This is a genomic window from Methylophaga sp. OBS3, from assembly GCF_026319325.1.
In the GTDB taxonomy this organism is placed as follows: domain Bacteria; phylum Pseudomonadota; class Gammaproteobacteria; order Nitrosococcales; family Methylophagaceae; genus Methylophaga.
Genome location: NZ_JAPDMU010000005.1, coordinates 57,672 through 100,333, shown reverse-complemented (window position 1 = coordinate 100,333; position 42,662 = coordinate 57,672). Strand labels below are relative to the sequence as shown.

Here is a 42,662-nt window from a genome sequence, read left to right as displayed (position 1 = left end):
CAACGCCAAACTGCAAGCGGGTATTGCTGCTGCGGATAGTATTTTTTCGCTGCTTGATGAAGAAACTGAAGTAGATAACGGCACACGTCATATGGAGCGTGCCAAAGGTGATATTCAATATGACCGCGTAAGCTTTAGTTATCAAGGTAGTCCGCAACCGGTACTTAGCGATATTAGCTTCAATGTGAAAGCTGGCGAAACGATTGCGTTTGTTGGTCACTCAGGCAGTGGTAAAACGACATTAGTCAGCTTATTGGCACGTTTTTACACGGGCCTGCAAGGTAATATCCATATTGATGGTATTGATATCAATACGCTGAAACTGGCTGACTTACGCCAACAAATCTCATTAGTAAACCAACAAGTCATCTTGTTTAATGACACTGTTGCCAACAATATTTGTTACGGCCAGCAAAAAGAAATATCAGAAGAAGAAGTTATCGCCGCAGCTAAAGCGGCACATGCATGGAATTTCATCAGCAAACTGCCAGAAGGTTTACAAACGCAGGTTGGTGAAAATGGTGTTTTATTGTCGGGTGGACAAAGACAACGACTCGCTATTGCGCGTGCCTTATTACGTGACTCCCCTATCTTGATCCTTGATGAAGCCACTGCCTCACTAGATAGTGAAGCAGAACGTCATATCCAAGCAGCCTTAGAAAACCTGATGCAAAGTCGTACGACATTGGTTATTGCACACCGCCTGTCTACTATCGAAAAAGCCGATCAAATTGTGGTGATGCACCAAGGCCGAATTATTGAAACAGGTACTCACCAAGAACTCTTGGCGCATGGTCAACATTACGCTGAGCTTTACCGCCTGCAATTTCAACAAGAATGAAGGCTGATTGGTTAACCTCTCGCTGGTATCGCCCTAGCCCACTTCGTTGGCTTTTAAGCCCGCTAAGCGGCGTATATAGGCTTATCACGACATTACGTCGCAGAGCATATCAAGTCGGTATTTTTGCCAGTCAAAGCTTGTCCGTCCCCGTCATTATTGTTGGCAATATCAGTGTTGGTGGAAGTGGTAAAACACCAGTCGCTCTTTGGCTCGCTGAAAAGCTTAAACAACAAGGTTTTCAGCCGGGCATCATTAGTCGAGGTTATGGTGGTAACGCCAAACACTATCCATTAACAGTTACTGCAACAACGCCGACAAGTGAATCGGGTGATGAACCCAAATTACTGGCTATGCGGAGTGGCTGCCCAGTTGTCGTTGCGCCAGATCGTATTGCTGCCGGTCAGCAATTATTAGCTGAGTCTGACTGCGACATCATCATTAGTGATGATGGCCTACAACATTATCGTTTAAATCGTGACATTGAGTTGGTGGTGGTGGATAGCCGCCGTGGCTTTGGTAATGGTTTTTGTCTACCTGCTGGCCCTCTACGTGAGCCCATATCACGACTTAATTGTGTTGATTTTGTGATCTGGCATGGCGCTAACGACAAACCATGGTCAATGCATTTGGCTATTGGAAATGCCGTTAACCTCACCACAGACACACGTCGAACGCTTCACGACTTTAGGGAGCAGACTGTACATGCCGTTGCAGGTATCGGCGATCCTTCACGCTTTTTTACGCAATTACGTCAGCTAGGTTTAACGCTGATTGAACACCCTTTTCCGGATCATCATGACTATCTAGTCGAAGACTTGCAGTTTAATGATGATCTGCCAATTCTGATGACCGAAAAAGATGCGGTAAAATGTGCCAAATTTGCCAACGAAAATTATTGGTCAGTCCCAGCTGAAGCCATATTACCTGAAGCCTTAGCTGAGACAATTGCAAGCCGTTTAAAGGAACAATAATGGATAAAACGTTACTGGAAATCCTCGCCTGCCCTATCTGCAAGAGCAGTGTGCAATACAACAAAGCCAAGCAGGAATTAGTTTGCCCAGCATGCCGCATCGCCTATCCAGTTCGTGATGACATTCCTGTCATGCTTGCTGAAGAGGCACGTGAATTAGCTGCCGACGAGGAAATTTAATGACTTTCCGTGTTGTCATTCCTGCACGCTTTGCATCGACTCGACTACCTGGCAAACCATTAAGAGATATCGCAGGCAAACCGATGATCCAACACGTTTACGAGCGTGCATTAGAAAGTGAAGCGGAAAGTGCCATCATTGCCACAGATGATCAACGTATCGCTGAAGTGGCAACGGCCTTTGGTGCTGATGTCTGTATGACAAGAGCCGATCATCAGTCAGGCACTGATCGTTTGGCTGAGGTGGCAATACAACGTGGGTTTGATCCTGCCGAAATCATTGTTAACGTCCAAGGTGACGAACCTTGTCTGCCAGCTCAACTCATCAATCAGGTAGCTCACGATTTGGCTGAGCACAGCAAAGCAGCAATGACCTCTTTGTACAGTCGTATTGAGTCAGCTGAGCAAATTTTTGATGCCAATGTGGTCAAAGTGCTGGTTGACGCTCAGGGGTATGCTTTGTATTTCAGTCGTGCGCCAATACCATGGTTACGTGGGGTATTTGGTGAAAACAAACCATTACCAACCGAATTACCTCATAAACGCCATATCGGCCTGTATGCTTACCGAACAAGCTATTTACAACGGTATGCAGATTTTGCGCCTTGCACAATCGAGCAGTTCGAATCTTTGGAACAATTACGTGCGCTCTATCACGGTAACCGTATTCATTTGACAGAGGCAACGATTGCCCCTGGCCATGGTGTTGATACCGAAGCAGATTTACTGATTGCTGAAAAACTTTTAGCCTCAGCCTAAACACTCTCTGAAGTGAGGGTCGGCAATCTAGGGAAGTTTTTTGTCTAAACCTGCAGCAACCAGTTCAGCATGCAAATGGCCTTCACCATCAAAAATAGGCAAGGTGTAGGTGACTGGAACTGGACGATGCCCTTCACCATATTGCGTTGGCTGAATATTACTGTCGGTATTGAGGACTTGTAGTACTAATTCACAACCATCGAGCAGTTCAATAATTTCACATTGCTGACGGTTATAAATAATCTGCTGACCAATTAAGGTCAGCAGATCTTCACGTGATAAGTTACTTTTCGCTGGCATCGCTAGTTTGGCTCGCTTCAGTCACTTTTGGTGAATCTTGCTGTTGCGATCCATTATCTGCCGATGTCTCTTTTTTGGCTACCTTTGGCGCAGATTCTTTTGCCTTTGGCTCAGCAGCTTTATCCGTTGCTCCTTCAGCCCCAGCTTCTTGTGTTTTAGCTGGTGAACGACGGCGACGATTACTGCTACCAGTGCTACTTTTAGAGCGACGCGGTGCTTTGGCAGCAGGTACTTTATTGCCATCAATTTCAGGGGCATCATTACTGCGAACGACGTTACCATTTACTTCAGGCTCTGGCTCAGGAATAGCATTGCCATTCACTTCTTCTTTAGCTGGTGGTAACTGATTACCCGCATCTTCCGCTACAGGTGCTTTAGTTGCATTATCACCGTCGCTACGACCACGACGGCGGCGACCACCACGTCTTGAACGACGTGCGTTATTACGATTGCGATCATCTTCACTATTGCCGTTTTCAGACTTCGTAACGTTTTCGTTAGTGTTTTCTACGGTTTCTGCTGACTTAACAGCGTTATCGTTGTTGTCATTACGACGTGCTGGACGTTGCTGACGTGAACGTGCTGGTTTGCTGGTACCATCCGTTGCCGAATTGTCTTTAACGTCATCATTACTATTTTCTACATTAGTTTCATCACGACGGGCACCATTCTTACTCCCACCACGACGGTTATTATTTCGCCCCCCCCGGCTGCGACGATTTCCATTTCGTCTGTCATTACCGTCTTCAGCTGTTTGTGGTTTGTTCGTCTTATTATTCTTATCCGTCATTTCGCTATTATCGACCTGATTCCCAGTCAGAACCCCCAGTAATCTTTTTAGTAGACTTGGCTTACGTACAGGTTCAGGTTGTTTGTTAATGATTGGCGCGGGCGCTGCTGGTGAGATACCAGTAACCGCAGGTTGCTCCATCGTAGGCTTGTCTTTCAATACAGCGGGTGTTTCTAAATCAGGTGATGAAATCAACTGATGACTTGTGCTGCTACGCTCTGCACCATCTTTAATACGTTCTATATCGTAGTGTGGTGTTTCCAAATGTGGGTTTGGAATCAATAACACACGCACGTTATGACGTTTCTCAATAATATCGAGCTGCGCACGTTTCTCATTCAGCATAAACGTTGCAACAGCAACAGGCAGCTGAACAACTAACTGCGTGACACGGTCTTTAGTCGCATCTTCTTCCAGCAGGCGTAACACAGCCAAACCTAACGATTCGACACCACGAACATGACCTAAACCAGCACATCGTGGACAGACTTCTTGGTGTGCATCACCTAATGCCGGGCGTAGGCGCTGGCGTGACATTTCCAACAAACCAAAGCGTGAGATACGGCCAACTTGTACGCGGGCACGGTCTGCTTTTAAATGTTCACGTAAACGGTTTTCAACCTCACGTTGATGACGAGTAGGTCCCATATCGATAAAGTCGATAACGACCAGCCCACCCAGGTCACGTAAGCGTAATTGACGGGCAATTTCTTCAGCCGCTTCAAGGTTGGTATTGAAAGCGGTTTCTTCAATATCGCCACCTTTGTTAGCGCGAGCCGAGTTAACGTCAATTGAAATCAAAGCTTCAGTTGGGTCAATAACCAACGCACCGCCTGATGGCAAACGCACTTCGTGACGGAATGCACTCTCAATTTGGCTCTCAACTTGATAGCGAGTGAACAAAGGCACTTTATCTTGGTAAAGCTTAAATTTGCTCAAGTCATGCGGCATGACCATACGCATGAAGTCATAACCTGTTTGGTAGACTTCAGGTGAATCAACCAAGATTTCACCGATATCTTTACGGAGGTAATCACGGAGAGCACGAATGATGATGTTGCTTTCTTGGTAGACCAAGAATGGCGCAGGACGGTCTTTAGTCGCGGTATCAATCGCAGTCCAAAGTTGCAGAAGATATTCAAGATCCCATTGCAGTTCTTCAGGTTGCTTGCCGACACCTGCTGTACGAACAATCATGCCCATGCCATCAGGCACTTCTAAGGAGCGTAATGCTTCTTGTAATTCAGCTCGCTCTTCACCTTCGATGCGACGAGAAATACCGCCAGCACGAGGGCTGTTAGGCATCAACACAAGGTAACGACCAGCAAGGCTAATAAAGGTGGTTAACGCAGCGCCTTTGTTGCCACGCTCTTCTTTTTCAATTTGAACAACCAGCTCCTGACCAACAGACAGGACATCCTGGACATTGATACGGCCGTTGCTTTCGCCATCGTTATTGGCTGGACGGAAATATTCTTTGGCAATTTCTTTAAGTGGTAAAAAGCCTTGTCGCTCAGAACCATATTCAACAAAAACAGCTTCTAAACTCGGCTCTACGCGAGTAATTTTGCCTTTGTAAATATTGCCTTTTTTCTGTTCTCTGGAAGGGGTATCGATATCTAAATCAAACAAGCGCTGGCCATCGACCATCGCAACACGCAACTCTTCTTCATGAGTCGCGTTTATTAAAATACGTTTCATGCATAAACCTCAATTTGAGGCTCACACATCCCACGGCTAGCTACGAGATATAACTGTAGCTACATTGAGGTGGACATGCAGATCAGCTGCATTCGCAAAATAATCAAATTTTCAGCGCCCGGCTTGGCTTCTATGCTGCCGGCGCGACGTCAGCTCTTCGTTTCTGTTAACTGCAATAGGGTTCTGCAGTCGTGTGGCAAACGGACTGCCTTCAGCCCATGCCTTGATTATTTCTTGCCGTCCTGCCCGCTACAATTTTTACTGTTTGTTGTGCTGTCGCCGGGACGTGGAACCATTATTCTCATACAGACCCGACTCTCGGGCCCCATTTGTCACTGAACCCCTGTTCAGCGTCATATAATTCGTTTCTTATCGCCGCATCAACCTAGCTTCTTTTGTGTAGGGCGCGACGTGGTATTCCGGCCTGTTTTATGAAAAGTCAGTATACTGAACAATTTTATGGACAGACCAACCTACGAATATAGCAGTACGGTGCGTTGTCAGCAAGCAAATTAAAGTTCTCAAATAGATGGTCGAGCCCAAACAAAAATCACCAACGGTCCAATTTATTACTATACGTGCCGAACAAGCTGGGCAACGTATCGATAATTTTTTGATAACACTAGAAAAAGGTGTTCCCAAAAGCCGAATTTATCGAGCATTGCGCAAAGGTGAGGTTCGGGTCAACAAAGGTCGTGTCAAACAGACTTATAAACTAGCCGCTGGCGATGAAGTCCGTGTGCCTCCTCTACGCGTTACTGAAAAAACCGATATCGTCCACGTCAGCGATAGTTTGGCAAAAATTCTTCAAGAGCAGATCCTTTATGAGGATGATTGGCTTCTGGTGCTAAATAAACCTGAAGGCTTAGCCGTTCATGCTGGCACGCAAATCCAAACAGGTGTCATCGAAGCGCTCAAAAAATTGCGTCCCGACGCGCCTTTTTTGGAACTAGTACACCGTCTAGACCGTGATACTTCAGGTTGCTTATTAGTGGCCAAGCGTCGTGATGCATTACTCCATCTTCAAAACCAAATGCGAGGCAACGATATTGATAAACGTTACCTCACGCTAACTTATGGTAAATGGCCTAAAGATGACCTTATCGTCGAAAAACCATTACTCAAAAATACCGTTATTGGCGGTGAAAATATGGTGGTGGTTGATGACGCTGGTAAACCATCAAAAACCCAATTCATCGTCAAAGAAACATTTGCTGACTGCCAGCTAATGGAAGTCAAACTGTTTACCGGTCGTACCCACCAGATTCGTGTACATTCAGCTTCAAGCCAACATCCCGTAGCTGGTGACAGTAAATACGGACACCGAGAATTTAACAAACAGCTCAAACAAAAAGGGTTAAATCGCATGTTTTTACATGCTTGGCGATTAAATGTCGCTCACCCTGGAACAGAGCAGCGACTGCAGCTTACCGCGCCACTGCCAAACGAACTGACAGATTTTATCAAGCAACTAAAATAAAGATTACACATGGCCTACTCACTAATTGTTTTCGATTGGGATGGCACTTTGATGGACTCTACTGGCCACATCGTGTTTTGTATGCGTGAGGCAATTCAAAAACTTGGCATGCCAACACTTACCGATAAGCAGATTAGTCATATTATTGGTTTAGGGTTACCTGAAGCCGTCAAGACACTCTATCCAGACAGCAATGCAATTCAGGCACAGGCCTTAGCCGATAAATATCGTGAAATTTGGCTTAACCATCCTTTTGAAGCCCCTCTTTTTGCTAATGCTCGCGTCGTACTACAAAAGCTTGCCGCTCAAAACATCATGCTTGGTGTCGCAACAGGAAAAAGCCGACGCGGTCTTAATAAAGTGCTTGGTGAAACCGGTTTAGGTAACATGTTTGTGACAACCCGCTGCGCTGATGAGTCGCATTCAAAACCTAACCCGCACATGCTCAACGAAATCATGGATTTCTGTGGCGTGATGCCGACAGAAACATTGATGATTGGTGACACTGAATTTGATCTGTTAATGGCCAAAAATGCTGGCACAAAAAGTGTTGGTATCAGCCATGGTGCCCATGACTATGCCTCGCTAGCAGCATGCGATCCTGAGACGATTGTCGATGATTTATATGGATTAGAAAGTTGGCTTGATAGCAGATACGCTACGTTTTGATATGATGTAGCTCCTTTTAATAGACCGTAGGATTCCGGCACATGGCAACATTTGGTGATTTTCCAAACGATCACAAAGCAAGCTCACAAACTTCAGACAGTGCTGATTCGCCGCAGTGGGAACGTAAAGTACTGCAAGATCTTGCTTATGCTGCCATCAAAGAACAACGTAATAGTCGTCGCTGGGGTTACGTTTTCAAGGGCTTATTCCTACTATACCTATTCGCCTTCATGTTTTTAATGTTGCCGGGTGGCGAAAAAAGTATGCAAACCGGTCAGCACACAGCATTGGTTGATATTACTGGTGTCATCAGTGCGGATGCAGATGCCAACGCCGATACGGTGGTCACAGGCATTCGTAATGCTTTCAAATCCAATGAAGCTCAAGCATTAATCTTACGACTCAACACACCTGGCGGCAGCCCAGTCCAATCAGGCATTATCAACGACGAAATTCGCCGTTTAAAACAAACTCGTCCTGATTTCCCTGTTTATGCGGTTGTCCAAGATATTTGTGCATCAGGTGGCTATTACATCGCTGTTGCAGCAGATGAAATTTATGCTGATAAGGCCAGTATTGTTGGCTCTATCGGTGTGCGTATGGATAGCTTTGGTTTTACTGAAGCTATCGACAAATTAGGTATCGAGCGCCGTTCGCTAACTGCCGGACAAAATAAATCATTTCTCGACCCATTTATGCCGCTGAAAGAAACGGATGTTGAGCATGCCAATGACATGCTGGCAAACGTACACCAACAATTTATCGATGTGGTCAAAACTGGCCGTGGCGATCGTATTAATGCCGAAGATGACAAATTATTTTCAGGTCTATTCTGGTCGGGCGAACAAGCACTTGGGTTAGGCCTTATTGATGGCTTGGGTAGCAGTAGTATGGTTGCCCGTGACATCGTTGGTGCAGAAGAGATCGTTGATTACACACCAAGACCTAACTATCTTGATCGTTTTGCCGGTAAACTCGGTGCAAGCATCGGACAAATGTTACAAAGTAGCAGTCACTGGAGTTTGCGCTAATGAGCGATTTTATACCTGCCAATGAATTTGAAGAGTCGACACTTCAAGATCGTGTAGAGCTATTTCGCTATACAGATTTGACGCATCCATTGATGCAGGTATTGTTCAACTTTCAACTGACAAAATCAGCGCCACCAGAGACTGACTAAGATGACACTCACGCTGACGCCGCAATCACTGGTCAATAAATCGTTGGATTTAGTTTCAGCGCCAACCACCTATGCTCGGCTGGACGCGTTAATTAGTGATCCGGATAGTGCAATTGATGACATCAGCGCAGTCATTAATACCGATCCAGCGCTCACCACTCGATTGCTTAAAATCGTCAATAGCCCTTTTTATGGCTTCCCGTCACAAATCAAAACCATTTCACGAGCGATCACCATTATTGGTACTCGTGAGCTGACGCATCTTGTTTTAGCGACGTCAGTGATGAATGCTTTTCGTGGTATCCCATCGAATTTGATGGATATGGATACTTTTTGGCGACACAGTTTAGCGTGTGCAATTACAGCAAAATATTTAGCTGAAGCGACGCATCAAAATCAACCAGAACCATATTTTATTGCTGGACTTCTGCACAATATTGGCAGCTTAGTGTTGTATCAGTCAGTACCGGAACTTGCGCGTGAAGCAATCAATAGCGCTCGCTTTGGGCATGAAGTGTTACACGAAGCAGAAAAGCGTTTGATTGGTTTTGATCATGGTGAAGTCGGTGCTGTACTGATACAGAACTGGCGACTTCCAGAATCACTGGCTGTCGTTGCACGATATCATCACGTACCGTCATCGGCCCCACAACCTGCGATAGACGTAAATATTGTGCATATTGCTGATGTATTGGTGAGCAGCGTGCCATTTGGTCACAATGGTGATCAACATGTGCCACCTCTCGATCCACAGGCTTGGCAATCATTAAATCTCGAAACAAGTGCTATTGAGTCTTTGCTGGCAAATGTCAGCGACCAGCTTGATACACTAGCCGCATTAATGCGACCTGAAAACTAAATTCATAACAACATATTATTTAAAGCGTAAGAGGCAAACATGAGAACCGTATTACTTGGCGCGCCGGGTTCCGGCAAGGGTACACAAGGCGTATTTTTAGCCAAACACTTCACTATTCCACAAATCTCTACTGGTGATTTACTGCGCGCGGCAGTTGCTGATGGCAGCGAGCTGGGTAAAAAAGCCAAATCTGCGATGGATGCCGGTGCACTAGTTTCTGACGATATCGTCATTGGTCTTATTCGTGAACGTTTGTCGCAAGATGATGCTCAAAACGGCTACATTCTTGATGGTTTCCCACGCAATATTCCACAAGCAGAAGCATTAGACACGATGCTGAGTGAAGTTGGTCAGCCATTAGAAGGTGTGGTGTTACTCGATGTTCCTTTTGAAGAGTTGATGCAACGTCTGACTGGTCGTCGTACATGTAAAAGCTGTGGCGCCATTTTTAACGTACATTTATCACCACCGCAAAAAGAAGGTGAATGTGATAAATGTGGTGGCGAATTGTTCCAACGCCAAGACGATAATGAAGAAACCATTGGGAATCGTTTAAAAGTCTACGAAGAACAAACAGCGCCATTGATCGGTTACTACCAATCAAAAGACAAGTTACATGCGATTAAAGGTACTGGTGATATCAACCAAATCACCAATGCCGTCTGCGAGATCTTCGAGAAACTCTAAGTTTCTAGAAAGGTATGGCGCGGATTTTAACTGTTGGGATCGCCACCCTTGATATTATCAATCTGGTGGCAACTTACCCAGCTGAAGATGACGAAGTCCGCGCTATATCACAACAGCAATGCCGTGGCGGTAATGCAAGTAATACCGCCATTGTATTAAGTCAACTGGGTCATCAGGTAGATTTTGTTGGGGTGCTTATCGACGAACCTGACCTCGCTTTGATCACGCAGGAGTTTGATAATTATCAGGTCAATTATCAGCATTGCCAGCGGCTTGAAAACGGCAAAATGCCAACCTCTTACATTACCGTCAATGCCAAAAATGGTAGCCGCACCATTGTGCATCATCGTGACTGCCCTGAATTAGCATTCGACGCTTTCCAAGCAATTGACTTAAGTAGCTACGACTGGATTCATTTCGAAGGTCGTAATATTTCCGAAACCTTAAAAATGTTAGCCTACGCGACCAAGCATTACCCGGAAATACCACGCTCAGTTGAATTTGAAAAACCAAGAGATGGTATAGAACAACTGCTCGATAACGCCTCATTTATCATGGCTTCACAGCCTTTTGCCAAAGCAGCTGGGTTTGATAATGCCCTCAGGTTCTTAAAAAATTTTCCTGCAGCTAAAGCAACGTGTAGTTGGGGAGCGGATGGTATTGGCTATAAATTTGATGATCAGATTGGACTTCAGCCGGCGACAGCATTAACGAGCGTAGTTGATACATTAGGTGCTGGTGATACTTTGAATGCTGGCCTAATTCATGGCATGGTAAATCAATGGCCAGATAACGCTGTTTTAGAATTTGCCAGCCAACTCGCAGGCCTCAAATGTAGCCAACATGGCTTTGCTGATTTACACCGAATTATGGAATAAATGACACTATGACTGACCGCGTTTATCTGATGACTGAAAAAGCGCTCAAGGAAAATGCCCCAAAAGAGTTTGAAGTCACGATTGCTGATGACAAGCTGGCTGGTTTTCTCTTACGGTTTGAAGGCAAAGTATACGCTTACCTAAATCACTGCCCACATTTAGGTATTCCGCTTAATTGGCAACCTGATGCATTCATGTCATTAGAGGAAACTCACATCCAGTGCAGTACACATGGTGCATTGTTTAACCCAGATAATGGTTTGTGTATTTCAGGACCATGTCGTGGTCAAAGCCTGACATTACTCAATATCGAAACCGATACAGCAGGTGATATTTACTTAGTCAGACCACAAGCTGCTTAAACAATCTCTTAAAGCCTTTAATAAGGCTTTTTGCCCCGAGAGTTGATGCTGCTGGCAAACAACCGTTATTGGCTTTTGCTGTAAAAAAACCTCTATTAACAAAGCTTGCTGCTCAACCGTAATATTGGTCAATTTTGCTTCTGACACCATATCCCAAAGCCATTTCAACATCGGTACAAAACTAAACTCCAGCGCTCTCTGTCCATGGATAAATCCAGCGATGTCCGCTTTATCCATCGCGGATAAATTTAAGGAAGACAAAGGCAAACTTTCGCTTATTAATTTAACTTGCGAAGCAGGCAAGTCTGCATAATAACGTGGTAATAATGTCGGCCATTGTTCAGCTAAACGAGTTTGTAACAACCCAATCAGCCTCTCCCCGCTTGCTGATTTTGGCTTTAGCATGACCACCGCCCTACCGGCACTGACGGTATCTTCATGTAAGCCTAAACGAACTGGTTTAAAAGCATTTTTAAACCAAAACGCATAAACCGCTTCTTGAAAAGCAAAGCTACAGCCAAGAATATCTGTGTTGGTAGGCAACTCTGCTTCGATGCCGTTTAATAGCTGTGTGCCGTACCCCTGTTGTTGGTACTCCGCCTGTATAGCAATGCGTATGATTCGCTGGTAATTCAAAGAACCTGCTTGCAGATCGCCAGCTTGGGTCAATAAACTCTGGGGTAATAATTGACTCGGTAAACGTCGTTGGCCTTGATGGACTGCCAAAGCCAAGTTTTCTGCTAATGGTCCTTCCTGATTAATCCAGCCGGCACCAATTAAAACGGCGCCTTTAAACAAAAGGTAAGTTGTGCGGTTGTCATCATCTAAAATGGCTTGTAAATCAGATGGCCTAGTCCGGTAATGGGCATTTACTAACAGTGCAAATAATTGCTGCAGCAATTTTTCATCAGCTAATAACTGTTTTGGTGAAACAGTGTTAAATACTATCGTTCCATTCTCAGTTTCAGTTGGGTTTTCTTGCGTGGTGTTTAGCAACAATGCCTGATAACTAAACTGCTCCAGTGCATCATCAACTGCCCAACGAACCGGCATGGTCAATTTCATTTCTTGCCAACCTGGTGCTGCTTCATCGAGCAGTTTGGCAAACTGCAATTTAAAACCCGAACCAGAGCCTTCATAACCATGCAATGTGCTGGCAAACACCACTCGCGCGTAATGTTTTACAAGTTTATGTAATACAGCCTGGGGTAACGCCGCCGCCTCATCCACCAGCAGTAAATCAGTCTCAGGGAGCTTATGCAGCAATTGCTCTGGTGCCATAAAACGAATAGACGCCAACAATGTTGGGTCATTGCTCTCGCACCCCAATTGTTTTGACGCATGCTGATATAAAGTGACTACCGCTGCTTTTGAAGGTGCAGTCACCAATATTTGAGTTTTACCTCGCTTAATAAAGTTCGCAGCAGCGATACCCAACACAGCTGATTTACCACGGCCACGATCAGCAGTTATTAACAGTGGCCGACGACGATGCCCGTGCATAACTTTATCAATGGCAGCTAAAGCCGCGCGTTGATCTTGGGTAAGGGAAAACGGTGTCTTTTTTGGCGTTACTTCTGGCAAATGGGGCCAGTTGTCACCAGAACGCCAAAACATGGCCTGTGATGTGTTAGCTGTAAAGGAAATAGCGAACTTGATAAAACGTTGCAGCCAAAAACTTTCGGTTGTGTCTGGCAGTAATAGGAAAAAAATACCGCCACCACGTAAGGTACCAAGTGCTGCGCCAAGTGAATCAGGACGACATTGATGGCTAGCATCAAAAACCAGCAGGTCGACTTCCTGCCCCAGAAACTGGTTTGCCTGAGACTGACTGATGATTTGTTTATCAGGATCGCGCTGCTCAGCTAACCACAAGACAGTTAAATTGGGCCGAGCAGCCAAATAGGCTTCGATATTTTGCCGTGCAACCTCTGCGTCACCCTGACAAAAAACCGTAAGCCGTTGTGCTGCAGCCATGCCTAGTAATGCGGTGGCGGTGGTTCGTCGGCCTGACGCATTAATTGATCGTGTTGCAGCGTTTCAACTTGACCGCCCAATTTATCTAACTGACGTTGCAAACGATCAATTTGATTTTGCTGCTTGGTGACCACCTGATTTAATTGCTCAATCACCCCATCCTGAAAAGCGATACGGGTTTGCAGCTCAATAATATCGTCATTCATCAGTCGTCACCATCATATGAAAGTGCTGGCGCTAACCAACGCTCAGCAGTCGCCATATCCCAGTTTTTACGTTGAGCGTAATCTTTAACCTGATCTTCCGTAATTTTGCCAAGACCAAAATAACGCGAGTCTGGGTGCGCAAAATAGAAACCGCTGACCGCCGCTGTTGGCAACATCGCATAACTTTCAGTCAGCGTCATGCCAATACGCTGTTCAACATCGAGTAACTGCCACAGCAGATCTTTTTCAGTGTGATCCGGGCAAGCTGGATAACCCGGCGCAGGTCTGATGCCCTGATACTTCTCATCAATCAATGCTTCGTTATCGAGTTGCTCATCCGCTTTATAGCCCCACAACTCTTTACGAACTCGCTCATGCATCCGTTCAGCTAGAGCTTCTGCCAATCGATCTGCCAAGGCTTTCAGCATAATGCTGTGATAATCGTCATGGTCAGCTTCAAAACGCGCGACATGCTCATCAATACCAATACCCGCCGTTACCGCAAAAGCGCCAATATAATCCTGAACGCCACTGTCTTTTGGTGCCAAATAATCAGATAAGGATGCATTCGGACGACCAGGTGGCTTCTCACTTTGCTGACGCAGAGAATGTAACGTCATTCTGACGGTTTCACGACTGTCGTCAGTGTAGACTTCAATATCGTCGTCGTTAACAGTATTCGCCGGGAATAAACCAATCACTGCACGAGCTTTTAGCCATTTCTCATCAACGATTTGTTTTAGCATTTTCTGTGCGTCGTTAAACAAATGTGTGGCATGTTCACCAACTACTTCATCACTGAGAATTCGTGGATAACGCCCCGCTAACTCCCAAGATTGGAAAAATGGTGTCCAATCGATGCGTTCAATCAGCTCCGATAATGGATAATCATCTAATACGGTGACGCCCGGCTGATTGGGTACTTTTGGCTGATATGCCGACCAATCAATTTTGGTTTTATTGGCGCGCGCTTGATTGAGCGTCAATAAACGTCGGGTGGATTTACGGCCCTGATGCTGCTCGCGTTTTGTTTGATAATCCGCTTTGGTTTTGCTGACAAAATCATCTCGCGTAATTTTGCTCACCAAGTTTTGCGCCACACCAACGGCACGAGAAGCATCTTTTACATAAATCACTGGCCCATCATAGTTCGGGTCGATTTTTACCGCGGTGTGAATCAATGAAGTCGTCGCACCACCAATCATAAGTGGCTTATCAAACCCTAGTCGCTGCATTTCTTTGGCCATATGCGCCATTTCTTCAAGCGATGGCGTAATCAAACCTGACAGGCCAATGATATCGACATTTTCTTTGCGTGCTGTATCGAGAATTGTCTGTGCTGGCACCATAACACCAAGATCAATAATCTCGAAGTTATTACACTGCAAGACAACGCCGACGATATTTTTACCAATATCGTGAACGTCACCTTTTACGGTCGCCATCAGGATTTTGCCATTACTGTTACTGACAGTACTGTCGTCTTTTTCTGCCTCGATAAAAGGCATCAAATAGGCAACCGCTTTTTTCATCACCCGCGCAGATTTAACAACCTGCGGCAAGAACATTTTGCCCTCACCGAACAAGTCACCGACGACATTCATGCCGTCCATCAATGGACCTTCGATAACTTCTAACGGTTTGGCGTATTGTTGTCTCGCTTCTTCAGTATCTTCATCAACAAAATCAGCAATACCTTTTACCAAGGCATGCTCTAGTCGTTTGACGACTGGCAAGCTACGCCATTCCAGATCTTCTTTTTTCTCGACGCTGCCATCACCTTTGTATTTATCAGCAATAGCTAATAAACGATCGGTGGCATCATCACGACGGTTCAGAATGACGTCTTCGACATGTTCACGCAGCTCAGTCGGTAAATCATCATAAATTGCCAGCTGACCGGCATTAACGATACCCATATCCATACCCGCTTTGATTGCGTGGTATAAGAATACGGCGTGGATTGCCTCACGAACCGGGTTATTCCCACGGAACGAGAAAGAGACGTTAGACACACCACCACTTACTCTGGCGTGAGGCAGCGCTTGTTTGATATCTCGCGTTGCTTCGATGAAATCAACCGCATAGTTATTGTGTTCTTCGATACCCGTTGCGACCGCAAAGATATTGGGATCGAAAATAATATCTTCAGGAGGGAAATGGACTTGCTCAGTCAGAATTTCATAACTGCGGGTACAAATCTCACGTTTACGTTCACGCGTATCCGCTTGTCCTGTTTCATCAAAAGCCATGACGATAACAGCAGCGCCATAACGCCTAACCAATTTGGCCTGCTCGATAAATTTCTCTTCGCCTTCTTTCAAGCTGATTGAGTTAACAATCCCTTTACCTTGAATACACTTCAGACCAGCTTCAATGATTTCCCATTTAGATGAGTCAATCATAATAGGTACACGGCTGATATCCGGTTCGGCAGCAACCAGATTTAGGAACGTCACCATCGCTTCCTGCGAATCCAGCATCCCCTCGTCCATGTTGATATCGATGATTTGAGCACCGTTCTCAACCTGTTGGCGAGCGACTTCTAAAGCAGTATCAAAATCACCTTCTTTAATCAGTTTGGCAAAGCGTAAAGAGCCTGTGACGTTGGTACGCTCACCAATATTGGTAAACAAACTATCTGGCGTCAGATTTAACGGCTCTAAACCACTTAAACGACAATGATGTTTATTTGCTGGACGTTGGCGCGGTTTCACACCCGCAACGGCATCGGCAATCGCTTTAATGTGGGCAGGCGTCGTACCACAACAACCACCGATAACATTTAAAAATCCAGACTCAGCCCACTCTTTAATGTGAAAAGCCATGGCTTCTGGTGATTCATCATATTCACCGAATTCATTCGGCAAACCCGCATTAGGATGCGCGCTGACATAGCTCGTCGAAACTAAAGACAGCTCTTCAACATACTGACGTAATTGTTCAGCACCTAACGCACAGTTCAGACCAATGGACAGTGGCTGAACATGTGATAAAGAATTCCAGAATGCTTCTGCTGTTTGTCCCGATAATGTCCGGCCGCTGGCATCGGTGATGGTGCCAGAAATCATTACCGGTAAATGGATCTGGTGTTGCTCGAAATAAGTTTCGATAGCAAAAACCGCAGCTTTGGCATTTAAGGTATCGAATACGGTTTCGACCAATAGCATGTCAGAGCCGCCATCGACCAAGCCACGAATGGCTTCAAGGTAAGCCTCGACCAACTCGTCAAAGCTGACATTACGAAAACCTGGGTTATTTACATCAGGAGAAATACTGGCGGTACGATTGGTTGGCCCTAATACGCCAGTAACAAAGCGGGGTTTATCCGGATTGGCTTTGGTGAACTCATCAGCAACTTCACGTGCAATTTCCGCTGAGACTTTGTTAAGTTCATACACCAGATCTTCCATCTGGTAATCCGCCATCGCAATCGACGTGCCGTTGAAGGTATTGGTTTCGACAATATCAGCACCCGCTTCAAAATAAGCGCGGTGAATATCACGAATAATTTGTGGCTGCGTAATCGACAACAGATCGTTGTTGCCTTTGACATCGCACGGATGGTTGGTAAACCGTTCGCCGCGAAAATCGTCCTCGGTTAATTTATAGCTTTGCAGCATGGTGCCCATGCCGCCATCGAGGATCAGAATGCGTTGTTCAAGCAGTTGCTGGACTTGTTCAAAAACAGTGGTCAAAACGGTTTTCCTATCATGCAGTTAGCGATTTTAATAAAACGTTCAATTATACCAGATAGACAACCAAACAAATGGATTGAACACCGCTAAAAAAGTCGCATACCTACCTTACGAATTTTATCGCCATCAACTTCGTTAACCACCCAATGAATACCGTGCCAATCAACATCATCACCGACAACCGGATGGCCGCCTACGCGACGAGAAATAAACTGTGCCAAAGTATCGTCTTTTTCATTATTACTAAGGGTTAGACCATAAGCCTGGGCAACATCAACCAACTTGGCATCTCCGTTTAAAACAAAGGCACCAAAGAATGCTTCTGCCTGACGGAGTTTTACGTCGCCATTAAACAGTTGGTTTAACTTAGGCAAATCTTCACTTCGACTAATAACACACAACACATCCCCAACATGCAGTTCGGTACTGCCTTTGGGATGAATCATTTGATGTTCACGGAACAACGCCGAAATCAACGTACCAGATGGAAAGCGTAATAATCGGATCTGCTGGTTTTCTAAAGCCGGGTTATCCACTTTGTAGACAAACATTTCAAAGTCATTTTCCGGCAAAATGCCTAAGGCGCCACGTTGATCTGGTGTCGTGCCTTTCGGTACGGCAACTCTCATCCAACGCGCCATGGGGGACAACGTGGTTCCCTGAACTAACAGCGATAACACAACAACCGCAAACGCCACATTGAAATAAAGTGCGGCATTTTCCACACCACCAATCACCGGGAAAATCGCCAATACGATTGGCACTGCACCACGTAAACCAACCCATGAGATAAAGCCGATTTCTCGCCAGCGGAATTTAAAAAACGGTTTAATCGCGATTAATACCGCCAATGGCCGTGCCACGAAAATCAACGCCAAGGCGATAAGTAATGCAGGAACAGCGTAAGTCAGCATTTCACTTGGCGAAACTAACATACCGAGCACCAAGAACAAACCAATCTGACTTAACCATGCCAAACCGTCGTGTACAGGCAAAATATGCGCTAAATGCTTACCGGGTTGATTCCCAATCATCAGGCCACAGAGATAGATGGCTAAAAAGCCACTGCCGCCCAAAACACTGGTGAGTCCAAATACGAAAAATGCTAATGCAAGTGCCAATAATGAATACAAACCCGGCGCTAAATCGAGCTTAGTTAATAATCTGGCAATTAACCAACCAGAGCCCAAACCGATAATGACACCTAGCCCAAATTGTTGGATCAAAAAGACCAGCGATGACATCCAGCCTTCGGTTTCGCCAATCAGTAGCTCTATCAACATGATGGTTAAGAAAATTGCCATCGGATCGTTGGTGCCCGATTCGATTTCTAATGTGGCACTCACCCGCTCATTGATATTGACGCCCTGACCTTTAAGCATGGAAAAGACTGCTGCGGCATCTGTTGAGCCAACAATTGCGCCGATTAACAGGCCTTCGAGCAAAGTCAGATCAAAGATCAACATTGCTAAATAACCAACGATCCCGCTGGTCATCAAAACACCTAAGGTGGCGAGCGATAATGCGGGTTTAAAACCGGCACGAAATGTCGATAGACGTGTTTGCAAACCACCATCAAGCAAAATCATTGCTAACGCCAAATGACCAATCAGAAAGGCAAGCGAATAGTTATCAAACTCGATACCCAACAAGCCATCTTCACCCGCCAGCATCCCCAGCGCCAAGAAGATGATCAGGATAGGTAAGCCAAATAAGGAAGATAACCGACTGGCGAGAATACTCAGTGCTATCAAAAAGCCACTCAGTAAAAATAGGGTGTTTATCGCATCCATGACGGAACCTTGTGTTAGTTACGATTCATTATGGCACAAGGTATTTAGCGATTCTTATCGGTTGTTGGCCCTAAACCAAACTCCCCGCGTTCTTCTACTGTGACAAAAGGTATCAACGCACCAATATCAAAACGTGCTTTGAACACATAATCCATAGTTTGTTGCTGACCAGACAATAATTGGTTTAACAATCGTGCACTGCCAAATAAATCAGGACTGGCTTTGATCACAATGTTTTCACTGCTGTAGCCTTCCACTCTAGGTAGGTTCGGCTCGGCACCGCTAATGATGCGGTTGCCATCGACTTCAACTGAATAGCTCATCCCCTTTAATGGCAGGGCCGAGCGGTTAGGATTAGTCACTTGTAAACCAATCAAAAATGTCGGCGAGAGTCCGTTACTTTCCGGTGCTAATGCGAACGAAGTGATATTGATTTGCGGCTTTTCATAGCTGGGAGACCAACTAGCACAGCCTGCTAGCCAAAGCACACTCAGCATCAATAATGTTTTTACTGCAAACCGCATAATATTTCTCCGCTTGTAAAACTCTACTTAATGTCAGACAGAAAAAAGGCGCTGCAAATTCACTCTGCAACGCCTTAATTTTAAAAGATCCTAAATGGATCTTCCGAGAACGAGCTATCAGTTACCGCGTTTTTCGACGGCTTCCACCTCATCCATTTCATGAGCTGGGTGAGCTTGATTACCCGTCTCCGCCGCTTTTTCTTGGCTTTCTTGATAGTCCTGACTATTTTCTTTGGTTACACGCTCAGCTTGGTCGCCCATGTTATGTGCTGGATGATTCCCCTCATGAGCACACGCACCCAAGAAAAAAGTCGTCATCATTAATCCGGTTAAGGTTAATTTGTTTTTCATAACACTCCCTATCTGATTTCGAAATTAACATCACCAAGCACGAGAAGTGCTTAGTTGTGTGTTAATTACGCTAACGTGGATAGCTTATGTCACAAATAACCTAGGTTAAGAAATCCGCGATTGATGCAATGATGACCAATATTAATGCTGGACGCTGCGGTTCACACCATTTAACAACGCTTTAATTGCCGCCCGGCTAATATTTTTATCTTGGCCAACACCAAACAGTGACGAACCATTAGCCACTTTGATTTCAACATAACAAACGGCTGTCGCATCACTACCGGCACCAACGCCATGCTCGTGATAATCAACTACGGTGATGTTATTACCAAAGTGTTCACTAATTGCACTGGCGGCTGCATCAACCGGTCCATTCCCCCGCCCTGTGACTGTGAATTGTTGCTCACCATGCTGCAGGGTAATTTCAGCAGTTACATTTTCTTCAGTGTCATCACTGACTTTACTGGCTTTAAATTGATACGGTGCATTCACCTGCAAATAGGCTTCATCAAACAAGCGATAAATTTCAGCACTGTTGATTTCTTTGCTGGTTTCATCACTCACTTTTTGGACTTGTTTGCTGAACTCAATCTGCAAACGTCGTGGCAACTCAAATCCAGCTTGTTGTTGCAACAGGAAGCTCACACCACCTTTTCCTGACTGGCTATTAACGCGAACAACTGCGTCATAACTACGGCCCAAGTCAGCAGGATCAACTGGCAAATAAGGAATATTCCAAACACCACTGCCATCTTGAGCGGCAAAACCTTTCTTAATGGCATCTTGGTGTGAGCCAGAAAAAGCAGTAAATACCAACTCGCCCGCATAAGGATGGCGCGGATGCACTGGCAAATTGGTACAAGACTCAACCAATTGGCGAACCTTATCAATTTGCGAAAAATCCAAACCGGGATGGACACCTTGTGAATACAAATTCAGCGCCAAGGTCACCAAACAGACATTACCGGTACGTTCGCCATTACCAAACAAACAGCCCTCAACACGATCAGCACCGGCCATCACTGCCAACTCCGCAGCAGCCACAGCTGTACCACGGTCATTATGCGGATGCACACTCAAAATAATGCTATCGCGCTGATTCAAATTGCGATGCATCCATTCAATTTGGTCGGCATAGGTATTCGGCGTCGACATCTCAACTGTCGCCGGCAGATTCAAAATAATTTTATGCTCAGGCGTAGGCTGCCAAATCGCCGTAACGGCATCACAGACTTCTTTGGCGAAATCCAACTCTGTTGATGAGAAAGCTTCCGGTGAATACTGATATACCCACTCAGTTTCTGGTTGTTTAGCCGTGTATTCTTTTACCCAGCGTGTACCGCGCTCAGCAATCTCTTTCACACCGGCTTTATCAGTGCGATACACGATATTGCGAAAATCTGGCGCTGTCGGGTTGTACATATGCAAAATGGCGCGTTTAGCCCCTTGCAAAGATTTCACGGTACGCTCGATCAAATCTTCACGTGCTTGAGTCAACACTTCAATGGTGACATCGTCAGGGATCAAATCTTCTTCAATCAAACGACGCACAACATTAAAGTCAGTCTCTGATGCAGATGGAAAACCCACCTCAATTTCTTTAAAGCCCATTTCCACCAGCGCTTTAAAAAACCGAATTTTGGTTTCTACAGACATGGGATCAATCAATGCCTGATTACCATCACGGAGATCAGTGCTCATCCAAACAGGGACTTTTTCAATAACCTTATTTGGCCATTGGCGATCTGCAAGCGGCGTTGCTTGAAAACGGCGATATTTCTGTTCGGGTTGGGCAATCATTTTTAGCTCCTGATCTAATTGGTTGCCTGAAATTAATGACTAGTGTCATCCGCCGGCTGCAAGAAGTACCACCATTGAGGGATAACCAACGATGACTCAAGCACCTTGTTAACTGATTTTGTCAATTAACAGGTGGCTGACGTACAACGCGCTTTTGGCGCCGTTCAGCCGGTTTCAGGCATGGGAATATTATAAAGAGAGCTCGATAGAATTAAATTGCCAAAATTCTCCTTAACTCAAAATTAAAAGAATTTATTGCTTAAAAATAAATAATTATTAGAATTAAATTTCACAATAGCAAAATAAGGTGCATTTCATGACTGAAGCACTCGATAGATATGATCGGCAGATTTTGGCGACTTTGCAAAAAAATGGCCGCGTGACCAATCAAGAGTTGGCTGAAGCCATCAAGTTATCGCCATCACCAACATTACGCCGTGTAAAACAATTAGAAGAAAACGGACTGATTGATGGTTATGTCGCCCTGCTAAATGCCAAAAAACTTGGGCTGACCTTAATGGCGTTTATTGGCATTAGTATGGATAAACACACGCCCGAGCGATTTAACGATCTTGAATCTACGCTGGCCCAATACCCAGAAGTATTGGAGTGCCATTTGATAACCGGTCAATCCGCTGACTATTTATTAAAAGTCATCGTGAAAGACATGGATGCCTATCAACAGTTTTTGCTGCAAAAACTGACTCGCATTGAAGGTGTGACCGGCGTACATACCTCGTTTGTTATGAAGTCAGCAATTAAATCGACGGCGTTACCGATCCCATAGGCTTGTTTATGTTTTAGCCAAAATAGTATGTGAAATGCGCCAAATCGAGGATTTGGGCAGTATTTTTAAACCATTTCAAACAATAATTTTTAATAATTTCAAAGAGTCAGCTGCAAAGCCTTTGCAGGCGCTGGTTTCTGGATCATAATCAAACGCAGGCCCTGTTTAAACAACAAGAGGAATGCTTCCGAATGATTAAACGACCCGACGCCACAAAACGTCTTTTTGTGCTGGACACCAATGTTTTGATGCACGATCCGACGGCGTTATTTCGCTTCGACGAACATGACATATTTCTACCGATGGTAGTGCTCGAAGAATTAGATAAGGGAAAAAAAGGTTTATCAGAAGTTTCAAGAAATGTTCGTCAAGTCAGTCGTTTTCTCGATGACTTACTCCTCCTCGCCAATGACAATGAGGCGATAAATAACGGTATCCCGTTACCCAGTATTACCAATAGCGATGTTCCTCAGGCCAGCGGCCGATTGTTTTTCCAAACGCGTCAGATGGCGCAAGACTTACCCAAAGAACTCCCGGGTCATCAAGCTGATAATGCCATTCTTGCTGTGGCCATCAACTTGCAACAGGCACAAACTGAAACCAACATTATTCTGGTTTCAAAAGATATTAATCTGCGTATTAAAGCCACTGTTTTAGGAATATGTGCAGAAGACTATTACAACGATAAAGTCCTCGATGACGTTGATTTACTGTATCGCGGTGCCACAGAATTGGCGGCGAGTTTCTGGGAAGATCTCAACCGTCTTGAGTCTTGGACACAAGATGGTCGCACCTTTTATCAAATCGAAGGCGAGGTCGTTAAAGATTGGTACCCGAACCAACTTATCTATTCTCCCGAAGATGAAAATGCCATTGAGGCCGTGGTTCGTAGTGCCAAAGAAGATTCGGCAGATATCGAGCTTGTTCATGATTACCGTAAAGATAAACACGCTGTTTGGGGTATCACCGCCCGAAACCGTGAACAAAATTTTGCCCTGAATTTGTTGATGGATCCCGATATCGACTTTGTTACTTTGCTAGGACAGGCCGGTACCGGTAAAACACTGTTAACGCTAGCTGCTGCCTTAACCCAAACTATCGAACATAAACGATATGGTGAAATCATCATGACCCGTGTCACCGTGCCGGTGGGTGAAGATATTGGTTTCTTACCCGGTACCGAAGAAGAAAAAATGACGCCGTGGATGGGCGCTTTAATGGATAACCTTGAAGTGCTAAATAAAACCGAAGGTGGTGACTGGGGTCGTCAGGCGACCAATGATTTATTGCAGCGTTGGATCAAAATTCGCTCGCTAAACTTCATGCGTGGTAGAACATTTTTGAAACGTTTTATCATCATCGATGAAGCGCAGAACTTAACCTCTAAACAGATGAAAACGCTGATAACCCGTGCTGGGCCAGGCACCAAGATTGTCTGTTTGGGTAATATTTCTCAGATCGACACACCTTACTTAAGTGAGACCACATCTGGTTTGACCTACGTTGTTGACCACTTCAAAAACTGGGCACATAGCGGTCATATCACGTTATTACGCGGTGAACGTTCTCGACTGGCTGATTTTGCCTCTGAGAATTTATAAAAGACCGTGGTAGCATTAGCTTTTATTTAGCGTGGTAGTAGGACACTCCATGAATGACACGACAGACAATATGAGCGATCGCCGGGCGTATTTCCGGATCAACGACCGTTTATTGATTAAAGTGAAATCCATCAGCAAGGAAGCTGCAAAAGAGTTAGGGGAGCGCATCATCACCAGCGCTCCCCACGCTACCCATCCCCAACAACAATTATCTTCACTGGAAACCGCGTTTTATCATTTAACGGATCAAATTGGTCATCAAGACCGAGATGTCGCTCGTGCATTACGAATGCTTGATGAAAAAATTAACCTGTTATCTAACAGTGTTCAGCATTTGTTACAGCCAATTGATGATAGCGAAACCAATGCCGTTAATTTGAGTGCCGGTGGTGTGGCGTTACTGTGTGACCAAGTTATCGCAGCCAAAACTCCAGTTGAAGTAAATTTAACATTATTACCATCAGGATTACCGATTCATGCCGTGGGTAAAGTTGTCAGCACAGACAAATTACCTGAACCGCTTGAAGGTAAAAACTATAATCTACGTTTGGTGTTCACCCATATGAGTGAAACCGATCGTAATATTCTGGTTAAACACACCTTAAGCCGCCAAGCTGAAACATTACGTCAGCAAAAACAACAAATTTAAGTAAATTAATGTCCCTACCCGTCTTATACAGTTTTAGACGTTGTCCCTACGCTATGCGTGCCCGTTTTGCTATTTTGGCCGCAGGACAACAAGTTGAGTTACGTGAAGTTGTCTTAAAAGATAAGCCGCAAGCGCTGCTGACAATTTCACCCAAGGCTACCGTCCCGGTACTACAACTCGATAATGAAGTTATCGATGAAAGCCTTGATATCGCTTTGTGGGCATTCGAGCAACAAGATCCTGCTGGATTTTGGCAGCCACTCGCGGCAGAGCAACAACAACAATCTTTAGCATTGATTCGCGAAACGGATGGTGACTTTAAGTCTGCATTAGATCGCTACAAATATGCTGATCGTTACCCTGAAAAATCTCAGCAAGACTACCGTATGCAAGGTGAATTGTTTCTGCAAAAGCTGGAAGCGATTCTCACCAGTCAGTCTTTTCTAGTGGGCAACCAACCAACTCTCGCTGACATCGCTATCATGCCGTTTGTCCGTCAGTTTGCAATGGTCGATTGGGGCTGGTTTAGTAACACACCTAATTACCCGCAGTTGCAACGCTGGTTAAATGCGTTCTTACAATCAGGCGTATTTAAACAAGTAATGGAAAGTTACCCGCAATGGCAACCTGACTCTGAAGTGAGCTTGTTACCGGTTAATTAACGGCACATGTCCCGTGCTTGTTTGGATGGCATGTCGTAATGTTGATACCGACAAATATAAAACGTTTCATCAGCCGCCTCAGCATCCATACTTTTTAATAATGTTTGCCACAAACTCAGTCGGCTACTGTCATCAACATATTCGATAGTCTGTTGCTTGTTAAGCCATACGCCATCAACATTAAAGCTATAGGCTGGGATAAGGTCATTACGTTGTGTGGCGGGTTTAATGACGGGATCAATGTTGTCTAAAACCAGAGGTACTGCCTGTGTTGTTGGATAATAACTCACCACCATATGCGCTTGGTTTAAAGTGAGCGCTTTGACGTAAGTCAGCCGGAGTTTGTCGGATGCCATGCCCATTTCCGTTAGGGTGAAATACTTGGCAATCGCAAAGTCTTCACAGTCACCTGCTTGGGTGACAATGGTCTGCAACGGTGTCGCCCAATAATCTTCAACACCCCAGTGAATAATGTCATCGACAAAATGGTTTTGGTTGATAAAGTCATTAGCGGCTTTGAGCTGCTGTTGCTCGGTCCAATTCTGACCTCTATCAATTAGCTGACGCCATGCTTCAACTCGAGCCGCAGTATCGTCACTTATTCCCATTGCAGAAGGTGATTTAGGCGCACTGCCACAGCCCACCAGCAATAACATCACTAAGCCAATGACTATCCGCATATTAATCTCCTAGGTTGAGATAATTCGCAGCTTGATCGGTTATGTCTAATCGTGGCACAACACCCAAACAAGGTGGATCAATACGTGCTGCGATGGATTGAATAATGGCAGTATGTTCAACATCACCCAAAAAGTCATTAGCGACCCAGCCTGCTAATTTTAGACCTTTGGCACGTATGCTTTCAGCCGTTAACAAAGCGTGATTAATACAGCCTAATTTAATCGCGACAACAAGCACCACGGGCAATTGCAACTTAACAGCAAAGTCAGCAATAGATTCTGTCGCATTTAAAGGCACTAACCAACCGCCAGCACCTTCTACAACGATGGCATCTGACGTTTGTTGTAATTGTTTAAAATGTTGATACAGGGTGTCGAGATCGACTTTAACCCCCTCTTGCTCAGCGGCGATATGTGGTGCGATCGCTGGTAAAAATGCGTAAGGGTTGATGACTTCATAAGCGGCTTTGACATCAGCAGCTTGTTGTAATGCAAGTGCATCTTCATTACGCAGGCCGTCAGCAGTCTTTTCACAACCACTGGCAACCGGTTTCATTGCCGAGACACGATAACCTTGTTGTTGCAGGGCATGAATGAGCCCAACACTGATAACCGTTTTACCAACCTCAGTGTCGGTACCCGTAACAAAAAAACCTTTACTCATAACCGCCTTGTGAGTTGTTCGAGACTAATTCGTACACTGCCATCAGCAGCTTGCGTTTGAAAGTTATCAGCGCCCCAAGCATGACCATAAATAACTTCATATGTCGCAGGTAACTGACCATCAGGCAGACGAAACTGCTCAGACGCTGCCAGCATATTTTTTAAAGTCTGTTTACCAGTGAGGCTCTTGCGTCGATTAGGCATTTGATTTCTGGCACCAAGTAATTTCAGATCACGCATCATCTGCATGGCATCTTGATAACCCAGTTGATGTCTATCAACATCCAGTACCGCATCTTGCAAACCACTTTGTTGCATCGCTTCAGCGACATCGTGCATATCAAGAAACTGATTGATATGGGGATAATCATCAACCGCCGCCCAGCTTTGCCGTAACTCTTGCAAAGTATCAGGTCCCAAAGTGGTGTACATCAACAAACCACCCGGCTTTAAGATCCGCTGAATTTCCGCGAACACTATATCGAGATCACACCACTGCAATGCCAGATTGGCGTACAACAAATCCACACTGTTACTTGCAAGGGGTAAAGCTTCCGCATCACCGGCTAGATATTGCACAGATTTATCCCGCCAAAAACGTTTAATACCCTGCTGCATTCTTCGGCGAGCTTGGCCAAGCATCGCTGGTGCGATATCCACGGCAAACAAATTTGCCTGCGGATAACGTTGTTTTAACAAAGGTAAATTACGGCCTGTTCCAGCCCCCAAATCAACTACAACGTGTGGCTCAATTTTGATTAAATCCAGCCGCTCTAATAATTCATCAGCGGTTTGCCGCTGCAAAACAGCAACATCATCATAGGATTTTGCGGCTGCGCCAAATGAGGCGGCGACACGTTGTTTGTCTGGTCTAGAATCAACCATGGAGCATACTTTTTATTAATGTTGCGGTTTGTTCTGGATGTGAAATAAATGGCGCGTGCCCTGCGCCTTCAATCACCTGACAATGGATATCAGCATTTAAACGTATTAATGCATCGGCCAGTGTCACGGGGATCAAATTATCTTTTTCCGCCAGCAAAAAACTCACCGGCACAGTTAAGTCAGCTAGTAATTTTCGACCATCAAACTCGGCCAAGCAGATTAAGCCATCTCGTAATGCTTCAGGATGCGCAGCTTTGCTTGCTAAAACATCATCCCGTAAGATTTTGATTGTCTCGCGCGAGCTTTCTGCACCACGTGCCTGTAGCTTCAAAAACGATTGCATCAACTGTTGAGGATCTTGAGCTAGTCCTTCAGAAAAAGCGCCAAAGGTTTCAACAGGCATTGCAGTTGGCCATTTTTCATCAGCGACAAACTTTGGCGTTGCAGCAATGCACAATAGCTTTGAAACGCGCTCTGGATAGTGTTTGGCAAATTCCATGGCAAATTGCCCGCCCATAGACCAACCAATCATCGAACACTTTTCTGGCAACTTCGCGGCAAACTCTGCAATAACCGATGACATTTCCAAACCATTAATTTGCCAATCACTGTCACCGTGCCCTGGTAAATCAACGCAATGCAAAGTGAAGTCATTTTCAAGCATTGGCTTTATGCATTTCCATACATGGCGGTTCATACTCCAACCATGAATTAACACCAAATCTGGGCCGTTGCCGCTGCGCTCAATGAACATTACATTGCTCCAACGCCGCGAGTAATTGCTCAACCTGCTCAGCAGTATGTGCAGCTGACAAGGTAATACGCAGCCTTGCGGTATTTTTTGGCACTGTTGGTGGACGAATCACACCAACCAAAAAGCACTTTTCTTCAAGCGCCTTACCCAGCGCCACAGCTTTTTTATCATCACCAATGACAATTGGCTGAATCGCTGTAAATGAAGGCATTAACTCAAGTCCCAGCTGCGTCGCACCATCACGGAACTGTTTAATGAGCGATTGTAGATGTTGCTGACGCTCTGTCTCATTTTGAATAATGTCTAATGCTGCAAGTGTCGCTGCGGCAACAGCTGGTGGTGGTGCCGTGGTATAGATAAAACTTCTCGCCTGTTGGGTTAGTGTTTCAATAACCACTTCATCAGCAGCAATAAAAGCCCCAGCTGTGCCAAACGCTTTACCAAATGTACCAACCAAAATAGGTTTGTCTTCTAGTTCATCCGCGAAATAACTTAGCGTTCCCCGCCCCTCGTGACCAATCACCCCCAAACCATGAGCATCATCAATAACGACACCTGCACGATGTTGTTTGGCTAAGGCCATGATTTCAGGAAGTGGTGCTAAATCACCATCCATACTAAACACACCATCACTGACGATGAGTTTACGTTCGATATTGGCAGCACGATGTAAACGGTTATGAAGTAAAGCCATATCATTGTGAGGGTAACGATATTGGGTAGCTTCACTTATTCGGCCGCCATCCAGTAAGGACGCATGATTTAATTTGTCCTGAATCAACGCATCGCCACGTGACATTAAGCCATCTATAACCGCTAAATTTGCCATATAACCAGTTGAGAACAACATCACGCGTTGCTGACCTGTAAAAGCCACCAATGCTTCTTCAAGTTGTTGATGAAATCGACTATGGCCAGTGAGTAGATGTGCAGCACCGCTGCCGACACCTTCGATGTCGGCAGCGGTCTGGAAAGCCTTGATTAACGCCGGATGGTTGGCTAAGCCAAGATAGTCATTGTTACAAAAACTAACTAGCTCACGACCGTCAACATTAACGTGGACACCTTGAGCGCCATCACGTAAACGCGTTTTTCGATACAGTCCATCCGCCCGGCGCTGGCTCAGTGCCTGTTGTAGGCTTTGATGCCAGGGCAGTTGCGACACAGGAAATTACGCTGCTGAGCAGTGTTTATCCGTTTGTGGCGTGATGTTCAGCGGTGTAATACCCAAACGTTGGAATAACTGCTGATCGTGTTGTGTATCAGGGTTATCTGTCGTTAACAGTTTTTCACCGTAGAAAATTGAGTTAGCACCCGCCAAGAAGCTCATTGCTTGTAACTCATCAGTCATGTTTTCACGACCTGCAGACAGACGCACAAAAGATTTCGGCATCATGATACGAGCAACCGCAATGGTGCGGACAAACTCAAATGGATCAAGGTTATTGATACCGTCTAATGGCGTACCTTGAACTTGAACCAACAAGTTGATTGGCACACTTTCAGGATGACTAGGCAGGTTGGCCAAACTACGCAGCAAACCAGCACGGTCAGGGCGGCTTTCGCCCATACCCACAATACCACCACTACATACGTTGATACCGGCTTCGCGAACGTAGCTCAATGTATCCAGACGGTCTTGGTAAGTACGGGTAGAAATGATTTCACCATAGAATTCTGGTGAAGTATCGAGGTTGTGATTGTAATAATCTAAGCCGGCATCTTTCAGACGTTTTGCTTGGTGAGATTCCAGCATGCCTAATGTCACACAGGTTTCCAGCCCCATGTCTTTAACGCCTTCGATCATTGCCGCAACACGGTCAACGTCACGATCTTTCAGGTTACGCCAAGCAGCGCCCATACAAAAACGGCTAGCACCAGTTGACTTTGCTTGTGCTGCTGAAGCCAAAACTTCATCTAAAGGCATCAAAGGTTCAGCTTTCACTGCTGATTCATGGTGAGCACTTTGTGGACAATAACCACAATCTTCTGCACAACCACCCGTTTTAATACTCAGCAATGTACTGATTTGTACCGCATTGGCATCAAAATGTTCACGATGAACCGTTTGGGCGCGAAACATCAAGTCAGCGAAAGGTAAGTCAAATAAGGCTTCAATTTCAGCCTGTTGCCAGTTATGACGAATGGAAGCGTTAGGTTCTGTTATAGTCTGGGACATGGTCTTTTCATCGGCTTAATGGATTAACAATAAGATGGCCAAGGACTTAGTAAACGCTGTGGCACATCAAGTGCGGAAATTATACAGCAATTACCTACCAAATCCCTGTTTCCTATGTAGAGCACCTACACAGGGAAATGTGCTTTGTTTAGCTTGCGAGGCTGATTTGCCGTTGCTGGCATCAGCATGTCAGCTTTGTGCAACACCATTAGCGACATCTGGAATTTGCGGCCAATGTTTACAAAAATCGCCTCCGCAAGCGCAAACTTTTGCATTATTGCGCTACGAAGCGCCTGTCGATAAATTAATCACCGCTTATAAATTTCATCAACAACTTGGCTTGCGTGATTTTTTTGCCGAGCAAATGGCAGCCAGATTACGAACTCGAACCGATTTGCCTGAACTGCTGATTCCTGTGCCACTGCATCGTTACCGGCTATTCAGTCGTGGCTACAATCAGTCAGCAGATCTCAGTCGAAAACTTGGTCAGCTACTCGATATAGATGTTGATATACAAAGCCTGAGGCGCATTCGTCCCACCCAACCACAAAGTAGTTTGCCGTTTAAACAACGCCAGAAAAACTTACGAGGGGCTTTTCACTGTCAACCGCTAAGACACTATCAGCATGTTGCTTTGATTGATGATGTTTACACCACGGGGCACACCGTTGCTGAAGCAGGACGTTGTCTGCAAAAGCAAGGAGTTACACAACTTGAAGTCTGGACAATTGCCCGCGCGATACGCCATTATTAAGCCTAAATCTCAGGGCCGCCGGATGCGACAAGACAGTAGCACGCTACAAAAAAGGCTAGATGAATTGTTACGCATCGCCAAAAGTAACGAGCGTAAACAAGACAACTTCCAGCAATACGAACTGAGCCTGCTTAGCTGCGGCAGTTTGTCGGCCTTGCTGACGCTTTTGTTAGAGCAACATCAGAAGTACTTTCAACTGACTGAAGTCACCCTACTTTTACATGATCCTGAATACGAATTTCAGCGCCTGGTCGAAAACATACCTGACTATGCTAATTGGCAACAAAAGCTGTTATTCACAGATAGTTTTCATACCTTGGATCAATTCTTTAATTTACAGCGAACGCCCAGATTATCGACTTTTGACGCCACAAAACATGGTGCTTTATTTCCTGCTTTTCGTGAACTTGGATCTGTTGCCCTACTCCCCTTGATCCGCCAACAACAATTGATTGGCTGTCTGAATCTCGGCAGTCGCAACCCTTCACGGTTTCAGCCAAATATCGGCACACAATTCTTGCAGCATATGGCTGCTGTCGTTGCCGCTTGTATCGAAAATGCTAGGTTGCATGAAGAAATCAAATTGGTCGGCCTTCGCGATCCACTGACGGGGGTTAATAACCGTCGCTTTTTTGATCAACGTATTGAAGAAGAAGTCAGCCGTGCCCATCGACAAAAAACCGCTTTATCGTGTTTGTTTGTCGATTTAGATCACTTCAAACGGATTAATGATCAGTTTGGTCATCAAGTAGGTGACTACATTCTCAAGCAAGTCGCAAACTTACTTAATGACAGCCTTCGTAGCACCGATGTCTTAGCGCGTTATGGCGGTGAAGAGTTTGTGATCTTACTGACTGATACTGATAGCTTTGCTGCCATTGATATTGCCCAGCGAATGCGGGAATACATCGCTGACCAATCTTTTATTTTGAATGATGGTCGCCGAGCAAAAGTCACTTTATCAATTGGCTTAGCAACGCTCAACGAAAAAAGCCGTATTCAGACTAGTAAACAATTAGTACAAGCGGCTGATCAGGCGGTTTACGCTGCGAAAGTCTCAGGCCGCAACAGTGTTCATCACGTGACTTAAGACAGCGCGTTAATTTTTTCTACCGCCTCTTCTGCAGCATCATGATAAGGCTGCAAAACCAAATCTGCTCCATGCTGCATTAACCCAGAAATATCATGGCTAAACTGCGTAGCGACTGCGACTTTACCTTGATAATGCTGCTGTTTCAGCGCATCCATCAACACAATACGTGGATCTTCATGGGTCACCCCTAAATCATGTAACGGCATCGCACAAACCACCCACTGCACATTTTTTAGCGGCAGCATTTCAATCAGATCCATATCTGACGCATCACCATACATCACGTCATACCCACGTTGCCGCCAACGGCGAACCAGCTCAGGGTTAAAATCAATTGCTAGAACTCGTTTGCCCTGCTTCAATAAATTTTCGGTAATAACAGCACCATAACGCCCCAAGCCAAACACAATCATGTCGTAATGATGGTGTTCTGGTACTTGGCGATCATCGGTCTGTTCCCGATAAGCATGCTTGCGCTCAAATATTGATAACAAGGGTTCACACCAGCTGTACAAAGTGTGGGAATAGGTAATCATGTAGACCGACAAAGCGATGGTAATTAAACCAACCAGAGTGACTAAGCCCAAAGCTGCATTGGTGACATGCCCCAAACTTACGCCCATCGCCATAAAGATCAGTGAAAACTCACTAATTTGCGCCACCGTTAATCCCGCCAAAAAACCTGTACGTTTTCGATAGCCCATATAGCCCATAATGGCGAGCACGATAAGAGGATTACCAATCAAGACAAATACCGAGAAGACCAATGCAGGACCGACTTGTTCACCTAATAAACTGAGATCCAATTGGGTGCCCAATGCAATAAAGAAAAATAACAGCAAAAAATCTCGCAAAGACGAGAGCCTTGCCACAATTGCTTCCCGATAAGCCGTCGATGCTAGCGAGATACCAGCAAGCAGGCCACCCAACTCTTTACCAAAACCGAAATGTTCACAAATGGTTGCCAATAAAGTTGCCCAAGCAATGGCAAAAACGACCAATAATTCTGGAGAGTGGGCTATATGATTAACCAGTGGCGCGGCGATATAACGAATAAAAATGCCCACCAAAGTAAGCATGATCACACCATAGAACACGACCATGGTAATTTGCATCAGTGGCGATGTAGTCGACTCAGTACCGCCACCAACCCCATAAGCCGACAGCACCATCATCGCAACAATAACGAATAAATCCTGAACGATGAGAAAACCAATCGCAATGCGTCCGTGTAAGGCATCAACCTCACGTTTATCGGATAATAATTTGACGATAATGATGGTACTGGAGAATGTCAGTGCCACGGCAACATACAAAGCAACTGTCGCACCAAGCCCAAGCATGATGCCGATACCAAAACCAAATAATGCCGTAAATAATACTTGCCCAAGTCCGGTTGCCAGTGCCACCGGCCCGACAGTTTTAATCAGTTTGAGATCGAGTTTAAGCCCGACCATAAAGAGCAATAAGGCAATACCTAATTCGGCTAACAAGTCGATATTTTCATGGGACTGCACTAAATTCAGTGCCGAAGGCCCCACCAGCAAACCAACAGCGATAAAACTCACTATCATCGGCTGACGTAAAACCAGCCCAACCATACCTGCAATGGCCGCTAATACGAGTAATGCCGTTAACTCAATAAAAGCCGAACCATCGATTAACGCCATAACATTGCCTTTATTTAGATATCTCTAATATTCGCTGATAACGCTGGGGTGTCTTGCTTGAATATAATAATCATTGCCACGTCGTGACAACCAGCCACGAACTTCAAGCGTCTTGTTTAAGTAATTTTCTGGCGGCGCAAATAACGGCAAATTATCTTGATGAATTCGAATACTTAATCGGTCACTGGCCATCAACCAAACATAACTTCGGGTTGTTTTAATCTCGGTTGGGGTGATTTGCCAACGATGCCAACCGCGGCGATCCGCCGTTTCGATATTTGGCGTTGCCGGTTTGATGGGATAATCCTGTTCATCCCAAATACCCAATTTATTGTCACGCGCTTGCTGTTCTGCTTTTTGCATTGCGTCGACATACAATAAATTTGGCGGATGAATCGTCAGCGATGCTAATCCCGCAGCCAACATTTCCGCATTTAAATGTCGTTCATCTTCGAGAAAAACATGTGCTAATAAACGGCTGTACTGATCACGTCGCTCTGTATCAAAACGTAAAAACACGGGCTTTTCACCGATTTGCTGAATAAGCCACGCTTTTGCGGCTTCACCACCCGGCTCACCATCACGGTTTCGATTAGTGATTTCAGGCGCATTAATATTCAGCAATCTGACCCGCTCACCATTGTTCAGCGTGAGCGTATCGCCGTCATATACATAATCCACATCATATTGGTATCGATTGGACTGAAGGCTAAGATCTACTCGTTGAGCATTTTCGGTTGGTTTATCGGAGAAACTGACGGTATCGCCATCATCACTACGATAAATCTCGGCAGTCGCTAATGAGCCAAAACAAATAAGGGCAACAAATAACAGCCATTTAGACATTAAGGACTCGCCTGAATGTAATGCAGAACCACCACCAAAAATAAAACACCGCCAACATAATTGTTGTTTAGAAAAGCCATCAAACAGGCTTTAGGCTCACGATTTCTCACCAAATATTGTTGATAAACAAATAAGGCAATAACGGCTATCAAGCCAATGTAATACACGCTGCCCATCTGCAACTGTTTGCCAATTAGCAGTAATACTAAGATCAATAGACCCTGCAAAACGCCTTGAATCAGGCGATCATCTTCATCAAACAAAATGGCCGTCGATTTCACGCCAATTTTTAAGTCATCAGCCCTATCCGCCATTGCATAAAAGGTATCGTAGACCGTCGTCCAAATAATATTGGCAATAAAAAGTAACCACGCCACCATTGGCACATCACCCGTCTGTGCAGCAAATGCCATCGGTATCGCCCAACCAAACGCCATCCCCAAAACCAGCTGGGGTAAGTAGGTATACCGTTTCATAAAGGGATACATAAACGCCAGCAAGGCTGCGACAAAAGATAAGTAAATCGTTAGGGTATTCAGTTGTAGCACCAATATAAAAGCGACCAGTGACAAACCGATAAAAGTGGCAATCGCCTGCCAGGGTTGTAATGCACCGGTTGCGAGCGGCCGGCCTTCTGTTCGCCAAACAGAACCATCAACGTCTCTGTCAGCATAATCATTAATGGCACAGCCAGCAGAGCGCATCAGCACCACACCCAAGGTAAAAATCACCAGTATTTTGATATCGGGCACACCTTCCGCTGCTATCCATAGCGCCATCAAAGTTGGCCATAACAGCAATAAAATACCAATTGGTTTATTGAGGCGCGTGAGATGCAAATAGGGTTTTAGTGCTGTCATTATCTGATTCACCACGGATACCCCTCAGCCGTTGGTAAAAAGACCTCATTCACTAACAACTTCTTTCCTCGTAACAAAAAACATGAGCGCCTTGCCCATAAAGGCTGCAATGGAATCCCTGCAGCATCACAAGCATGCTGACAGAGCAAATGATTGATGGGTAACAAACTGACTTGAATTGGTCCACGTGTCACTGCCGGATCACTAAATAACCAATGCCCCAACGAAGCAGTACCAAGAGATGAAAGCCCCATACGAAGTACCGGATAACTACTCAATGGCACCACAGTGCGGGCAAACACACGAGGCGTTTCGCCATCCATTAAACAGACTTCACGGCAAAACACTTTCTGGCGACGATCGACACCTAATGCCAATGCCTCATCAAACATCGACTTTTGCCAACTGCTTTTTCTGAGCTGGACTGAGAACCCCACTTCGCTGTGTGCTTTTAATCTCACTGTTAACGAGCCCGCATCTTGGAGCCAATCTGCAAGGTTTTCAGGTAGTCTTGATTTAGGTGGTGTCAGCCAGTGAGGGTAAGCGCTAGGGATTAACATATAACGTATTTAGACCTGTCCAAAATCAATCTTGTTGGCAAACCAACGTTGAATCAACGCTTCAGCTGCATCGGGCGCTTGTTGCATTAGTTTATCTGCTGCTCGACTTACTGCGGGTAGCAATGCCTGATCAGCTAATAAATCGGCCACTCTAAATTGAGGTAGTCCTGTTTGGCGTGTCCCTAACAACTCACCCGGCCCACGGATCTCAAGATCACGCTGAGCAATCACAAAACCATCATTGCTTTCACGCAAACATTTAAGTCTCGCCTGACCATTTTCGGATAATGGCGGATGGTACATGAGCAAACAATGACTTTGTACGCTACCTCTACCGACTCGACCTCGTAGCTGATGTAATTGAGCTAAGCCCAAGCGCTCAGCGTTTTCAATGACCATCAAACTGGCATTTGGCACATCAACACCGACTTCGATAACGGTTGTCGCTACTAACAAATCCGCTTCGCCACGTTTAAACGCCTGCATCACTGCATCTTTTTCTGAGGATTTCATGCGGCCATGTACCAACAATACCGTTAAATCAGGTAGTGCAGCTTGCAGGTTAGCCGCCGTGTCTTCTGCCGCCTGACATTGTAAATGCTCAGACTCTTCAATCAAGGTACATACCCAATACACCTGGCGCTTTTGCAAGCAGGCATTATGAACACGCTCAATGACTTCATCGCGGCGACTATCTGCAACAACCGCAGTGGTGACTGGCTGGCGGCCCGGTGGCAACTCATCAATGACCGACACTTGTAAATCAGCATAGGCAGTCATCGCTAATGTCCGCGGGATCGGGGTTGCCGTCATCACCAACTGATGAGGATAACTATTGGTTTTACGACCTTTATCGCGTAATGCCAGACGCTGGTGCACACCAAATCGATGTTGCTCATCAATGACCACCAAACCTAAATTGGCAAATGTAACTTCATCCTGAAATAACGCATGAGTACCAACAGCAACCTTGATTTCTCCTGCCTCTAAGGCCTGAATCGTTTCACGGCGCTGTGCTGCAGTTTGTTTACCAGCACACCAGCCAACGGTAATCCCTAATGGACTTAGCCAATTATTAAATGTCTGAAAGTGTTGCTCTGCCAATAACTCAGTAGGCGCCATCATGACAGCTTGATAACCACTGGCGACAGCGGCAATCGCAGCCAAAGCGGCAACCACTGTTTTCCCCGAGCCAACATCACCTTGCACCAAACGCTGCATAGGAATCGCCTGCTTAATATCGCGATAGATATCCTGCAACACACGTTGTTGTGCGCCAGTTAAGGGGAATGGCAAATTACCTAACAATTGCTGCGCTAATGGTGAGTCACCTTGCAATACCGGTGCATCATGTTGCTGCATCTGCTTACGCACCTGTCGCATAGTCAGTTGTTGGGCTAATAATTCTTCAAATGCCAACCGTTTTTGAGCAGGGTGTTCTCGGTTAATGAGTTGCTGCACATCACTATCAGGTGGAGGCAAATGGACAAACTGTAATGCCTCGTTGAGCTGATAGGCTAATAATGGATGCTCACCGTCTAGTGGTGACAATAAAGCAGGCATTTGCTGCTCATCAAGCAAAGCAAGCGCCTGACGAATTAATTTACGCCAGGAGAGTTGATGCAAACCTTCAGTGGTTGGATACACGGGCGTTAAAGCCGCATCTACAGGTGTGACACCAGATTCATTTACTAATTGATATTCAGGGTGGACCATTTCCAAGGTCGAAGGGCCCTTTCGCACTTCACCAAAACAGCGAATGCGCCGCCCTTTTGCCAGCTGTTGTTGCTGACTTTTACTGAAGTGGAAAAAACGCAGTACTAACGATCCAGTACCATCACTGATATGGCAAAGCAGTGAACGTCGTTTACCAAAACTGACCTGCGTTAAACCAATAACGCCCTCAACAAGAGACTCTTGTTGAAGGCGCAAACTGCCAAGCGGCATAAGCCGCGTTCGGTCTTGATACCGAAGTGGCAAATGGAAGAGTAAGTCCTGAACCTGATGAATACCGAGCTTAGCGAGTTTTTCAGCAAGCTTTTCACCAACACCACTGAGTACCGTGACAGGATCCAGTAGTGTGTGTTGTGCCACGGCCAGTCCTTAAACTTTCGCTGATTAGGCTCCGAGGTACATAACAGCGTCCATTTCAACTGGCACTGCTTTCGGTAAAGAAGCAACACCAATCGCCGCACGCGCTGGGTAAGGCTGCTCGAAGTATTCGGCCATAATTTCATTGACTGTGCCGAAGTAGCTTAAGTCCGTCAGATAAATGTTCAGCTTCACAACATCTTGCAAACTGCCACCTGCTGCTTTAGCAACCGCTGACAAGTTATCAAACACACGACGAGTCTGTGTAGCAAAGTCACCTTCAATAACTGTCATCGTTTCAGGGACCAATGGGATTTGGCCTGATAAATAAACGGTATCACCTACTTTGATAGCTTGAGAGTAAGTACCAATGGCTTCAGGTGCATCAGCGGTATAGATGGTTTCACGAGGCATAACAAGACTCCAACTGCGCCATAACAAATGGCGTATTAATACAAAAAAATAATTAACTATTGATTCGGCTGATTCGTTCAACCATATCGAGTAATCGCAGGCGACGGATAACGCGCGCCAGATGTTTACGGTTATAGACTTCGATCGTTAAACGCAGATCTGAATAACCGCCATCACGCTCATCAACGACAACGTTATCAATATTTGAATCGGCTTCAGAAACAACGGCCGCAACGGTTGCCAACACACCACGCTGATTTTTAACGTGCACCATCAAATCGACAGGGAATACACGATTGGTTTCAGTTGACCAAGCAACATCTAACCATTTGTCATTTTGTACCCGTAAGTGTGTCGTATTTTTACAGCCACGTTGGTGAATGATGATGCCACGGCCGGTACTGATATAACCATGAATCGGATCGCCCGGGATCGGATGACAACAACGGGCAAAACTGACCACCATACCTTCGGTACCCGCAATCATCAGGGCATGCGGTTCTTTATCTGGCGTTTCGTGATGTACTAATTTCTGGGCAACCAACAAAGCAGCATGATTACCTAAACCAATATCACGCAAGACTTCATCAAAGTTTTCAGCTTCAAACTCTTTGATAACGGCATTGATGCGTTCGATTGGAATGTTTTCCATTGCTGTTGAGAAAGCCAATAAATGCTTGCTCAACAAACGTTGTCCCAGCGTAATCGCCTCTTCATCTTGTAGACATTTGAGGTACTGGCGAATATTAGTGCGCGCTTTTGGCGTCACCACAAAGTTCAACCAAGCAGGATTTGGATGCGCTGTCGGCGACGTAATAATCTCAACGGATTGGCCCGTTTCTAATTGCGTGCTTAATGGCACCAAATGGCGACCAACACGGGCAGCAACACAACTATTACCAACGTCACTGTGCACGGCATAAGCAAAATCTACGGCTGATGCCCCTCGTGGCAAGGTCATAATCTCACCCTTGGGTGTAGACACATAGATTTCGTCTGGGAATAAATCCATACGCAGATTTTCAAGAAACTCTTCCGAGTCTCCCGAGCCCTTCTGCATTTCTAGAATACCTTGCAACCACTGGCGAGCTTTGCGGTGTGCTAAGGCATTACCATCCGCTTCACCACCTGTCTTATACAACCAATGCGCAGCAACACCAGCCTCAGCTAAGTGGTCCATGTCTCTCGAGCGGATTTGAACCTCAATCGGCACGCCATAGGGACCAAATAAAACCGTATGCAGCGACTGATAACCATTGGCTTTAGGAATGGCAATGTAATCTTTGAATTTACCTTGCACCGGTTTATACAGGTTATGCATGACACCCAGCATTCGGTAACAAGTATCCACATCATCAACGATGATTCGGAAAGCATAAACATCCATCACCTCAGAAAATGACAGCTGTTTACCAACCATTTTTTTGTAGATGCTGTACAAATTCTTTTCGCGACCCTGAATATCGGCGCTTAAACCTTCTTGTTCCATACGGTTCAAGATTGAAGCCGTGATTTGCGACACGATTTCTTTACGATTGCCACGGGCTTTTCTAACGGCATCTGCCAAAACCCGATAGCGAATAGGATGCAGGACGTGAAAGCCTAAATCTTCAAGCTCACAACGCATCAGATTCATACCAAGACGTTGGGCAATAGGCGCGTAGATTTCTAAGGTTTCATTGGCAATGCGGCGACGCTTTTCTGGGCGTAAATGGCCTAGCGTACGCATGTTGTGCAGGCGATCAGCTAGTTTGACGATAATGACACGAATATCTCGTGACATTGCCAACAGCATTTTTCGTAAGTTTTCTGCTTGTTTTTCAACTGGCGACTGTTTGCTGCTTTCAAATGCAGCTTGTGCAAGCTTAGTCACACCCTCAACTAGTTCAGCAACCGCATCACCAAACTCAGCAGCCACATCAGCCCGCGCAGCATCGGTATCTTCGATAACATCATGGAGCAAACCTGCCATGATAGTTTCGTAGTCCATGTGCATCATTGCTAATACATGGGCGACCGCTAAAGGATGGGTGATATATCGCTCACCACTTCGGCGAGTTTGGCCTTCGTGACATTTATCAGCGTAATGATAGGCGCGGCGGATGGCATCCACCTGCGCCGATTCAAGATAGTTGGCAGTGGCAAAACACAGATCATCAATCGTCAGTTTTGGCTCAGACTCCTGAATGAAGTCGAGCTCAGTGGCGACTGTGGGTTTTGCACTCACCAGACTTAAACTTCGCTTTGCAGTTCGTCTTCGCTGACCAAGCTTTCCTCAGCATGTACACGAGCACTGCTACGAGTCAAAATTTCTGGACCAGTCAGACCTGCTGCGATTTCACGCAAAGCCAATACTGTTGGTTTGTCGTTATCAACTGGCACCAACGGATCATCACCGAGTGCAATTTCACGAGCACGCTTGGCAGCAACCAGCACTAAGTGGAAACGGTTATCAACGAAATCTAGGCAATCTTCAACAGTTGTACGAGCCATGGTTATATCCTGCTTGAGAAAACGATTAATACTACGAAATATCAGCGTTTTAAGCCAGTAATTCCGTTAAAAGTTGTTGGTGAATTTGCACCTGATGTTTACGCTGATGCCGGGCAGCCGTGACGATCGCCGTCAAATTCTGCAACGCAACATCAAAATCATCATTCACAATCAAATAATCAAATTCGATGTAATGCGAAATTTCTTGTTCAGCATCACGCATACGACGTGCAATAACCGTTTCATCATCTTGACCACGACTACGCAGTCTTTGTTCAAGCGTAGCTTTTGATGGTGGCAAAATGAAAATACTTTGATTTTCGGCAAAATTACGGCGAACTTGGGCAGCCCCCTGCCAATCAATCTCCAAAATCACATCAAAACCTTGTGATAGTTGTTGATGTACCGCTTCTGAAGACGTGCCGTAATAGTTATCAAATACATTGGCTGACTCTAAAAAATCACCCGCATCACGCATCGCGTTAAATTTTTCGGTATCAACAAAGAAATAATCTTGTCCGTCAACCTCACCGTTACGCGGTGGACGTGTTGTATGCGACACCGAGAGTCGAATATTTGGATCTTGTCTGACCAGCGCCTGCACTAAACTGGTTTTTCCAGCACCTGATGGCGCAGCGACAATAAATAGACTTCCAGACATGATTTAACCTTGTTTACCTGACCGCCAACACAGCGGCTTTCATCTGTAAAACAATACTGCTTTCGGGATTTTTCTGCCACTAGAGATGCCTTTATAAGGCAACCAAACCGAATGAATATGGTCACTAAGACCTATTCTTTAAAAAGACCATCAAAATAATTTAGCTACAGCCCTTTCAATTGATAATAAATCTTATTATCATTTTCACTCCCTTACACAACTGGAGACCAAAATGCGTCCACTGCGTTTGCTAGGCTTATTGGGTTTGTCATTTAGTTTGCTGTCAGCCCCAATGATTTCGCAAGCTGCTGAAGAAGTGAATCTGTATTCAGCACGTATCGAATCATTGATTA

General features: G+C 45.3%; 43 protein-coding genes (1 of these 43 only partly in view). 19 read left to right on the top strand and 24 right to left on the bottom strand.

The window, feature by feature from the left end; all coding sequences use genetic code 11:
- From OMP94_RS10485 to kdsB, 4 genes are all read left to right on the top strand, one after another.
- Positions 1-841, top strand: an 841-nt coding sequence (locus OMP94_RS10485; RefSeq protein ID WP_266278252.1) for an ABC transporter ATP-binding protein, incomplete at its 5' end; no start/stop codon positions are given.
- Positions 838-1,812, top strand: a complete 975-nt coding sequence (gene lpxK, locus OMP94_RS10480; RefSeq protein ID WP_266278251.1) for a tetraacyldisaccharide 4'-kinase — start codon at positions 838-840, stop codon at positions 1,810-1,812. The genes OMP94_RS10485 and lpxK, both read left to right, overlap by 4 nt.
- Positions 1,812-1,991, top strand: a complete 180-nt coding sequence (locus OMP94_RS10475; protein ID WP_266278250.1) for a Trm112 family protein — start codon at positions 1,812-1,814, stop codon at positions 1,989-1,991. The genes lpxK and OMP94_RS10475 overlap by 1 nt, the downstream gene beginning before the upstream one ends.
- On the top strand, positions 1,991-2,749 hold the full coding sequence (gene kdsB, locus OMP94_RS10470) for a 3-deoxy-manno-octulosonate cytidylyltransferase (protein WP_266278249.1): 759 nt from the start codon (positions 1,991-1,993) through the stop codon (positions 2,747-2,749). The genes OMP94_RS10475 and kdsB overlap by 1 nt, the downstream gene beginning before the upstream one ends.
- Before the next feature lie 27 nt (positions 2,750-2,776).
- Here the strand turns inward: kdsB and OMP94_RS10465 are convergent, their stop codons facing one another.
- Complete coding sequence (locus OMP94_RS10465; RefSeq protein ID WP_266278248.1) at positions 2,777-3,049, bottom strand: hypothetical protein; 273 nt, start codon at positions 3,047-3,049, stop codon at positions 2,777-2,779.
- The gene (locus OMP94_RS10460) at positions 3,033-5,540 is read right to left on the bottom strand and encodes an Rne/Rng family ribonuclease (protein ID WP_266278247.1); all 2,508 of its coding nucleotides are present in this window, start codon (positions 5,538-5,540) and stop codon (positions 3,033-3,035) included. Before OMP94_RS10460 ends, OMP94_RS10465 begins: the two co-directional genes overlap by 17 nt.
- Before the next feature lie 529 nt (positions 5,541-6,069).
- Here OMP94_RS10460 and rluC point away from each other — a divergent pair.
- The 8 genes from rluC to OMP94_RS10420 are packed head-to-tail and all read left to right on the top strand — an operon-like array spanning position 6,070 to position 11,655.
- Positions 6,070-7,020 carry a 23S rRNA pseudouridine(955/2504/2580) synthase RluC gene (gene rluC / locus OMP94_RS10455; RefSeq protein ID WP_266278246.1) on the top strand — a complete coding sequence of 317 codons (951 nt, stop codon included), beginning with the start codon at positions 6,070-6,072 and terminating at the stop codon, positions 7,018-7,020.
- A gap of 9 nt (positions 7,021-7,029) precedes the next feature.
- A complete protein-coding gene (locus OMP94_RS10450) occupies positions 7,030-7,689 on the top strand; it encodes an HAD-IA family hydrolase (RefSeq protein WP_266278245.1) in 660 nt (219 codons plus the stop codon).
- Positions 7,690-7,730: 41 nt separating this feature from the next.
- Positions 7,731-8,720: a S49 family peptidase gene (locus tag OMP94_RS10445; protein ID WP_266278244.1), complete on the top strand. Its 990-nt coding sequence runs from the start codon at positions 7,731-7,733 to the stop codon at positions 8,718-8,720.
- A complete protein-coding gene (locus OMP94_RS10440) occupies positions 8,720-8,869 on the top strand; it encodes a hypothetical protein (RefSeq protein ID WP_266278243.1) in 150 nt (49 codons plus the stop codon). The genes OMP94_RS10445 and OMP94_RS10440 overlap by 1 nt, the downstream gene beginning before the upstream one ends.
- A gap of 1 nt (position 8,870) precedes the next feature.
- A complete protein-coding gene (locus tag OMP94_RS10435) occupies positions 8,871-9,728 on the top strand; it encodes an HDOD domain-containing protein (RefSeq protein WP_266278242.1) in 858 nt (285 codons plus the stop codon).
- A 39-nt stretch (positions 9,729-9,767) separates the two neighbouring features.
- Complete coding sequence (locus OMP94_RS10430) at positions 9,768-10,415, top strand: adenylate kinase (RefSeq protein ID WP_266278241.1); 648 nt, start codon at positions 9,768-9,770, stop codon at positions 10,413-10,415.
- Between the two features lie 14 nt (positions 10,416-10,429).
- Complete coding sequence (locus OMP94_RS10425; RefSeq protein WP_266278240.1) at positions 10,430-11,293, top strand: PfkB family carbohydrate kinase; 864 nt, start codon at positions 10,430-10,432, stop codon at positions 11,291-11,293.
- An 8-nt stretch (positions 11,294-11,301) separates the two neighbouring features.
- Complete coding sequence (locus tag OMP94_RS10420; protein WP_266278239.1) at positions 11,302-11,655, top strand: Rieske (2Fe-2S) protein; 354 nt, start codon at positions 11,302-11,304, stop codon at positions 11,653-11,655.
- Here the strand turns inward: OMP94_RS10420 and OMP94_RS10415 are convergent.
- From OMP94_RS10415 to leuA, 7 genes are all read right to left on the bottom strand, one after another.
- Positions 11,632-13,632, bottom strand: coding sequence for a GNAT family N-acetyltransferase (locus OMP94_RS10415; RefSeq protein ID WP_266278238.1), 2,001 nt, complete (start codon positions 13,630-13,632; stop codon positions 11,632-11,634). The two genes, OMP94_RS10420 and OMP94_RS10415, sit on opposite strands and share 24 nt — an antisense overlap.
- Before the next feature lie 2 nt (positions 13,633-13,634).
- Positions 13,635-13,838: a SlyX family protein gene (locus OMP94_RS10410; protein ID WP_266278237.1), complete on the bottom strand. Its 204-nt coding sequence runs from the start codon at positions 13,836-13,838 to the stop codon at positions 13,635-13,637.
- The gene (gene metH / locus OMP94_RS10405) at positions 13,838-17,536 is read right to left on the bottom strand and encodes a methionine synthase (protein WP_266278236.1); all 3,699 of its coding nucleotides are present in this window, start codon (positions 17,534-17,536) and stop codon (positions 13,838-13,840) included. The genes OMP94_RS10410 and metH overlap by 1 nt, the downstream gene beginning before the upstream one ends.
- An 86-nt stretch (positions 17,537-17,622) precedes the next feature.
- Positions 17,623-19,329 (bottom strand): potassium/proton antiporter, encoded by a 1,707-nt coding sequence (locus OMP94_RS10400; RefSeq protein ID WP_266278235.1) that lies wholly within the window; start codon positions 19,327-19,329, stop codon positions 17,623-17,625.
- A gap of 44 nt (positions 19,330-19,373) precedes the next feature.
- Positions 19,374-19,853, bottom strand: a complete 480-nt coding sequence (locus OMP94_RS10395) for an LEA type 2 family protein (RefSeq protein ID WP_266278234.1) — start codon at positions 19,851-19,853, stop codon at positions 19,374-19,376.
- 117 nt (positions 19,854-19,970) lie between these two features.
- Positions 19,971-20,204 carry a hypothetical protein gene (locus OMP94_RS10390; protein WP_266278233.1) on the bottom strand — a complete coding sequence of 78 codons (234 nt, stop codon included), beginning with the start codon at positions 20,202-20,204 and terminating at the stop codon, positions 19,971-19,973.
- A 141-nt stretch (positions 20,205-20,345) separates the two neighbouring features.
- Entirely contained in the window at positions 20,346-22,007 is a 1,662-nt protein-coding gene (leuA, locus tag OMP94_RS10385; protein WP_266278232.1) for a 2-isopropylmalate synthase, read from the bottom strand.
- A 316-nt stretch (positions 22,008-22,323) separates the two neighbouring features.
- On the opposite strand from leuA, the gene OMP94_RS10380 reads away from it, so the two are divergent.
- From OMP94_RS10380 to OMP94_RS10365, 4 genes are all read left to right on the top strand, one after another.
- Positions 22,324-22,794, top strand: a complete 471-nt coding sequence (locus OMP94_RS10380) for an Lrp/AsnC family transcriptional regulator (protein ID WP_266278231.1) — start codon at positions 22,324-22,326, stop codon at positions 22,792-22,794.
- Positions 22,795-22,985: 191 nt separating this feature from the next.
- On the top strand, positions 22,986-24,395 hold the full coding sequence (locus OMP94_RS10375; RefSeq protein ID WP_266278230.1) for a PhoH family protein: 1,410 nt from the start codon (positions 22,986-22,988) through the stop codon (positions 24,393-24,395).
- Positions 24,396-24,444: 49 nt separating this feature from the next.
- Positions 24,445-25,044, top strand: coding sequence for a PilZ domain-containing protein (locus OMP94_RS10370; RefSeq protein WP_266278229.1), 600 nt, complete (start codon positions 24,445-24,447; stop codon positions 25,042-25,044).
- Positions 25,045-25,052: 8 nt separating this feature from the next.
- Positions 25,053-25,706, top strand: coding sequence for a glutathione S-transferase (locus OMP94_RS10365; RefSeq protein WP_266278228.1), 654 nt, complete (start codon positions 25,053-25,055; stop codon positions 25,704-25,706).
- Here the strand turns inward: OMP94_RS10365 and OMP94_RS10360 are convergent.
- From OMP94_RS10360 to bioB, 6 genes are read right to left on the bottom strand one after another with little or no spacing between them, the layout of a single operon-like run.
- Positions 25,703-26,386, bottom strand: coding sequence for a transglutaminase-like cysteine peptidase (locus tag OMP94_RS10360; protein ID WP_266278227.1), 684 nt, complete (start codon positions 26,384-26,386; stop codon positions 25,703-25,705). The genes OMP94_RS10365 and OMP94_RS10360 overlap by 4 nt on opposite strands.
- 1 nt (position 26,387) lies before the next feature.
- Positions 26,388-27,050 (bottom strand): dethiobiotin synthase, encoded by a 663-nt coding sequence (gene bioD / locus OMP94_RS10355; protein ID WP_266278226.1) that lies wholly within the window; start codon positions 27,048-27,050, stop codon positions 26,388-26,390.
- The gene (bioC, locus tag OMP94_RS10350) at positions 27,047-27,934 is read right to left on the bottom strand and encodes a malonyl-ACP O-methyltransferase BioC (RefSeq protein WP_266278225.1); all 888 of its coding nucleotides are present in this window, start codon (positions 27,932-27,934) and stop codon (positions 27,047-27,049) included. The genes bioD and bioC overlap by 4 nt, the downstream gene beginning before the upstream one ends.
- Positions 27,927-28,688, bottom strand: coding sequence for a pimeloyl-ACP methyl ester esterase BioH (bioH, locus tag OMP94_RS10345; protein WP_266278224.1), 762 nt, complete (start codon positions 28,686-28,688; stop codon positions 27,927-27,929). The genes bioC and bioH overlap by 8 nt, the downstream gene beginning before the upstream one ends.
- Positions 28,678-29,853: an 8-amino-7-oxononanoate synthase gene (gene bioF / locus OMP94_RS10340; protein ID WP_266278223.1), complete on the bottom strand. Its 1,176-nt coding sequence runs from the start codon at positions 29,851-29,853 to the stop codon at positions 28,678-28,680. The genes bioH and bioF overlap by 11 nt, the downstream gene beginning before the upstream one ends.
- 6 nt (positions 29,854-29,859) lie before the next feature.
- Positions 29,860-30,867 (bottom strand): biotin synthase BioB, encoded by a 1,008-nt coding sequence (gene bioB, locus OMP94_RS10335; RefSeq protein ID WP_266278222.1) that lies wholly within the window; start codon positions 30,865-30,867, stop codon positions 29,860-29,862.
- A 34-nt stretch (positions 30,868-30,901) separates the two neighbouring features.
- Here bioB and OMP94_RS10330 point away from each other — a divergent pair, with 34 nt between their 5' ends.
- Both OMP94_RS10330 and OMP94_RS10325 read left to right on the top strand, forming a co-directional pair.
- Positions 30,902-31,621, top strand: coding sequence for a ComF family protein (locus tag OMP94_RS10330; RefSeq protein WP_266278221.1), 720 nt, complete (start codon positions 30,902-30,904; stop codon positions 31,619-31,621).
- Positions 31,622-31,643: 22 nt separating this feature from the next.
- Positions 31,644-32,711 carry a GGDEF domain-containing protein gene (locus OMP94_RS10325; protein WP_266278220.1) on the top strand — a complete coding sequence of 356 codons (1,068 nt, stop codon included), beginning with the start codon at positions 31,644-31,646 and terminating at the stop codon, positions 32,709-32,711.
- Here the strand turns inward: OMP94_RS10325 and OMP94_RS10320 are convergent.
- The 9 genes from OMP94_RS10320 to gmk all read right to left on the bottom strand — a co-directional run bounded on the left by OMP94_RS10320 (position 32,708) and on the right by gmk (position 42,309).
- Positions 32,708-34,384: a cation:proton antiporter gene (locus OMP94_RS10320; protein WP_266278219.1), complete on the bottom strand. Its 1,677-nt coding sequence runs from the start codon at positions 34,382-34,384 to the stop codon at positions 32,708-32,710. The genes OMP94_RS10325 and OMP94_RS10320 overlap by 4 nt on opposite strands.
- Before the next feature lie 24 nt (positions 34,385-34,408).
- Positions 34,409-35,230 carry a thermonuclease family protein gene (locus tag OMP94_RS10315; protein ID WP_266278218.1) on the bottom strand — a complete coding sequence of 274 codons (822 nt, stop codon included), beginning with the start codon at positions 35,228-35,230 and terminating at the stop codon, positions 34,409-34,411.
- On the bottom strand, positions 35,230-36,090 hold the full coding sequence (gene ubiA, locus OMP94_RS10310; RefSeq protein ID WP_266278217.1) for a 4-hydroxybenzoate octaprenyltransferase: 861 nt from the start codon (positions 36,088-36,090) through the stop codon (positions 35,230-35,232). Before ubiA ends, OMP94_RS10315 begins: the two co-directional genes overlap by 1 nt.
- 8 nt (positions 36,091-36,098) lie before the next feature.
- Complete coding sequence (locus tag OMP94_RS10305) at positions 36,099-36,650, bottom strand: chorismate--pyruvate lyase family protein (RefSeq protein ID WP_266278216.1); 552 nt, start codon at positions 36,648-36,650, stop codon at positions 36,099-36,101.
- A 9-nt stretch (positions 36,651-36,659) separates the two neighbouring features.
- Positions 36,660-38,744 carry an ATP-dependent DNA helicase RecG gene (gene recG / locus OMP94_RS10300; protein ID WP_266278215.1) on the bottom strand — a complete coding sequence of 695 codons (2,085 nt, stop codon included), beginning with the start codon at positions 38,742-38,744 and terminating at the stop codon, positions 36,660-36,662.
- Between the two features lie 24 nt (positions 38,745-38,768).
- Complete coding sequence (locus OMP94_RS10295) at positions 38,769-39,155, bottom strand: RidA family protein (protein ID WP_266278214.1); 387 nt, start codon at positions 39,153-39,155, stop codon at positions 38,769-38,771.
- 52 nt (positions 39,156-39,207) lie between these two features.
- Entirely contained in the window at positions 39,208-41,322 is a 2,115-nt protein-coding gene (locus OMP94_RS10290) for a bifunctional (p)ppGpp synthetase/guanosine-3',5'-bis(diphosphate) 3'-pyrophosphohydrolase (protein ID WP_323135082.1), read from the bottom strand.
- A gap of 65 nt (positions 41,323-41,387) precedes the next feature.
- Positions 41,388-41,648, bottom strand: coding sequence for a DNA-directed RNA polymerase subunit omega (gene rpoZ, locus OMP94_RS10285; protein WP_266278212.1), 261 nt, complete (start codon positions 41,646-41,648; stop codon positions 41,388-41,390).
- A gap of 49 nt (positions 41,649-41,697) precedes the next feature.
- A complete protein-coding gene (gene gmk, locus OMP94_RS10280) occupies positions 41,698-42,309 on the bottom strand; it encodes a guanylate kinase (RefSeq protein ID WP_266278211.1) in 612 nt (203 codons plus the stop codon).
- A gap of 232 nt (positions 42,310-42,541) precedes the next feature.
- On the opposite strand from gmk, the gene OMP94_RS10275 reads away from it, so the two are divergent.
- A protein-coding gene (locus tag OMP94_RS10275) for a Fe(3+) ABC transporter substrate-binding protein (protein WP_266278210.1) crosses the window boundary here: on the top strand, positions 42,542-42,662 show its 5' end (the start). 908 nt of this gene lie beyond the right edge of the window; the window shows 121 of its 1,029 coding nt (coding positions 1-121); its start codon is at positions 42,542-42,544; its stop codon lies beyond the right edge, outside the window.

Coding starts and splice junctions, on each gene's coding strand:
- OMP94_RS10370 (WP_266278229.1), top strand. CDS start 24,445: ATGAATGACACGACAGACAATATGAGCGATCGCCGGGCGTATTTCCGG.
- OMP94_RS10360 (WP_266278227.1), bottom strand. CDS start 26,386: ATGCGGATAGTCATTGGCTTAGTGATGTTATTGCTGGTGGGCTGTGGC.
- leuA (WP_266278232.1), bottom strand. CDS start 22,007: ATGATTGCCCAACCCGAACAGAAATATCGCCGTTTTCAAGCAACGCCG.
- OMP94_RS10420 (WP_266278239.1), top strand. CDS start 11,302: ATGACTGACCGCGTTTATCTGATGACTGAAAAAGCGCTCAAGGAAAAT.
- OMP94_RS10320 (WP_266278219.1), bottom strand. CDS start 34,384: ATGGCGTTAATCGATGGTTCGGCTTTTATTGAGTTAACGGCATTACTC.
- kdsB (WP_266278249.1), top strand. CDS start 1,991: ATGACTTTCCGTGTTGTCATTCCTGCACGCTTTGCATCGACTCGACTA.
- ubiA (WP_266278217.1), bottom strand. CDS start 36,090: ATGACAGCACTAAAACCCTATTTGCATCTCACGCGCCTCAATAAACCA.
- OMP94_RS10425 (WP_266278240.1), top strand. CDS start 10,430: ATGGCGCGGATTTTAACTGTTGGGATCGCCACCCTTGATATTATCAAT.
- rluC (WP_266278246.1), top strand. CDS start 6,070: ATGGTCGAGCCCAAACAAAAATCACCAACGGTCCAATTTATTACTATA.
- OMP94_RS10465 (WP_266278248.1), bottom strand. CDS start 3,049: ATGCCAGCGAAAAGTAACTTATCACGTGAAGATCTGCTGACCTTAATT.
- gmk (WP_266278211.1), bottom strand. CDS start 42,309: ATGTCTGGAAGTCTATTTATTGTCGCTGCGCCATCAGGTGCTGGAAAA.
- OMP94_RS10400 (WP_266278235.1), bottom strand. CDS start 19,329: ATGGATGCGATAAACACCCTATTTTTACTGAGTGGCTTTTTGATAGCA.
- OMP94_RS10395 (WP_266278234.1), bottom strand. CDS start 19,853: ATGCGGTTTGCAGTAAAAACATTATTGATGCTGAGTGTGCTTTGGCTA.
- OMP94_RS10415 (WP_266278238.1), bottom strand. CDS start 13,632: ATGGCTGCAGCACAACGGCTTACGGTTTTTTGTCAGGGTGACGCAGAG.
- lpxK (WP_266278251.1), top strand. CDS start 838: ATGAAGGCTGATTGGTTAACCTCTCGCTGGTATCGCCCTAGCCCACTT.
- OMP94_RS10390 (WP_266278233.1), bottom strand. CDS start 20,204: ATGAAAAACAAATTAACCTTAACCGGATTAATGATGACGACTTTTTTC.
- OMP94_RS10365 (WP_266278228.1), top strand. CDS start 25,053: ATGTCCCTACCCGTCTTATACAGTTTTAGACGTTGTCCCTACGCTATG.
- OMP94_RS10475 (WP_266278250.1), top strand. CDS start 1,812: ATGGATAAAACGTTACTGGAAATCCTCGCCTGCCCTATCTGCAAGAGC.
- OMP94_RS10450 (WP_266278245.1), top strand. CDS start 7,030: ATGGCCTACTCACTAATTGTTTTCGATTGGGATGGCACTTTGATGGAC.
- OMP94_RS10325 (WP_266278220.1), top strand. CDS start 31,644: ATGCGACAAGACAGTAGCACGCTACAAAAAAGGCTAGATGAATTGTTA.
- bioD (WP_266278226.1), bottom strand. CDS start 27,050: ATGAGTAAAGGTTTTTTTGTTACGGGTACCGACACTGAGGTTGGTAAA.
- OMP94_RS10375 (WP_266278230.1), top strand. CDS start 22,986: ATGATTAAACGACCCGACGCCACAAAACGTCTTTTTGTGCTGGACACC.
- OMP94_RS10410 (WP_266278237.1), bottom strand. CDS start 13,838: ATGAATGACGATATTATTGAGCTGCAAACCCGTATCGCTTTTCAGGAT.
- OMP94_RS10440 (WP_266278243.1), top strand. CDS start 8,720: ATGAGCGATTTTATACCTGCCAATGAATTTGAAGAGTCGACACTTCAA.
- OMP94_RS10295 (WP_266278214.1), bottom strand. CDS start 39,155: ATGCCTCGTGAAACCATCTATACCGCTGATGCACCTGAAGCCATTGGT.
- OMP94_RS10435 (WP_266278242.1), top strand. CDS start 8,871: ATGACACTCACGCTGACGCCGCAATCACTGGTCAATAAATCGTTGGAT.
- bioB (WP_266278222.1), bottom strand. CDS start 30,867: ATGTCCCAGACTATAACAGAACCTAACGCTTCCATTCGTCATAACTGG.
- OMP94_RS10315 (WP_266278218.1), bottom strand. CDS start 35,230: ATGTCTAAATGGCTGTTATTTGTTGCCCTTATTTGTTTTGGCTCATTA.
- bioC (WP_266278225.1), bottom strand. CDS start 27,934: ATGGTTGATTCTAGACCAGACAAACAACGTGTCGCCGCCTCATTTGGC.
- OMP94_RS10430 (WP_266278241.1), top strand. CDS start 9,768: ATGAGAACCGTATTACTTGGCGCGCCGGGTTCCGGCAAGGGTACACAA.
- OMP94_RS10305 (WP_266278216.1), bottom strand. CDS start 36,650: ATGTTAATCCCTAGCGCTTACCCTCACTGGCTGACACCACCTAAATCA.
- OMP94_RS10460 (WP_266278247.1), bottom strand. CDS start 5,540: ATGAAACGTATTTTAATAAACGCGACTCATGAAGAAGAGTTGCGTGTT.
- OMP94_RS10445 (WP_266278244.1), top strand. CDS start 7,731: ATGGCAACATTTGGTGATTTTCCAAACGATCACAAAGCAAGCTCACAA.
- OMP94_RS10380 (WP_266278231.1), top strand. CDS start 22,324: ATGACTGAAGCACTCGATAGATATGATCGGCAGATTTTGGCGACTTTG.
- bioH (WP_266278224.1), bottom strand. CDS start 28,688: ATGTTCATTGAGCGCAGCGGCAACGGCCCAGATTTGGTGTTAATTCAT.
- OMP94_RS10330 (WP_266278221.1), top strand. CDS start 30,902: ATGGCCAAGGACTTAGTAAACGCTGTGGCACATCAAGTGCGGAAATTA.
- rpoZ (WP_266278212.1), bottom strand. CDS start 41,648: ATGGCTCGTACAACTGTTGAAGATTGCCTAGATTTCGTTGATAACCGT.